The sequence below is a fragment of the Agrobacterium fabrum str. C58 genome, assembly GCF_000092025.1.
In the GTDB taxonomy this organism is placed as follows: domain Bacteria; phylum Pseudomonadota; class Alphaproteobacteria; order Rhizobiales; family Rhizobiaceae; genus Agrobacterium; species Agrobacterium fabrum.
On record NC_003064.2, the window covers coordinates 402107 to 458834 of the forward strand.

Genomic DNA, 56728 nt, shown 5'->3' on the forward strand with positions numbered 1-56728 from the left:
CACATAGGCGTCCTTGACATGGGTCTGGCGAATGTAAGGCGCGACGCGTTTTGCCGCGTAAACCGGATGTTCCCCGCGCTGCAGACCGTTGGCCGTGTCGAAGACGACGCCCATGCAGTCCTCACCGATTTTCTCGATCAACCGCATGATCTCGAAAGACGTGATCTCGTCATGGGTTTCCATATTGAGATGGACACCAGTGGCGCGCGCGACGGGAGCGAGCTTCAGCAAGACCTTCTCGATTGCCTGCAACTGCTCGTCCCAGGTGACGTCGGTGCGGAAGCGGTCGTTCGCCAGCCTGCCACGATATTCCGATTTAAAATTGCCCGGCGAGATCCATAGTTCATGGCAACCGATCGAGGCGCTTGCCTCGATCATCCGGGTAAAGCCCAAAATGACATCGCCCTCGCCGATTGCGCGAAACTCCGGAGCCTCGGCGCTGCAATAGGGATTTATCTTGCCGACGCCGCTTTCGAGGTAAAGCCCCAGTTCATCGGCTTTCTCGCGGATGTCGCGAAGGGCAGCCTTGTCGAGTGTCGGGCTCATGTCGAGAACTGTCGGGAAGAACAGGCCTCCAAGGCCGAGTTCCTTGACAAGGTCGAGGCTTGCGAGCGGCCCGCGTTTCACGAACTCTGGAAGTTTTTGGCTGTCGATACCCAGTTTCATAGTGGTCTCTCCTTGATGTTTCCTGATGGGATGCGCTGCGGTGGCGATCTCTTTTTTGGTTGATTTTCCTGGCGCCACTGGCGGCGCTTAGGCGTCCAAATACTCAAATCTTGTCGCTGTTCGAGCGGCCTTTCGGCGCGAGTTTCCGTTCCAGATAGTGCTGGCCTATCGATGCGATCGTGGTGATCCCAAGATACCAAAGCGAGGCAACGCACAGGAGTTCGATGACCAGGAAGTTACGGGCGTAGATGGCCTGCGCCTGCGTCAACAAATCCTGCATGCCGATAACCGAGACGATGGCACTCGCCTTCAGCATGCCAATCGCCTGGTTTCCGGTCGGCGGCACGATCAGACGTATTGCCTGAGGGAGGACCACGGTTCGCAGAGTCTGTAGTGGTCTGAGGCCCAGAGACGATGCGGCCTCGCGCTGTCCCCGATCCACGGCAGTCAGGCCGCTGCGAATGATCTCACTCATATTTGCCGCCTCGTGCAGACCCAGCGCCAAAAAGCCTGCGAAAGCGGGTGTTACGATGTCGTTTACCGAAACCGACCATGAACCAAATCCGATCTCGGGGACGAAGAGCGCGATGTTGAACCAGAAGAATATCTGAACGATTAGCGGTACGCCGCGAAACCACCAGACAAAGGCGACGGCGATCGCCTTGAGAACGATGTTCTGGCTCGTTGCCATGACGGCGACGAGACAACCGATGATGATGCCGGCGACCATGGCGCCGGCTGTCAGTTCGAGGGTCAGAATGACGCCGCCAAGAATGACGGGGTCGATCATGTAGCGCGGGATCTCGCTCCACTGGACGCTCTGATTGCGCCCGATAGCCAAGGTCATGAGGGCCAGCATGAGGATCGCGATGCTGCCAGTTGCAAGTTGGCCCCACCGTACAGGTTTGCCGTTTGGCGGGGCGACGGTCATGCTGATCGGTTGCGCAAAGAGTGCCATGGTTCAATCCACCGGCATCGAGGCGGCATCGTTGAACTTGACGGTCTTTACCGCAAGCGGGCCGAGGCTCCATTTCTCCATGATGGTCTGATAGGCGCCGCTATCGACCATGTGCTGGAGCGAGGCGATCACGGCATCCCGGAGCTCCGGATTATCCTTTGAGACCAGCATGCCAAGATAACCGACAGTGAGGCGGACATCGGGCAGGGCTTGCAGGCCAACGCCTTTGCCGGTTTGCTTTTCGGTGGTGTAGACGCTCGTTGCGTAACCGTTGACGGTCGCATCGGCGCGGCCTGTTCGCACCGCCTGCAGGACGTCAGGCATTTTCGGGATGGATATGATCTCGATTGGCGTGGTCTTGCATTTTGCCGAGGCAGCGACGACCAATCTGTTCTGGAATGTGCCGACCGGTACGGCAACCTTCTTGCCACAGAGGTCTTCCATGCTCTTGATGCTGAGCGGATTGCCCTTGATCGTCATGATGGTCGTTGCGTCATACATGTAGTCGATCACATCGACCTGCTTTTCCAACTCCACGTCGTCATTGATGCCGGAAAGGGTCATGTCGAAACGCTTGGACAGCACAGCGGGGACGATGGCTGCGCCCGCCCCGACATTGGTCATCTGGACGTCGACGCCGAGGATGACGCCCAGCGCGGCTGCAAGATCAGCATCGATGCCGATGAGCTTTCCGGCCTCGTCCTGGAAACTGATCGGTGGCGTCAGATCCGTGGCAACCTTCACGACCTTCTTGTCCTTGATCGCGGAAGGAAGGCGATCTGCCAGGTCTTGATTGAATGCAACACCTGGAAGCTTGGCTATATCTGCCTCCGGCGCGATAGTCACCGGTTTGCCTTCTGCAGCCTGTGTGGTTGAAGCGAGGAGAGCGAAAGCAGCGCCCGCCAGGGTGGCTGTAAGAGTCTGCTTGAAGCTGTGCATGCGGAACCCCTTTATTTTTGTCGTCGTGAATTTTCAGAGTTAGGCGATGCAATCAGCATGCCAGTTTGACCTCGAGGGCTCCCATGCGACTGTTTTTACTCGCTTATATTTTTCTTATAGAACTTTAGTTTATCTACGAATTTGGTTTCGCATAAATATTAGAAAGTAAATGATAAAAGAATGCTCGCAGGAAATCGCCGTGCTTTTAGTGTGTAACGAATAGAATTAACTATATGATATAATTGAGGAATATTAGTTATAGTTACGGCGCTCCGTTGACTTGATCCGCGCTAAAGGAACCTGATTAGCGCGGCCGGTGGTTTAAGCACCAAAAAATCTGCACAACAAATCGCCGTTGCACCCCGATACTGCACAATTAATGAGTTCGCACAAACATACGAATAAGAAAAATCATGAACATTCGAGAGAAAAAAATTCATAAATAACGCAGTATTTTTAGCAGCTTATTGATTGCAACATAGCACTGAAAGCGTGGTTGGCACGCGGCTTGCCTCTGCTGTTTCCATGACCCAAAGCGAACCCAAAATTGTTGATCGAAAACATTTCCCCCTGATACCGACGAGCACCGTGCCCTCGGCTGTTCAGGCGCAACCGAAGGGGACATTCATGTCGCAGACCTCGAATGCAGCAGAAGGCAAGCAGCTTAGCGTTCGTGGCCTGACCCATAGCTATGGCGGACTGAATGCGATCAGCGACATTTCTTTCGAGATAGCCGCCGGTGAGATCGTCGCGCTCCTCGGACCGAGCGGCTGCGGAAAATCCACCGTGTTGCGCGCCATCGCAGGCCTGATCCAACCGAAAAGCGGTGTGATCCAGCTCGGAGGCGAAGACATCGCCAATGTTTCGGCGCGTGCGCGCGGTATCGGCATGGTTTTCCAGAACTATGCGCTGTTTCCACACCTGACGGTCGCCGAGAACATCGCCTATCCGCTGGCATGCCAGAAAGTGGGACGCACCGAGCGCCGCGAGCGGATTGAGGAAATGCTCTCGCTCGTGCAGTTGAAGGGATTTGGCCATCGGCTGCCGCGTGAGCTTTCCGGTGGCCAGCAGCAACGCGTGGCAGTGGCCCGCGCGATTGCCGGAAGGCCTTCACTTCTGCTTCTCGACGAACCGTTCGGTGCCTTGGACCGGGCGCTCCGTTTCGACCTGCAGGTCGAGCTTCTCCATCTGCAGAAGACGCTTGGCATCACGACGTTGATCGTGACGCATGACCAGGAGGAGGCGCAGAGCCTAGCTGGCCGTCTGGTGCTCATGAACAAGGGCAATGTCGAGCAAATTGATACACCGATGGCCGTTTATGACCGACCGAGGTCTCTCTTCGTCAATACCTTCATCGGTCAGGCCAATGTGTTGCATGGAACGGTGGACCGGGTGGAGGCGGAGGCAACCACCATCTCCCTCGCGAATGGCAGGGTCCTCGTTCTGCCGCGCCGCCTGAATTTCACGACGGGCTCCAAGATCACGATCACCTGCCGCCCCGAAGATGTGCGTCTGTCTGCGGCACCGGGCGCACCGGCCCTGCCGGCACGGCTGACCGTGTCAGTGCCGCTTGGTCCCACCCTTGTCCATGATCTCCTTCTCGAAGACGGGACAAACCTTCGCTCCTCGGAGGTCCGCGGACCTTCGACCTTCATTCCCGAGCCGGGAGCAGAGCTCTTTGCCGAGATAGACACCATCAGGTGTCACGCCTTTCCGAGCGAACCGGAAGCATCCCGTGAATAACAACAACAGAGGTGAACAGATGCAGGACTTCAACATCACAAGACGCCGTTTCGGACTGCTTGCCGCCGGTGCGGCGGTTGCAGCAGCGGTTCCTTTCGCTGCCCGCGCGGCTGGTAGCACAGCTGTTGCCGCGACCTTTCCAGGCAATTGGGAGGATGGCTATCGCACAGTACTGACGCCCCTCGTAAAGGAGGCCGGCTTCGATCTGACCGTCGCCCCGGCAATGGCGCAGGACCAACTCGCCAAGGTCATGGCAAGTCCCGGCAACCCGCCTTACGACACGCTTTTGATGTCGCCCGGCCAGATGGCCATCGCCGTCGAGAACGATCTTATCAATAAGATCGACCCGTCGAAGCTCAAGAACTGGGGAATGCTCGATCCGGCCTTCCAGGGCGAATATGGCCCGACCGTCACGATCGAGGTGAACGGCATTGCCTATAATCCCGATCTCGTCCCGGCGCCGAAGGGCTACCGCGATCTCTTTGAAAACCCGGCCTACAAAGGCTTGGTGTCATGGACCGGCTTTGCCTCCAACACAGGCGTGATGGCCTATACCGAAATCGCCAAGATTTATGGCTCGGGTCCCATCGACATGGACGCCGTGTTCAAGCTGTTCAAGGAACACCCGGAACACATCAAGGGCGTGGTTGCCAGCACGAACCACCAGATGACCCTGTTCCAACAGGGCGAAATTGCGGTCTTCATGTGCTCGACCGGGAATGTTGCCAAGCTGAAGGCGATGGGGCTGAAGGCCGAATTCGTCCAGCCGGAGACGGGTTCGCCCGCAGCTCCGGTGAACATCCATCTGACGAAGGGCGCCAAGAACGTTGACGCCGCCTACGCCTATATGGATGCGGCGATCTCGAAAGCGGCGCAGGACAAGTTAAAAATGCCGCCACAGGAAATGTTCCCGACAAACAAAGAAGTGGAGCTGACGCCGGGCATCGAGGCCTATGTGAAGCGCGAACAGCTTGCCTCGCTCGTCTATCCGGACTGGGCGGCGATCAACAAGAACCGGCCGGAATGGATTCGCCAGTTCGACGCTCTTGTCGCCGGTTGAGGTAGCACCATGAAAGCGAGCGGCTTCCCGTACGTTATCCCGATGCTTCTGCTGTCGGTGGCGTTCTTCGCGACGCCGCTCGCCGTCCTTGTCGGGTTCAGCTTCATTGGCCCCGACGGTCTCTCCCTGCACAATTACGCCCGCTTCCTCGGCGATGCGTTCAACTATCGCGTTCTCATCAACACTGCCAAGCTTGGGGCACAGACCATCGTCACCACGACGCTGCTCGGTGTACCGATCGCGCTGCTCTACTGGCACAGCGGCAAGACCGCGCGCCAGATCATCATTTTTCTGACGCTGATCCCGATGTTGACCAGCAATGTGGTTCGGACCTTTGCCTGGATCGTCATTCTCGGGCGACAGGGGCCGATCAGCGAGACATTCGTGGCGCTTGGACTGGCCGAGCGTCCCTTCACGCTGATGTCGACGGAACTTGGACTTGTGATGGCCATGTGCCAGATCGACCTGCCGCTGATCATCCTGCCGCTGGTGGCGATCCTGTCGCGCATCCCCGTCACCTATACCGAGGCTGCGCAGGTTTCGGGCGCCGGACCATGGCGCATTCTCGTCACGGTCCTTTTGCCGATGATGCTGCCTGGACTTCTGGCCGGTTGGATTCTCGTCTTTGCCAGCACCAGCGCTTCGTTCGTCACCCAGGCGGTGATCGGCGGCGCCCGCAACGTCTATGTGCCTCAATTGATCTACCGCGAGGTCGGCACGCTCTTCGATTGGCCGATGGCGTCTGCGATCGCCGTTGTACTTCTCATGTCTACCGGCATGCTGCTCGTTGCCATGACCATGATTTCCCGTCACCGGAGGCTCGTCGGCCATGCGTAGAAAATCCGAAAACCCGGTCCCCGCTATTCTCTACAAGGCATTTGTGTTCGGCTTCGGCGGTGTGAGCCTGATCTACCTGGTGGCCCCGATCGTCATCGCGATCACCATGTCGTTTACTTCAGGGCAGACACTCAAATATCCGCCGGAGGGTTTTTCGCTGCGTTGGTATGAGGCGTTGCTCGATCCCATCCGCTCCGGGACCGAACATATTGCGGCTGGCAACTCGCTGAAGATTGCAGGCCTTGCCGTTCTTGGCTCGCTGCTTTTTGCCGTGCCCGCAACCATAGGCATGGCACGGATGCAACGTCGTTCGGTCAACACGATCGAGCCGCTGCTTCTCGCGCCGCTGGTGCTGCCGAGCCTCGTTTACGGTCTGGCGGCTCTGATTGTCGCGAATTTCGTCGGTCTGCAGCCATCGCTCTGGCTGACCGTGATCGGCCATGTGGTCGTCTTCGGGCCACTGATGTACCGCGCCGCGTCCGTTGTTGCTCAGGGCATCAATCCTTCGCTGGCGGAAGCTTCGACGGTGATGGGGGCTACGTGGTTCACCACCCTGAGGCGCGTCAGCCTGCCCTTGCTGACACCCGGCATTCTCGCCGGCGCATTTCTCGTCTTCATCCAGTCGCTCGACAATGTTTCCGTCTCGCTCTTCCTGGCCGATGCGCAGACGACAGTGCTGCCGCTCAGGATGTTTGCGCTGATCGAGGAGTCGCTCGACGTGCGCGTTGCGGCAATGTCCGGCCTGCTGATCGGCCTGACGCTGGTGGTGATGCTGGTGGCCAGGCGGGTGCTGGCGCCCACGCGACAAGCCTGACGAACATGAACAATTTTGGAAGGGATACCCCATGAACATCACTGCCACCAGAGCAGGAGCCTATCGCATCGGCTCGCTTCTTGCCGATTTCCAGCCGGATTTCGATTTCGCAGCACCCTTACCGCTGCCGGTCGCGGAATTCGAGGATCGTCTGAGCCGCATCCGCCGTCAGGCAGTGGAGGCCGGACATGACGCGCTAATTGTCCATACTGGCGGGGTGGGCTGGTTTCACACGTCGAACCACTATCTGCGCTACATCTGCGATTGGATGCGGGAAGGCGTGCTGATCATCCCGACGGATGTCGACAAGCCTATGGTGCTTTTGTCCTTCTTTACCCAGTCCGTACTTCTGCCGCCGGGCGGCGAACCGGTTCTGCTGGAGGACATCTGGCAGATTGGTCCGATCGGGCGGGAATATGCCGATCGTCCGGGCGACAGCGTTATCAAGACGGCAGAGAAATGCGCAGAACTGCTTGGAAACATGGGGCTATCGAAAGCGCAGATCGGCCGCATCGGTGACCGCACCTCGCTGACCTTCTGGGCAGGTCTCGATGAGTTGATGCCAAGGGTGAAATTCGTCGCGGACAACGCCATTCTCGACCGCATGCAAAAGGTCCGCTCGCCGCGCGAGATCGAGATGTTTCGGGCCGCCGCCCAATTGGTCAGCATCGCCACGCAGGCGGCCTATCACGTGGCAAAACCCGGCGTGACTGACCACGAAATCTATGCAGCCTTCACCCAGGCGCAACTCTCCTTCGGCGGCGAAACCGGTGATGGCTACCAGATCGGTATCAACGAGTTCGGCACCCATTGTGGCAAGCCTTATGGGCATGTCGTGCGACCGGGGGACCTGATCAATCTCTATGTCTCCAATGTCACCTATCGTGGCTACACCGCGCAGACCGCTCGGATGATCGCAATCGGTGAGATCACTAAGCGCCAGGAAGAGGTGCTCGCCGCCTGTACCGAAGGCGTCAAGCGGGCTGAAAAGCTGATCCGGCCTGGTGCGTTGATGCGCGATATCAACAATGCAGCCTTCGAACCGATGATCGAGCACGGCATGCTGGCCTCACCGGAAGCCCGCACCATGCCGTACAACTGGGCACCGATGGATGATGGCAGCGCGAGGCTTATCCCGCGGCAATATGTTAAGAACATCGACTGGGAGGCGCAGGGCCGCACGCTCATGCATGTCTATCCGGCGACGCACGGCCCGCATAACCCCAACCTTGGCCACTCGGTCGGCATGGCCGGCGGGCAGAACAGTTTCAACATCTCCTCCCACAATTACGACCGGATGGAAGAGGGCATGGTCTTCGTGCTGCACACCCAGTGGCTGGAACCGCTGTCGGCCGGCTGCAATGTCGGTGACATGTACGTCGTGACCAAAGGCGGGTTCGAAAACCTGTCGCGCCATACTCCGCTTGAAACCCACCGCATCGCTGCCGAGATTTGACATGACCGAGACGATCCTTTCTCACACCCATTTCGATTTCGCCAAGCTCACCGAACGCGAGCGCTACAAAATCTTGATCGGTACGGTCATCCCGCGCCCGATTGCACTTGTGACAACCGTCGACAGAGACGGTCGCCCCAATGCCGGGCCGTTCAGCTTCTTCAATGTGCTGACCCATGATCCGGCAATCGTTGCGATCGGCGTCGAGAATTACGCCGACATGCGCTTCAAGGATACTGCCCGTAATATCCGCGAAACCGGCGAATTTACCGTGCATATCTGTGACAACGCGCTCGTGGATCAGATGGAGATCTGCGCCATCAAATTCGGTCCAGGCATCAACGAGATGGAGGAGGCGGGTCTCGAAACAGTAAAGGGTGAGATGGTGTGCAGCCCACGCGTTCTCGCGGCACCCGCGGCGCTTGAGTGCCGTCGTCACACGACGTTGCAGGTAGGGCCTGCCCGCGAGATCATCCTCGGCGAAGTCGTCGGCGTCTTCATTCGCAGCGATGCGGTCAGTGCGTCCAATTTACATATCGATCAGCAGATGATGGACGCCGTCGGCCGCATGGGCGGACATACTTATGCCCGTACCCGCGATCAGTTCGACATCAAGACGTTGACGCCACAGGAATGGGAGAGCCGAAAGCTCTTTGGAACTGACGCGGCTGAGTAAAACCTACGATCACCAGCGCCTTGTTCGGTCGGTAGCTCGTATAGCTTAGAATCTGATCGTCGTCGGTTCGATTCCAATCAAGAGCTTCTTTCTACTATCCGGAAGTCCCTTTTTGCCCACAGAGTGACACGTCAACTTCCCCCCGTCACGGCGTCTGCAAAGCGACGCATAAGGCGGATGAGCTCCTTGACCTCGCCTTCGTCCCAATCCGCGAAAATCTCGCGAGCCATCTTGTCCCGAGCGTTATCAACCTTGCCGGTCATGGCCTTGCCTTGGGCTGTGATGGCTGCCTCGCGGATGCGGTGGTCGGCGGCGCTTTCCTAACGTGTGGCAAGGCCGAATTCCTCCAGCTTCGAGACCTGCCGGCTGACGGTGGTGTAGTCGCGCCCGACGCGGTCAGCGAGATCAACGATACCGGTCGGCCCCAGGCGCTCGATCATGACCGGCAGCGGAAACAACGCGCGGTCCAGCGCGATCCCCACCTCCCGGACCATATGTCCATCACGCTACGGCGGCCGGTTCATCGCACTGACGATGTCGAGCAGCGCGCCGTGCAAATCGCGTAATGACGCGGAATCGAGTGCATTTTGCACACTTTTTCTTGGCGGCATTGGTAATTTCCACGTCGGCATTGGTCTCTTGAGGGGAAGGTGCAGTTCGTTGCTGCCTGCCTCGAACCGGGAGCGATCATCTCTGAGGTTGCGCGTGATGCTGGGGTTCACGTTAGCCAGCTCTTCGTTGGCGCAAAGAGCTCTGCAGGATCGAGAAGCCGAACATCGAGACGGCAACACCTTGGTGCCGGTGATCGTTGCCGAAACCGCGCTGGCCGTCCCTGCTGTACAACCGGGACTGCCCCGACATCCCCATTCTCGTCGGAAGCGAAGCGATGTAACGATCGAACTTGGACGTGGCCGCAGTATCCGCGTTGATAGTGACATCGATACCGAAGCGCTTGCACGTATTCTCGACTGCGTGATGGGGCTCAGATGATCCCGCTCCCTGCTGGGGTGAGGGCGCTACTTACGCCGGCGAAAATCCGTTTTCGCAAAGATCCCGCAGCTCCCCCGGAGCGAGATGATCAAGCGAAAGCTCCGGCAGCAGGTCATTGTCAGCTTCCAGGTTGCGCGCGACCGACGCGGTGAAGATGCGAATACCGGCTTCATGGAGGATGGCAGGACGGTTGACGATGCGGCCAAGAAGGACCGTCGGTAAAAGACCAAAGGGCACATCCTCGAAGATGTAGCGGCTGTCGATGGAGGAAGGTCCCATCCCGCCTCGTCCCTCGCGATGCATCTGCTGGTTCATTTCCGACACAGAGGCGAGGGGTACATGAAAGGAGAGAGAAAAGTGCTCTCGGACCGTCTTCACCCCAAGGCCAAAGCTCTCCGCGATTGAGAGTCGCTCGGCGTCGAGCGCTTCGATCAACTGCCCGACTGCCGGGGTCACATGCTCACCCTGTCCCCAGCTCTCTGCCTTTTCCATCCGTGTCAGATTGAGCAATGCGATCCCGAGGTGATTTTGCGGATTGAGGTTTGAGAGCGCGATAGCGAGCAAACCGTCGCGTTCGACGAAACGATCACCGAAGAGTTCAGTGCACAGGCTATGACCCTCCTGAGCTGCAGACTTCGGCAAGGTGGCAAAGTCCACCTTCTGGCGAATGGTGTTCACAACGACGCTGTGCCCGTCCGGCTGACGGCGCGCCGTCAGAAGCGTCGTCCCCCAGGCGATGATCGGCAAATCGAGCTGTCGCTCGGCGAGCCGCTTCGACAGATAAAGCGCTCCAAAGGAGCTATGGGAACTGATGATGACAGGCAGGCCCGATCGTAGATGCGGCAGCGCTGCATCGATGGCCGCGCGATGCCCGTTGGCTGGCATGGCAATGATGACGGCATCCGCATCCGAAATGGCGGCCTCACAGCTTGCTGCGACCTCGACGGGCCCGACGAAGTCCAAAGCCCCCGTGGCGGTAAGCGGTTCGCCTTGCGACAATGGTTTGCCGCTGCGGCCGGAGGGTGACCACAGCGACGGGCTATGTCCCGCTTCGGCGAGAAAAGCCGCCACGCCGTAGGCAATCGATCCCGCACCGAGAATGGCTATCCGCATGTCATCTATCCTTTCGGTTGTAGGAGTGGGCATGACCCATCCTCTGGTCACTACCCTTCGCGCAACTCACAAACCGGTTCTGAACTTTGCCTGCCGATCGTTGCGCAAATGCATCATCTTGTCTCGCCCGCCACAGCCGCTCGCTCGGGTGCTCTGCCTGTTTAATTCGCGCGCCCCTGCCTAACCCCTTAGCAGATATGACTGCTTCGAGTAAAAGCGTCTGCTGCATTACCAAAAGCCAAGGCTAGAAGCTTAATTTTCTGCACAGTTCGAAGTCAGCGAGCCATATTTTTCATCTTCTGCCCGTCGAACGAAAAATTCTCTTTTGTCACTAGCAGACATCATGCGTTTAATGCACATTAAATTTGTCATAATGCAAAGGATGCATGATAGCGATGGAGATACGCGAGTTAGAGGCGTTTCTGGCGGTTATGTCCGCAGGCAGCATTACCGGTGCTGCGCGCCTCCTTGACCGTTCGCAATCTCAGGTGACGCGCCTCATTCAGGATCTCGAGACATCGCTTGGATTTCCGCTGTTCGATCGCAATGGCCCGCGTATCACGCCGAGTGACAAGGGGGTGGCTTTCCACGCCGAAGCGGAGCGCTTCATCAGCGGCATCGAGCATCTGCGCAACCGTGCCCAACGCATCAGTCTCAAGGAGCCTGAGCCGGTCGAGATCGCGGCGACCCCTGCTTTTGCCACCGGAATGGTGCCACTCGCGCTTGCGGAGTTACCCGAAGCCCTTCTGCCGCACACGGTTTTTTTAAGAAGCATGCCGGCCGAGGCTGCGGTCCAGGCTGTGCTGGGACGGACTGCAGATTTCTGTGTGACATCGCTTCCGGCTGAGCAACCGGGTCTCGAGGCGCATGGCTATTTCCAGGGCCGCTGTGCGGCGGTCTTGTCCGTCAACGATCCGCTGGCCGCCAAGGATGTCGTTTCTATTAGCGACCTTGCCGACCAGACGATCATTACGCTTGCAAACCCATTCCGGTTGCGTCGTCGCGTCGACAAGGCGCTGCAGGAGGCAAATGTCCGTGCACGGCGGATCATCGCCACGAGTGCGGCGATGAGTGCGGTACAGGTCGCGTCGACCGGTATGGGAATTGCGATCGTTGAACCGGCTACCGCTTACGGTCCCTTGACCGCGGGCGTGACTGTCCGACCGCTCGACGTCGACATTCCGTTTCTCTGGGGAATTTTCTCGGCAACAGCGCGCCCGCTGTCGGCCACCGCCCAGGAGCTGATCCAGCTGATTATCCGTGTCGCCTCGGCACGCATGCCCGATTTCACCGCTCACGATCCCCGCACGTCAGGACGTCTTGCGGATGTCACCTATGGGGGAACCGTCGAAGGAGACGTTCCCTAAATCATAATGTCTCTGCCTCATCGACGCCATCAAAAAACAACAAAGGAGAGTGCCATGAAAGAGTTTAATGCGACCCGCCGTTCCACCCTTAAACTGCTCGCCGCCGGCTCCGGCATCCTTGCGGCGCCCAGCCTGATGCGCTCCGCCCACGCGCAAGGCAAGGTCGTAAACATCACGACATATGACAAGTTCGTGCCGCAGTCTTTCATCGATCAGTTTCAAAAGGACACGGGGATCGAGATCCGCATCCGTCTGACAGACGACCAGGGCAAGCAATACAACATCCTGACGGCCGAAGGCGCCACACCATCGACCGATATCGTGACGGTAACCGGCCACCGGCTCTCCCAGTTCATCGGTTCCAACCTCCTCACGCCGCTTGACACCGGCCGACTGAAGAATTGGGACAAGTTGGCTGCAGCCTACAAAGGCGCGCCGCAGCTTACCATCAACGGCTCCACCTACGGCGTTCCGCTTTTGGCGGGCTTTGAAGGTCTGGCCCGCAATACGGAGTACACCAAGCCTTCCGACAGCTGGGGCACGATGTTCGACGATGAATACAAGGGTCTGACGTCCTACATCATTTCGGACTTCCTTTCGCTGACCATGCTCTATCAAGGCAATGACGGCGATTATGTCACCTACGAGGGCAAGGAAGCCGTTGCCCAGGACGCCACCAACAAGGCGCGCGACTTCCTGATCAGGCAAAAGGACAAGGTCCGCAAATACTATGATGCGGGCTCCGAGGTTCAGCAGATGTTCCTGAACGAGGACATCTACGTCGCGCAGGCCTGGTCCGGCCCGACAGCCAAGCTGATCATGGACGGCCACCCCATCGAGCTGTCGGTTCCGAAGGAAGGCACCTACGGGTTTCTCTACTCCTTCAACGTGGTGAAGAACGGTCCGAATGCGGATGCTGCCTATGCCTTCCTCGACGCTATCCTCGCCTCACCGGAAATCGGGGCTGCCATGGTTCGGCAGTCGGGCTTTGCCTCAGCCTTTGATGGCGTTGAAAAGCTGCTGAACGATCGCGAACGGGCCGCCATGGCCCTTCCACAGGACCAGATGGAGCGCATCAAGTTCTTCAGCTCGGTCAACCGGGCCATGAAGAACGCGATGATCGACAAGGCAGCTGCCGAAATCAAGGCTGCCTGAGTTACCGTTGCGATGCGACGCGAACCCGACCGGTACCGGGTTCGCAGACCCCAATAAAAAGCTTGTCCAGAGCTGGGAACGATCATGGTGAACACGACAATGACTGAACTGCGAGAGGAAAGCGCGCCAGCCCCGGCGCATTATTCCGGATGGATTGGCAAGGTGACAGGCTCAACCCTTTACCGAACCACCATAGGCCGGCTGGCGGACAGTCGGCATGCGCGCCTCGCACTCCTTGCCGGGATACCCGTGATATGGCTTTTCGTCCTGCATGTCGGGCCGATCCTGCAAATGGCCAATATCAGTTTCACGGACAACTATCCGCCTCAACCGAACGAGGCCACGCGCTATACGCTCGCCAACTATGCCCTGTTCTTCTCGGATTCGATTTACGTGCTGCCCTTCATACGCAGCCTCGTATTTGCAGCCGTCGTTACCGTGTCGACCCTGGTGATCGTTTATCCGGTTGCCTATTACGTGGCGAAGGTGCTCCAGCCGAAGCAGCGTATGCGCGCTCTGCTGCTCCTGCTCATCCCGTTCTGGGCCGGAGAACTGATCCGTACCTTCTCGGTCATCATGCTGCTGGCCAATCGGGGAGCCGTCAACGTCCTGTTGCGCGAGATCGGCGTCATCGATCGGCCTATCCCGATGCTCTACACGTCCTTCTCGCTGAGCTTCGGCGTTATCTACCTCTTGGCGCTCTACATGCTGCTCCCACTCTATTCAGCCATAGAAAAGATCCCGGTACAGCTGGTGCATGCCGCTGCGGATCTTGGCGCAAGCCCTTTCCAACGCTTCCGCCGCGTTATCCTGCCGCTGTCGAAAGACGGTATCGTGTCCGGCTGCAGCCTGGTTTACCTCACGGCCGTCGGTGTCTTCGCGGCTCCTCTGCTGCTTGGTGGCCCGAACGCCGTCATCTTTCCGGAGGTGATCGCGACGCTCTTCCACTCCTCCAACGACAAATGGCCGGAAGGCGCTGCCTTCGCCATGCTGATGCTCGCCGTATCGCTGACAACGGTTGGTCTCTTCATGCGCGTCGTTGGCGGTCGCTCTGTCCGGCTGATGTAGGAGATGACGATGCGGTCCCCCTTAAACGACCTTCCGAAAACGGCACTTGGTGCCTGTTATGCCATTTTCGTTATCTATCTGCTTTTGCCGCTGGCCCTGATGATGGCGATGAGCTTCAAGGACGCGAACTTCATCGCCTTTCCGATCAGTAACTGGACCCTGGACTGGTACGGCAAAGTGCTGCAGGACAAGCAGTTCATTGAAGCTTCGGTGTATTCGGCGGGCATTGCGCTTGCCACCACGATCGGAGCGACCGTCATCGGTGTGTGGATTGCCCTGCTGATTTCAACCGAAGGCATCCGCGGCAAGGCCATTCTCTTTGCGCTCGCCTGCCTGCCTGCCGTCGTTCCCGGCCTGATCAACGCCATCTCGATGCGGATATTCATCCGGATGGTCGATATCCCCACGGGCACCTTCGCCATCATTCTGTCCCACACCGTACACGCGGTGCCGTTTGTCGTGATCATGGTGCTGACGCGCCTGCGTTCCATGCCTGCCAATCTCGTCGATGCTGCAAGAGACCTCGGGGCGGACGCATTTGTCGCCTTCATGCGCGTCACGGTCCCCTACATCCTGCCGGCGCTGATCGGCGGCATGATCTTCTGCGTTCTGACCAGTATCGACGATTTCGTGCGCACCTTCTTCCTGGGCGGATACAAGCCGACGCTACCGATGCTCATCTTCGCCAAAGTCCAGGGTGGCATGTCACCCGAGATCAATGCGATGGCGACCATCGTTCTCATCGTCACCGCCGCCATCGGCCTTTATGCCGAGCACTTCACCCGCCGTTCGAGGAGCTGAGTTATGCAGCCGGTTGTTCATTTTAAAAACGTCAACAAGTCTTACGGCGCTTCCCTTGCTGTCGACGATCTAGACCTGGAGGTCGCGCCGGGCCAATTCGTTACCCTGCTTGGCCCCTCCGGTTGCGGCAAATCCACGACACTGAGAATGTTGGGCGGGTTCGAAACGCCGTCCTCCGGCGAGATTTACCTTGACGGGCAGCCGATCTCGCATCTGCCGCCCAACAGGCGAAACGTCAATATCGTCTTTCAGGACTATGCCCTGTTTCCGCACCTGTCAGTCCAGCGCAACATTGCTTTCGGACTTGAACTGAAGGGGCTGGATTCGGCGTCCATCCACCGCCGGGTCATGGAACTCCTCGGTCTCGTCAAGCTGCAGGATTTTGCCGGACGCATGCCTGAACAATTGTCGGGTGGTCAGCGCCAGCGCGTCGCCCTCATGCGGGCACTGGCGCCGGACCCGAATGTCTTGTTGCTCGACGAGCCGCTATCGGCACTCGACGCCAAGCTGCGTCATGAGATGCAGATCGAGTTGAAGTCGATCCAGCAGACGACCGGCAAAACCTTCATCTTCGTCACCCATGACCAGGAAGAGGCGCTGACCATGTCTGACGTCGTGGTGGTGATGAACAAGGGGCGGATCGAGCAGATGGGAGCGCCTGATGATCTCTATGCACGCCCCCGCAGCCGCTTCGTCGCCGACTTTATTGGTCAGAGCAACTTTCTCGATGGCCGTTTGGTGTCTGCCGAGAGCGGGGTCGCTACGGTCGACTGGCAGGGTAGTTTGATCCGGGCGGATCTTAACGGCCACCATCACGCCATTGGCAGCCACGTCACGATTGCGCTGCGTCCGGAGGCTCTGTTCTGTCTGCCCGAGCAGCCGAGTGATCGTTTTGCCCTCAAGGGCCAGATCGAGCGGCGCGTGTTCAAGGGCGCACATACCACGTTGACGATCCGCCTCGATAACGGCGCACTCCTGTCGGCCCAGCTCGATCCGGTGGCGCTCTCGCATCTTGATGGCGAGACGGTCTGGATGGGTTGGCGCGATCGCGACGCCGTTGTCCTGGCCGATTAATCCTCATCCCGTCGGTTCTCAGGACCCGACGGGCAACAATATATTTCAGGAGACCACCTGATGACTTTGGAACAGCAAGACCGAACGGAGCAGCAACTCGCGGCGCTCAATGCGCAGGTGAGGCAGGATCTGTGCTACCTCAACTATCCTGCAGCGAACTGGTCGAAACCGGTCTCGACCTCAGACGGTCAGCTTGTCAGCGATGTCGTGATCATCGGCGGCGGCATGTGCGGCCTCGTTGCCTGGCATGCCCTGACACGGGCAGGGATCGCCAATATACGGATTGTGGACCGCGCCGCAAAAGGTGAGGAGGGCCCCTGGGTGACTTACGCGCGCATGGAAACCCTGCGCTCGCCCAAGAACCTGCTCGGACCGGCCCTCGGCATGGCGTCGCTCACCTTCAGGGCTTGGTACACCGCCCGCTTTGGCAAAGAGGCCTGGGAAGAACTCTTCCGCATCCCGCGACCCATGTGGATGGAATATCTGAGCTGGTACCGGCAGGTGATGGAAATCCCGGTTGAAAACAATATCCACGTCACCCGCGTCATCCCGCGGCTCGATGGGCTTCTGGAGCTGGAGATCGAGGGTGGGAAGGCTGACCCGATCATCACCCGGAAACTAGTGATGGCAACAGGGCGCGATGGTCTTGGAGAACCGACGATCCCGGATTTTGTGAAGGGCATGCCGCGCCACGTCAGCTGGGCGCATTCCGCCGATATGATTGATTTTCAGCGTCTGAAGGGAAAACGCGTCGTTGTCATCGGGGTAGGGGCGTCCGCCGTGGACAATGCCGCCGAAGCGCTGGAGCAGGGGGCCGGTGAGGTGCGTCTCCTTGCCAGACGCAAGACAATGCCGACAATCAACAAGTTGATGGGCATCGGATCCTATGGCGTCACCGCCGGCTTCGCGAAAATTGACCCTGAGTGGCGCTGGCGTCTCATGGATTATTCCGTCAAGCAGCAGACACCGGCCCCGCACAACTCGACGCTGAGGGTGAGCCGACATTCCAACGCCTATTTCCATTTCGACTGCGGTATCCAATCGATGAAGGAAGAGGGCGGCGAGGTCGTCATCACGACAATCAACGGTCGCGTCTTTCGGACCGATTTCGTGATTTTGGGAACGGGATTCTCAATCGACCCCGTCAGTCGTCCCGAACTCGAAATGTTCAATGGGCAGATCGCCTGCTGGGAGGACCGCTACACACCGCCAGCAGGTGAGGAAAACCCCGGTCTTGGCCGGTTTCCCTGGCTGCAAGACGACTTCTCCTTCACCGAGAAAGAGCCGGGTGCCGCCCCTTGGCTGCAGCACATCCATTGTTTCAATTACGGTTCATCGGTCAGTCTGGGCAAAGTCAGCGGCGATATTCCGGCCATCAGCGAAGGTGCGCTCTGGCTCGCGCGAGGTATCGCCGCTTCGCTGTTCATCGCGGACATCGATCATCACTGGGAAGCGCTGAAGGCTTACGAAAAGCCTGAACTCGATGGGTCCGAATGGACCGACGCGGATGCCGACCCTTCCATGCAGAAGACAGCCTGAGGTTAAGGCGATGAGCAGAAAAACCGTTTATTATTACCATGCGCTCAGTTCGCCCTGGGCCTATCTGGGCGGGCCACAGTTTAAGGCGCTGGTCGAAAAGCACGATCTTGATGTCGTCGTCCGCCCCACCCGCATCGTCACCGAAAACGGTGGCGTTCCACTTCGTTCCAGACCCCAGCCGCGGCAGGACTACCACGCCGTCGAACTGGACCGCTGGCGCAAGCGTCTGGGCATGCCGTTGGTGCTGAAGCCCAGATATTATCCGACCAACAACGAGTTTTCCGCGCGCATGGTTATTGCGGCCGACAGGCAGGGTTTGCCTGCACTGGAACTCAGTCATGCGCTTCTGCGCGCCCTATGGGCGGAGGAGCAGGACGTGACTGATCCGGACGTTCGCATTGCCGTGGCAAACAGCCTGGGTCTTGATGGTCGTGCGCTACGTGCGCTCGAAGACACGCCCGAGATCATGGCGGCCTGGCATGACAGCCACGCCGAAGCGCAGTCGCGTGGTGTCTTTGGAACCCCCACCTGGGTTTATCGCGACACGCTCTATTGGGGGCAGGACCGCCTGACCTTTCTGGATGACGCTCTTTCCGAGGATTGAAAAAACTATGACAGCTACACCTCCAGAAGACGTGATCGACCGCGTCCTCGGCCTTGATGCCAACTCCGATCTGCTGAAACTCCGCGAGCGACGTTCGAAGCTTAAACATCTGACGCAGACCAGCTATCTTGCGGCTTTGAGGCCAGCAGAGCCACGCAACTTTTCCTACGCCTTGCGGGCAGCACTTGCCGCGCGTATGTCCGCTTTGTGGAAGGCGAAAGAACTCCATGCGCACTACATTGAGCGGCTTGCCGAGGAGGAGGGAGGCTCCGACCAAGCGTCAGTCGCTGATCCGTCATCGGTCCTTCAGCACACGGATTCCCGCCTGCAAGCCATTCTAAATCACGTTGATCTCGTGACCCTTACGCCGAAGAATGCGACCCGGGAAAACATTGAGAAACTCTACGCCGTTGGCCTCGACGACCGTGATATCGTCACGCTCGCAGGCCTTATTGCCTATGTGAATTATCAGGTGCTGGTCGTCGCCGGCCTCAAGATGATGAGGGACAATTGATATGTCACAGCCCGTCCATGAATTCACCCTCGATGCGCTTGAATGGCATCCCTACGTCAAGCCTGTCGATCTCGCGACGGCGACGCCCGAGCAATTGTCGGCCCTGAAGGTCACCCCTTCCAATACCAAGGTATCGGCCTATGTCCTGGTGCTCGCCAATGAGGCGGAGGCGCTGAACGAGCGCACGCCGCTCTTCAACGATATCATGTATAGTGACGGCGGATTATCACGCGGTGGGCGCGAGATCGGCGCGCTGGCGGCGTCCTTCGTCAATCACTGCATCTACTGCGCCGCGGTTCACGCCAACCGCTATATTCAGCTGGAGAAGCGGCCCGAGGTCGTGGACGCGATATACAAGAACGGACTGGATGCCGACCTTCCTGATTTCGAGCAGGCGCTGTTCAATTTCGGTGTCGATCTGACCGCCCATCCAGATAATGTGGGGGTCTACCAATTTTATCACTTGCGGGAAATCGGTCTGGATGATCTTGAAATTCTCGATCTCATCCATTCCATCGCCATCTTCGGCTGGGCGAACCGGCTGATGCATACGTTGGGTGAACCACATCGGAAAGAATAAGTGAAGGCAACGGCAATCACGGGGACCGAGGCAGCTGTCCGCCCGTTCGACGTCGCGCACCGCGATGTCCTTAAAATCGCGATACCGATGATGATCGCCTATCTGTCGACGCCGCTTGTGGGTCTGGTGGCGACGGGTGTCATCGCGCATATGCGAAACGAGGCGCTGGTGGGCGGTGTGGCGCTGGCCTCGGTTATCTTCGACGTCATCTTCGTGACCTTCAATTTCCTGCGCGGCGCCACGACCGGCTTTACGGCGCAGGCAATGGGCGCCGGCGACCGGGTGGGCGAACAGCGCATGTTGTTGAGCGGCCTCATCATCGCACTGGTGGCCGGTCTGTTGTTGTTGCTGCTCAAAGGTCCGATCGGCGCGCTTGGCATGAGCGTCATGGGCGCAGACGGGATTGTCGCCGAAGTCGCCTCGACCTATTTCCACTGGCGAATCTGGTCGGCCCCCTTTGTTCTCTTCAATTTTGTCGCCTTCGGCTGGCTTATTGGCCGCGGTGAGGCCATGTGGAGCATGATCCTCCAGACGCTGCTGAATGGCCTGAATGCCGCCCTCAGCGTTCACTGGGTCATAGGGCTGGGCTGGGGCGTGGAAGGTGTCGCGATCGCCACTCTGGTTGCAGAAGCTGTAACTGCTGTGGCAGGTGCGGCTTTAATTTTGGGCAAGACCGATCGCTCCGCCTGGCGGCTTCCTGATATACCGGCGATCAGACGATCCTTTGAAGTCAACGGCGACATGATGATCCGCTCGTTCGCATTGCTGATCGGCCTGTCCTTTTTTACGCGCCAGAGCGGCTTTCTCGGGATCGAGGTGCTTGCCGCCAACACTATTCTGTTGCGGTTCTATTTCTTCGGCGTCGCGTTCCTCGACGGTGTCGCTACAGCGGCAGAACAGCTTGCCGGCCGCGCCGTCGGCGCACATTATCGACCCGCCTTCGATCGCACGATCAAACTGACGACGCTCTGGGGGGGCATTTTCGCAGCGCTGGTTTCCTTGGCATTCCTGGCTGGCGGGGATTGGGTCATCGCGCTGACCGCGCCTACAGATATCGTTGCGAGACTGGCTGACAGTTATCTGATCTACGTCGTGGTTCTGCCTGTCATCGGCATCATCGCTTTTCAGATGGACGGCGTCTATATCGGTTCCACGTGGTCCCGGCAAATGCGCAACCTCATGGTGGTATCGCTGATCATCTATTTTGCCGCCTGGGCGGTCCTGCAGCCTCTCTATGGCAACGATGGCCTATGGATTTCCCTGCTATTGTTTCAGGGCGCTCGAAGCATCGCCTTTCGGCTCATGCTTCCGAGGCTTGCGGCGGCAACGTTTCGGTAAAGATGTGACGAAAGAACTGCCATGGGCGGTCAGCCGTTGGAGAAATGGCGAGCAGCTTTGATGAAGGCACTGACGGCAGCGGGTGGATTCTGCCTGCCGGGGTAATACAATGCCAATCGGATGAGAGAGGGTGTCCAGTCTTCAAGGACGCGCACGAGCCGGCCGGCCGCGATGTCATCACGAACATCCGGTTCCATAACATACCCAAGACCAATGCCCTTTTGAGTTGCTATTCTAACAAGGCTCGGTTCGTCGAGAGTTATCGAACCCTTAACGTCGATCTGGACCGTGTTTCTACCCGAAACGCAAACACTCAGGATCGGGCTGCTGTCGCCCGTCGAGTTCGAGAAGCAGCAAAAAATCTAACCCGATGGTGTCTACGCAACTCGGGGGCTATTCATGTTGCATCGTCGTTCCTGCCATCCCGTTGATGGTAACCGTCCCATTTCCTCATCTATGGATAACATCCATCCTGCCTCGCGGACGATTACTCCGTTCATCCATCCGGCGTCCTCAATGGCTCACACTGCAAATGTACGGAAAGGACCGATGGAATATGAATGGCCCCAACAGGGCGTGGGGTGCCTGACATCAACGCTCGAAGCGATGATCTCAGGTGGATTCGGCAAATGCATCTGCCTCGTTTTGAGTCGTGAAGGTGAATGTGATCAGTTCACTGTCATCGTTCTGGCGGATACCGATTGCGGTCACAATCAACCGAGCGATCTCATCCTTAGCTTCACTTCCTGACCGGTATGACCCCACCGCGTTATCGATGGCCGGGCCGAATATCTCGCTGATCACACCGAGGCGCATATTGTATTTCATGATGATATCCCGGTCCTCGATGATCGCCGCCTGTTCGGCCTTCGGAATGCCGGCATTATCCATTGCGGTTATCGTTGCATTTGTTGCGAGCTTGATCGGACCTTCTTCAAGCCACCGATCAACCATCTGATGAAACTGGCGCATTCGCGCAGCAGGGATTGTTCTCTGTACATTGATCGACATCCGAGTTCCTTTGTCAGCTTCCATGCAACTGCGGTCTTGCGCTTCGCGCCATTTGTGGTGATAGGTGATGCATTATCCTGATATTCAAAACGCGTGGAGAGTTCCAGATGGAGTTCACGCAAGATCAGTTCTTTCAGGCGGTTGCCCCCTGCAAAACTCCGAGGATCTGGATCGCTGGTATCGCCATCTGTGGCCAACGGAAGCTCTATCACCCGGCGTCGCATCGTTCAAATGCCGGACGAGATCTCATAAATGAGCACAATAGGCCGATAGCAGATGTTGCTGGTCACAGGTTCTCAACGGTTATGCCCGCTGAGCGGTTTCTTGAAGTTTTACGCTGGGCAGTTTTGAACCTTACATCCTGCGCTCGCCCCCCTTTAATGAGCTGGAGTGTTCGAAAACGGTCATGGCTTCACGCTGCTGCAAGACATGCCGGCTTTCGGCTAGTATCTCGCGATACCTCTGGATCTTGGCAGCTTTCATCCTGGATAAATCATCCTTCGAGAAATTTGCCTGCTGGACCGGAAAAGCCGCTTCGTTTTCCAGAAGGTCGAGCAAAAGATTTCGGATCACGGCGTTCTCCTCTCGAAGTTTCGCCAGCTCGATGGCCTTCCCACTCGACGCAAATCTCCGTGCGATAGCTTTGTCGATATCGTGTTCGGCAAGTAAAGTCCTGGCGGCGTAGTACCGACAAGCAAAGAATGTTGTGACAAGCGCGCATAGCGCGAAAAGAATGTAGATCATTCCGACCTCCAGGTTACCCTGAAAATCGATATTCCAAACGCGATTTTCAATACGCTAGTGAACCAGCAGGCCCAAAATGGCTTCGCCTCAATTAGGAGCGGATCGTAAAGGTGCCAGGTCGACCCCGATCGATAAGGCGACTATCAGAAGCTTCACTCTAATATAATTTGAATTCCTGTTACCTTGAAAGGTACGTTGCCTTCCTCACGGGATATGCGAAAGGCACACCATTTTCCAGGATAAAACCCTTGGTATACATGCAACTGCGCATCTCGGGAGAGCCATATGCGCCTCGATAGAAACCGACGTGGTCGTATGAGTAGTAGTCGAAACTGCATCTATCGAATGCTGCACGATAAGCGTCCTCGAGGACGGGGTCACCTGCCACTGGGACGGCACCGTAAAGATGCAATTGCGTCCGCGCTTCCGCGACTGCTGCCGTGAACGTGACGCTTAGAATCACACTTAAAGCCAGCTTGAGTTTCATGACCTGCCTCCAAAGAAATAATCGCAACGAGCAACGGAATTTTTGTCCGGTTTGTTCCCTTGGCTTGGGCCTATTTTCACGATCGCGGTGAGCCTTTGTCTCGTCACTACATGGTCGAAAGTGCATATCACTTTCTTTTACGCCAGGGCCGACCGAGGAAGTGCCATCAGCTTCGCGCCTTCATTTCGGCCGTGAGGCGGTCAATATACCAGCCCGAAGCGGACATCTCAGGGTAGGTAATCGCGGAGCGGGAGAGATTCAAAGCATTACAAGCGAATTAACAATGGGTTCGGCGCCTTGCATCCCTTCAGGAGCGTCGATTTGGACATTGCGCCGTCGTCATGCGATGCAGCTCAAGAGCACTCTTTCCAGCAGCTTTCACAATGGAGATCGATGCAAAGTCTTCTGCGGTTCTGATCCTTCGCTACGCATTTTCAGACAGAAAGATCTGAATGTCGGTGGCGATAGAAAGTCCATCCCCCGGTAAGCGGCCAAGGAGTTTCGAGATTGTCTCGACGGCAAGTCGCGCCTCCAAGAGCGGTTTTTGGTCGATGACCGCGTTGATCTTCCTGGATTTCAGAAGCATTCGTCGATCAGGAGTGAGTTCGTGCGTGATGACCACCGTATCATCAATCCGCCCAAGGCGTTGAAGGGTGCTCACGATCGGCACCGCACCGGCGGACAGGTGATATATGCCGCGCAGGGCGGGATCGTCGTGGAACGCAATCTCCACCACTCTGCCTGCTTCCTCCTGATTTTCCCCCGTCTCAAGAACCGCAGCAAGGCTGCACTCTGGATAGCGTTCGGTCAGGACGGCGCGAAAGCCTTCCTCTCTTTCCCGGTGGCCGGTGATGTCGCGCGACCCGGCGATCACGATCACCCGCCCGCCCTCCCGCAGGAAAAGTCCCATCAGGTCTCCGGCTACGCGGCCCGCTTGCCGATCGTCCGGTCCAACGTAGGCAGCGCGTCCGCAATCCGTCAGGTCAGTCGCCAGGGTCACGACAGGCATCTTGCGGGACAGCACCGCTACGGCTTCCCTGATGCGAATATCGTCAGGGCTCGTGATGACGAGACCGTCGTATGAGCGACAATCGCGGACGGCTGCGGCAATAGCCGCGGGCTTGCGGGGATCAATGTGGTGGACGAAGAACTGCACATTCAGCGCTGTGTACATTCTCCCGGCTAGATCAATGCCTTCTCTCAACGCTGCATGAAATGGATTGACCGGAGGCTGCATGAGGACCGCGACGCGCAGGGCACGAGAGGGCGTCCGGTCTAACGCCCGATCAATACCAAGCGCGCGCGCCGTAGCCAGAACGAGGTCTTCTTTATCAGCGCGCACCCCTCCGCGGTTGTTCAAAACCCTATCGACTGTGGCAGTCGAGACGCCTGCTGCTTTCGCTACATCCGTAATGCTCACCTTTCGTGCAACCATCTGCCTCTCCACCGCTCATTCTGATGGAATCCCATCAAAATCGAACTTTGTAAACCGAATATCTCAAGCTACATCTCTGCGTCGAGGAGGGTCGCCCACAAGGTGAGCGGCGCCAGGGAAGGACCAGAACATCATGAATATTACAGTCACCACGGCACCGTGTTGCTGGGGCGTCGATGACGTGCGCAATCCGAACCTGCCACCATGGGAGCTTGTGTTCGATGAGGTCAAGGCTGCCGGATACGGCGGAATGGAGCTTGGCCCCTATGGCTACGTGCCTCTGGACACCGACCTGGTTTCTTCGGCCTTAACGAGCCGAGGGCTCTATATCGTGGCCGGAACGATCTTCAATGACCTTGTAGCTTCGGAAAACCGCGACAGCCTTCTGCGACAGACCGACGAGATCTGCTCCCTGATCACCCGCCTGCCAAGGCCGCCCAAATCCGCAGGCCAGCGCTTTTCCGCGCCCTATCTGACCGTGATGGACTGGGGACACGACGAGCGCGATTATGCAGCTGGTCATTCCGACAGAGCGCCGCGGCTCGATGACGCCGCGTGGGCCGGCATGATGAACAACATACGGGCCATATCCGAGCTTGCCCGCGACAAATATGGTGTTCGTGCCACCATTCATCCGCATGCCGGTGGCTATATTGAATTCGAGGACGAGATTGCCCGTCTCGCCGCCGACATTCCACAGGAAGTCGCAGGCTTTTGCCTCGACACCGGCCATACCTGGTATGCCGGAATGGACCCTGTCGAAACTCTACGCAAGTACGCCGACCGCCTCGACTACATCCACTTCAAGGATATCGACAAGGCGGTTTTCGACCGCATCATGGGCGAACACATCCGTTTCTTCGAAGCTTGCGGGCAAGGCGTGATGTGCCCGATTGGAAACGGCTGCATCGACTATCCGGCAATCCGGGCTCTTCTCGATGAGCTTGGCTATGAAGGCTTCATCACGGTGGAGCAAGAGCGTGATCCTCGCAATGCCGGCGGTAGCCTCGCCGATGTGAAACTCAGCCGCGACTATCTCAAATCGGCTGGATTCTAACAATCCGGGACAGAAATTTATGATTTACGGAACTCGTCAAACGAAACGACCTCTTCGCTGGGCCATGGTGGGCGGCGGCCGCGGCAGCCAGATTGGCTACATTCACCGCAGTGCCGCGCTTCGTGATCGCTACTTCGATCTCGTTGCCGGCGCCTTCGATATCGATGCGGAACGTGGCCGTGCCTTCGGCGTGGAGCTGGGATTGGACGAGGCTCGATGCTACGCGGACTGGCGGACGCTTTTCGCGGAGGAAGCAAAGCGTCCAGATGGAATAGAGGCGGTATCGATCGCGACGCCCAACAACACCCATTACGAAATCACAAAGGCCGCCCTTGAAAGCGGATTGCATGTCGTGTGCGAAAAGCCGCTCTGCTTCACAGTCGCCGAAGCCGAGGATCTCAAACGTATCGCAGAGGAGCGCGGTCGTATTGTCGGCGTGACCTATGGCTATAGCGGGCATCAGGTGATTGAGCATGCACGGGAACTTGTGGCGGCAGGCGAACTGGGCGAAATCCGGCTCGTCAATCTTCAATTCGCTCATGGCTTCCACAACGAGGCTGTCGAACTCCAGAACCCAGCCACACGGTGGCGAGTAGATCCACGGTTCGCAGGACCAAGCTATGTGCTTGGCGATATCGGAACACATCCGCTCTATATTTCCGAGGTCATTCTACCTGATCTTCATATCAAGCGACTTCTTTGCGCCCGGCAAAGCTTCATCAAGACGCGCGCGCCGCTTGAGGACAACGCCATGACATTGATGGAATACGACAACGGGGCATTTGGCACGGTCTGGTCAAGTGCTATCAATGCGGGTTCCATGCACGGACAGAAGGTTCGCATCGTTGGCTCGAAGGCTTCGATCGAATGGTGGGACGAGCAGCCGAACCAGCTTCGATTTGAGATTCAAGGCGAACCAGTGCGCATCCTGGAGCGTGGCATGGGCTATCTGCATGCAAAGGCGCTTGCCGACGATCGTATTGGTGCAGGTCACCCGGAGGGTCTCTTCGAGGCGTGGGCGAACCTTTACGACCGCTTCGCCATCGCCATGGAAGCGCGCAACGAAAACGATGGCGAACGCCTTGCCAACCTTCGGTATCCGGGGGTCGAGGCAGGGGTGGAAGGCGTTCGTTGGGTAGAAAATTGCGTGCGGTCCGCCGACCTCGGCGGAGTCTGGGTTGATTATCAGTGATTGGATAACAGGGTACGATGGTCGTCTGATGGCTGGAACTGCACGTGCCAAGAACATCGGTTTGTCGATAGGCTTGTTCGACGACAACTTTCTGACCGTTCTACGCAACGGCATGATCGACTACTCCAAGGAGCTTACGCGACGTAGGCAGCCTCTGGTTGCGGGCCACACCTCCATAGGCCCGCAACCGCTAAGACCGCGCCAGAAAGCGCAACCTCAACACATATTCACCCGGAGGCAGAAATGCGTATCGCAATAGACCCGTTCATGCATCGTCACTTGAGCCTTGAGGAACTGCCGCGCAAGGTGCGCGAGCTTGGCTACGACTGGATCGAGATGAGCCCACGCGCCGATTTTCTCGAATGGTTCAAGGCGCCGCGCGTGTTCCCGCAGCGCATGAAGGAGTTCAAGAAGGCGCTGGCGGCTGAGAACGTCAAGATCGCTTCGCTTCTCCCCATGTATCGTTGGGCATCGAACGATGAGACGGAGCGCAAGGCGGCCGTGAAGCACTGGAAGCGTGCTATTGAAATTGCCGTCGAGATGGAAATCGACACTATGAACTCCGAGTTCGGCCGTGGACCGCATCCCGACAAGGGAAGCTGCTATTGCTGCCACACGGGATCGATGATCGAGGCCTGCGAGGATGCCTGGTGGCGCTCGATGGAGGAGTTGGTGCCGGTGTTTGAACGTGAAAACATCCAGCTTAATATCGAACCGCATCCTGAAGACTGGTGCGAGACACTGCAGCCGGCTCTGGATATCATCAGAACTGTGAACTCAAAGAATGTGAAGTTCCTCTATTGCGCGCCGCACACATTCTACTTCGGCGATGATACCAAGGCGATGCTGCGCGAGGCAAAGGATGTTCTCGCTCACGTGCATGTCGGCGACACGTTCAATCACAAGGCAAGCTCCGGCCTGCGCTACATCCTGAACCCACCCGGAACGCAGGCTCGTGTGCATCAGCACCTGAATATTGGCCAGGGAGAGGTTCCGTGGGACGATTTCTTCGGCACTCTGGCGGAGATCGGTTTTGACGGGACCATGACGGCCTGCGTCTTCGCTTGGGAAGACAGGGCCGATCACTCCGGCAAGTTCATGCTGTCGGAGATGAACCGCTACATCGAGAAATATTGGCCCAAATAAGCGCGGACGCGCTTCACACGCACCAGCAATATCATCGCGGATTTTGGCGCCGGCGCTAAACATGACAGATAGCGCACGCTTTAGGTGGGAATGCCTTCAGCATCCGGCGTAAGATGGCGAGCTCGAGACCGCCGAGGGCCCGGTGAGGACTGGAAGCTCGGTGGTCTTCTCTGTCAGACCAGTCACGAGCTGTGAGATAAGCTGCCGGCTCAAACCCGACAGTTATAGCAATCTTCGCCTGCTAGAGGTTTCCGATCTGGCCACCTGGTATCGTGGCGGCTTGGCGCCACAAGCGGTTATAAGCAACATTGTCAGCGGCGATTTCCCCCGTCGTCATAGCGTAGCGTAGCCGCCTCGATCTTGCTGCCGTTGGCCGCGGCCCATGAACAAAGTGCTTCAAACGGCTCCCGCAGCGAGTGGCCCAGCGGCGTGATGGCATATTCCACGCCCACAGGCTGCGTTGGCAGGACGGTCCTTGTTACAAGGCCGTTCCGCTCGAGCCTCTTCAAAGCATCGGCCAAAGCCTTGTGTGTGATCCCGTCGAGCCGGCGCTTGATCTCGTTGAAGCGCGAGGGCCTGGGACAGATCACCGTCAAGATCAGGATTGTCCATTTGTCCGCGATCTTGTCGAGCACCGGGCGAACCCGCGCCATGTCGTTAAGGGCGCACTGAGAAAGTGCTTCAAGGTCAGTATACTCATCCATATCTAGGTTACTTCAGGTGCGTAATTGATACCAGATATATAACGTATATCATGGCGAGACCATCAATTGAAAGGATTTACGATGGCTCAAATGAGTAGCAAGGTTGCCCTGGTCGTCGGGGGTGCCAAGGGTATCGGCTTGGCAATTGCAGAGCGGCTTTCAGAGGAAGGGGCGAAGGTCTTCATCACCAGTCGTCGAAGCGAAGATGCCGAAAAGGCAGCAACGGCTATTGGTCATGGCGCGATCGGTATCGCCGCCGATGCCGCGATCCCCGAAGATATGGTGGCGACTGTCGAAAAAGTGCGAAAGGCACACGGCCGTATCGACGCGCTCGTCTTGAATGCGGGTCTTTCTGAGCCTGCGCAGATCGCCGAGATAACTCCTGAACATTTCGACCGCCACTTCGACGTCAACGTCCGCGGGATGGTCTTCGGCTTCCAGGCGGCTCTGCCTGCAATGACGGAAGGCGGGTCAGTCGTCCTTGTCGGATCCATTGCTGATAGTGGCGGCTACGCTTCCTACGGAACCTACGCTGCTACCAAGGCAGCCGTGCGTTCCTATGCCCGAACCTGGACGGCAGAGCTCGCATCCGTCGGCATCCGCGTCAACGTCGTTGCACCCGGCCCTACAGATACAGAAATGATGGCTGCGGTTCAGCCAGACATGCGCGCGGCCATTGTCGCTCCTATCCCGATGGGGCGGATGGCGCGGCCTTCCGAAGTGGCTGCAGCCGCCTTGTTCTTATTGAGCGATGACGCGAGTTACATCGCTGGTGCTGAATTGTGCGTCGACGGCGGCTTGCGGCAGGTCTGAGGTTAAGTCGAAACGATGTACCCGATCTGAGCAGGTCGGGTACAGCAAACGCTCGATGACAGACCGACTTTAATGTGAAGCCGTTCAACATCGAAAAAAGGTACCGAACACCGAGGACGATTATGTTAGCGCCTCGGTTCTCGACCAGCCAGTGCATCTGCCGTGAAACGTCCTCTTCATTCGATGAAGAATGATAATTCGATCAGCGGATGACAGCTATGGGCCGAAGCCCGTCATGCGGACGAAGCGGTCATTCGATGACAGCTCTTCGGAACGTCTGAGGGTAATCAAGCACGAGACCGGCATCATCAACCTCAAGCTCTGCTGTGAAAGCGCGGAACAGGCCCTCATAGCGATAGCGCCGATTTGGCGTCAGGCAAGTGTAGCGCTGTTCTGCCCGCTGGGGCAGAAAATCACCGTCAATCTGATCTGGAAGCGGGACGTAGGCGACCACAATGTCGCTGCTTTCCTGCGCCTGAAGTTTCAGGCGCTTGATTGGAAGCGTGTTGGTCGCAGGTGTGATGCCGATGTCGACGTCGATGCAGCCAGTCAGATTCGGCAAGGGCCTGTTTCTGATCACGTCACGCCAGTTTCCGCGACCATCGGATTCTACGTGCAGGCTTGGGCCGCCGACATATACGACCCGAACCTCGCGCGTCTGAAAGTTGGTGTCGGTGAGAACATAGTAGTAACCGCCATACGCCCCGTGCCGAGTTCCAGCCACAACCCCTTCGAGAACAAGACCATCATCGCTTTCACTGTACAGGCAGTGCTCAAGCCCGTGACCTTCCCAGTCCTTCCACCGAACGACAGCCATCGACGTCCCTTCCGCAAACATGAGCGCAACATGAACATTATGGTGGGGATGAACGACCGTAAAGCGCCGGGAAGCATCTGCCGCTCAGCGCCAAAAGCGGCCGGCAGCCAGATCGGACTGAGCGAGGATGTGTATGGCGTTTGAATTCCATAGTGCGGTGGGCGTGCGGCTTTATGGTCCCGTGCGGAGTAAACCCATATCGATAAATAGCTGTAGAGTCTGAGTGCGCGTAAATCATATAAAAAATTGAAACAATTAGAGCTGAAACCCCATCGCTCTCGGCAATTTACATCACAGCAAAACTCAACATGTGCATCCCCAGAAACCAGCAAAAGCCCCAAGCAGGAAAGCTCGGGGCAGGTTCTGTTGTCGTTCACACTTGTGCGGCTCCCCCATCAACGAACATCTCGCTTTCTGTCACCGTCGGCACAAGATGCCGAGCGGCTCAACACGGTCCTGCTCGAGGGCGCAAAAGATACCGCGAAGAAATTGAACTTCCGTTTGGAGAACAGGTCGTCCTTCACTCCGAAAGCCAGGCGGTTAATTTGCTTCATATGATGCCGAGAGTTCGAGTCCGCTCAAGAGCTTAATTGGACACATTCATTGCGGCTCGCAAGGCATCGTTGATGCGATCTTGCCAGCCTGGACCGTCCGCCTGAAAATGCGAGAGGACATCGCTGTCGATCTTCAATGATACGAGCTCCTTGGTGTTGGGGATTGCAGGCCGTTCAACGGCTGGCGCTGCGACCTTCTTTGCCGGTTTGAACAGCGCCTCAGCTGCGTCTTTAGGATTGGACGGTCGTCGGGGTGTTGTCATGGCCAATTCCTCTTGTGTCGTGCGCTTGAATTGCGCAGTCGATCGGTTCGATGTCCTTCGTCTTAAAGGGCTTTTATTTCACGTCCAATAACCAAGGACGTGATCGTAAATATTCGCCGAGATAACCCCGTAGATCGGCGGTGACCTCGCCGTCGTCGCAATTGTGGACAAGCGGCGAGGAGAGGTATTGTATGCCTCGCCCAACAACTCGATTGCAATGCAGATTTTCGACCGATTGACGGAGCGCACCGCCGAGGGTCAACTGGTTGAAGGCTTGGCAACGAAGTGGGATCCGTTTCAGAAACGAAATGGCGTCTAGCCTGCGTGAGGGCGTCAAGTCGCACGATGGCCAGCCCTTCACTTCTGATGATGTGATTTTCACGCTTGGTCGTGCTGGCAGCGTGCCGAACAGTCCCGGTGGCTTCGGCGGTTTCATGCGCAATCTTGCAAGCGTCGAGGCGGACGGCAACAGTGCCGTCATCATCAACACAAAGGCACCAGCACCGACGCTTCCGGGCGATCTCGCAAATATTGCCATTGTGTCACGCCACGCGGGCGAGCGGGTAGACACCGCAGACTATAATTCAGGCAAGGCCGCGATTGCCACCGGCGCGTTCCGCCTCACGACATTCAAGCAGGGCATCGAGGTTGGTCTTGAGCGTAATCCGGATTGGTGGGGCAAGAAAGTGACCTGGGAGCACGCGACCTATCGTATGATTTCCAGTGCGAACGCCCGCACAATATTCGGTTGTGATATCAAGCACAGAAATGAGTGCGGCTTATAACAATCAAGATTTGTATTTGATGATAGGCTCAACCAAAAAGTTAATTAAAGTTTAACGGTAAAATAACAAATTTGTTATATAACTTTTATTACAGCGATCTAGCTGACACGCCCCGCGCGCGACCAAGACGATGATTGTCTTGCTCAGTCCCCGCATAAATTTGAGGGGGAGCCCCCGATGTCATTCCTTCAGCATGCCCGTATCCGCACTAAAATCCTTTCCCTGATACTTCCCCTTTGCCTCGTCGGCATTGGCGGTGACATTCTCATCGCGAAGAATTACAGTTCATCTGGCGAGACATACTCGGACTTTATTTCCAACGAAACCGCTGCCGAAATCAATATGGCTATCGCCAGCCAGAGGTTGGTCGCTGTCGTCTACGATGCCTACCAGGTATTTGCCTATGACCCGGGGACAACCGGTCTGATGGCAGCGCAGGAAGATTACAAACAAAGCACGAAACGATTTCTCGACCTTGTCAGCGATTCCAGAGGTTTGCTGCCGAGCGAAGTAAGCAGCTTCGCCGCCTTTGAAACGGACGCAAAGGAAATCTTTAGCATCACAGACAGGGCAATTGAGGCCGGAGCGGCAGACCGTAATACAGAAGCAAAGCAGCTTCTCGCCCAGGCCGATGAGAAGGTCGCGGTGGCGTTGCCGAAAATGCGCGGCTGGATCAACACCTACTCCAAGACTATAGCCGACAAGGCGGCGGCGCTTGGCGTGGAAACGAGAAACACAATCTTCTACAGTCTGGCTGTCGTTGGCACTGTCTTCACTGTGGGCATCGCGCTGACGCTCCTTCTTATCTCACGCGGCATTACGGGTCCAATCGCTGCTCTTCGCGAACGTATGCTGTCGCTCGCTGCAGGTCATAGCGAAGCGCCGGTCAAGGGGGTCGATCGGCGTGACGAAGTTGGAGAGATGGCCAAAGCAGTGGCTGTGTTTCGAGACAACGCTATCGAACGGATGCGACTGGAGCAGGAGGCAGACGCTAACCGGTCGCTATCTGACAAAGAGCGGCTTGAGCGTGAGGCGCAGAAAGCGCGCGAGGCTGCAGATACGCAGTTTGCCGTGGATGGTCTGGCAACTGGACTGGAAGAGCTGTCCCGGGGCAATGTCGCCTATCGCATAAACGTACCCTTCGTGACACAGCTAGATCGGCTGCGAGAGAATTTCAACGCTTCGCTCGCAAAGCTTGAAGACACGCTGCTTCAGGTGGGTCAGAATGCTCACGGGATCGACGCCGGCGCCAACGAAATTCGCGCCGCAGCTGACGATCTATCAAAACGAACGGAGCAGCAGGCCGCATCCGTGGAAGAAACGGCTGCCGCTCTCGAACAGATTACTACAGCGGTAAAAGACTCCGCACGGCGCGCAGAAGAGGCTGGCGCTCTGGTGGCGCGCGCTCGACAGGGAGCCGAACAATCGGGTCAGGTCGTTCGCAATGCTGTTGCCGCCATGCAGGCGATCGAGAAGTCGTCCACGGAGATCAGCAACATCATCGGCGTGATTGATGAGATTGCGTTCCAGACGAACCTCCTGGCGCTGAACGCCGGTGTCGAGGCAGCTCGAGCCGGCGAAGCAGGGAAGGGCTTTGCGGTGGTCGCTCAGGAAGTGCGCGAGCTTGCCCAACGCTCGGCTATTGCCGCAAAAGAAATCAAGACACTTATACAGGGCTCCGGTGGCCATGTGCAGGCTGGCGTCAACCTGGTGGGAGATGCAGGCAGGTCGTTGGAAAACATCTCGGCGGAAGTTCAGGAAATTAACCGGCACGTCAGCGCGATCGTTGAAGCGGCCCGAGAACAGTCGATTGGTCTCCAGGAGATCAATACCGCCGTAAACGCGATGGATCAGGGCACACAGCAGAATGCGGCGATGGTCGAGCAATCGACTGCCGCCAGCCACAATCTTGCAAAAGAGGCGGCTTCGCTCACGGCGCAGCTTTCGCAATTTAATCTGACCGGGATGGCGTCGGCGCAATCTGCTGCGCTCCGCAAGTCGGCACATGCAATGGCCGCGGTGGCAACCCAGTCCTCTGATGTCGCTGTCGGCAGGCCGAAGGCACGAAGGGTCGCAGGAGCTTTCGGCGCTACACAAGGTAGCTGGGAGGAATTCTGACGAACCTGCTCCGGAGCCTTCATGCTCCGGAGCAACCCGCTTCCTTCAGGAAGCAGACTTTGGTCCCTTACCGGATCAGGTGCTCGGAACTACCCGATCTATCCGGTGCGGCTATCGATCCAAGCACGCGTCTGTATGAGAACTTCGTCAGACAATTCAGGGTCGTCGACCGCCCTCGCGAGGATGACTGCCCCCACCATTGCCGCCCAGCTTCCGATCGCTGTACGGCGCCCGTCGGCTGGGTCCTGCGCCGGGAGTGCTTTCTCAATCCGCGCGATCTGTGCGCGCAGACCTTCGGCCATGGCGGCTTTCGCTGCGGGCGTCTGGTGACGAATGGCGGCGGCCAGACCTGCCGTCGGGCAGCCATTGCCCGGATTGTCGCGGTGGCGAGGCGCGAGATAGGATCGGACAAAATCGCTGAACTCGCCATCTCCGTCACTGTCCGCCGCAAGTGCGTGCGCCAGCGTCTGCGCCACCAGATCGTCCTTTGAGGTGAAGTGCCCGTAGAACCCGCCATGGGTCATGCCGGCCGCCTTCATCACTTCAGCGACGCTGACCGCCTCGAACCCCTTGTCTTTAAACAACCGGCTGGCGACGTCCAGGATCCGGCGTCTGTTCTCGGCCATCTGTTCTCGGCTGACCTTCATTTTCAAAATTCTCCGCAACGCCCGTTGACTTTTATATGACGATCATCATATTTAAATCAATCATGATGATCGTCATGAATATAGGTTCAAGCAGAGAAAAGAGCAATCCGATGAGCCAAATTTCCGCAGTCCTGATTACCGGCGCCTCCACGGGCATTGGCGCCACCTATGCCGAGCGGTTCGCCCGACGCGGACATGATCTCGTGTTGGTCGCCCGAGACATGGCGCGCATGGAGGCGCTCGCGAGTCGTCTGAGCCAGGAAACCGGTGTAAGGATCGATATTCTACCGGCCGATCTCACCCAGGCGACGGATCTTGTAAAGGTCGAAACCAGGCTGCGTGACGATGAGCGCATTGGCATTCTCGTCAACAATGCAGGAACGGCCATCGGCGGAACCTTTGTCGACCAGAGCGTCGATGACATGACCAGGCTCGTTGCGCTCAACGCGACCGCGCTCGTCCGGCTTGCCGGTGCCATTGCTCCGCGTCTTGCCAAGGCCGGCGAGGGAGCAATCGTCAATATCGGTTCGGTCGTTGGCCTCGCGCCCGAGTTCGGCATGACGGTTTACGGCGCGACCAAGGCTTTTGTTCTGTTCCTGTCGCAGGGGCTTGCGCACGAACTCGGACCGAAGGGCGTCTACGTCCAGGCTGTGCTTCCCGCGACGACCCGGACCGAGATATGGGATCACGTCGGTGCCGACGTCAACACCCTGAACAACGTCATGGAAGTAGGCGATCTCGTGGATGCGGCCCTGGTCGGGTTCGACCGCCGCGAGCCGGTCACCATCCCGCCGCTTCCGGACGCCGGCCAGTGGGAGGCATTCGATCTCGCCCGGAAGACCATGATGGCCAACTTCGGCAATGCACTGCCTGGCGAACGTTACCGCAACCGTGCCTGAAGAGCGCGAATGCGTCCCGATAGATGGCCGCTTCTGCGGCAACAGTATAGGTAAATCATGACTGACAAGACACTTTTCGAACCCTACGCCCTCGGCGCTATCAGCCTTTCAAACCGGATCGTCATGGCCCCGCTCACCCGCAACCGGGCAGGGGCGGGTTTCGTGCCCGGCGATCTGACCGCCGAGTATTACACCCAGCGCGCTTCCGCAGGGCTGATCATCTCCGAAGCCACCCAGATTTCGCAGCAGGGACAAGGCTATCAGGACACACCCGGCATCTACACCCGGGCGCAGATCGACGGCTGGCGCAAGGTGACCGCAGCCGTGCACGAAAAAGGCGGACGCATCGTGCTGCAGCTGTGGCATGTTGGCCGCATCAGCCATATCGACCTCCAGCCCAATGGTGGCCAGCCAGTCGCGCCGTCCGCCATTCGCGCCGCGACCAAGACCTTTGTCAACAATGCCTTCGTCGATGTATCCGAGCCCCGTGCACTCGAGATTGAGGAACTCGCCGGCATCGTCAACGACTTCCGCAAGGCTGCCGCCAATGCCATCGATGCCGGTTTCGATGGGGTCGAAATTCACGGGGCGAATGGCTATCTCCTGGAGCAGTTTGCCAAGGACGGTGCAAATGTCCGCACCGATGCCTATGGTGGCTCCGTGGAAAACCGCGCGCGTCTGATGCTGGAAGTCACCGCTGCGGTGGCGCAGGAAATCGGGCCTGCGCGCACTGGTATCAGGATCTCGCCAGTCTCGCCCGCCAACGGTATCTCCTGTAGCGATGCCCAGGCGCAGTATGACTATATCGTCGATCAGCTCGATGCGCTCGGCGTCGCCTATATCCATGTCGTTGAAGGTGCGACGGGCGGCCCGCGCGACGTCGCACCCTTCGATTATGGATCGTTGCGCCGCCGCTTCTCCAAGACCTATATAGCCAATAATGGCTACGATCTTGAGCTGGCAGCGACGCATATAGCCGAGGGCAAGGCGGATCTCATCGCTTTCGGTCGTCCGTTCATTGCCAATCCGGATTTGGTGAAACGGTTGCAGAGCGGCGCTCCGCTGGCTGAGATCGATCCTGCCACCATCTATGGCGGCGGTGCTGAGGGCTACACGGATTATCCCCGCTTCAACGAGGCTTCCGGCAGTTGAACAGTCACGGGCCGTGCCTCGGTGCGGCCCACAATAGTCGAGTGATCATCAATCCCTGAAATTTCCAAGGCAGCGCGGCCGGATACCGCATGCCAGATCGAGAAAACAGCTATGGCGACCCTCGCATCAAATGGACAGACGTCTGCACCCGCGACCGACGCATCCATGACGACGACATCTACGAATTTCTACCGCGACGCGCCCAACCGCTTTGTTACGGCAGGCAACATCCGCTTTGCCTATCGCGAGCTTGGTCCTCACGGCGGCACCCCGCTAGTCCTGCTCAATCACTGGGGCGCGGTGCTGGACAACTTCGACCCCCGGATTGTCGACGGACTCGCATCCTCGCATCATATCGTTGTACTCGACTATAGGGGGATCGGCCTTTCCGGCGGAACGGCCCCCGTGACTATCGATGAAATGGCCCGCGACGTGATCGCCGTTATCGGCAAGCTGGGCTTCTCCACCGTTGATCTGATGGGTTTTTCGCTGGGCGGCTTCGTGGCCCAGGATATTGCACTGAAAACCCCCGACCTGGTGCGCAAGCTGATCCTGACGGGTACGGGCCCTGCGGGAGGTGCAGGTATTGAGCGGGTCGGAGCCGTCTCCTGGCCATTGATTCTGAAGGGCATTTTGACGCTTCGTGATCCAAAGACCTACCTGTTTTTCACCTCGACTACCAACGGTCGCCGGGCAGCGAAGGACTTCCTCGCGCGCCTGAAAGAGCGCAAGATGGGGCGCGACAAAGGAGCGACACCGTACGCATTCCTGCGCCAGCTTGCGGCGATCAAGGCCTGGGGTCGTCAGGCACCTCAGGATCTGGGGCGCATCCACATTCCCGTCCTCGTTGCCAACGGGGACAATGACATCATGGTGCCGACATCTAATAGCCGCGATATCGCCCGGCGCATCCCGAATGCCGAGCTGGTGATCTACGAGGATGCGGGCCATGGCGGGATCTTCCAATACCATGCCGAGTTTGTGCCGAAAGCCCTGGCTTTCCTCGCTACCTGACCTGATAAACGTTTCACACTGGAGAAAGCCCGTGAAAGCCTTCGTCGTCGACAAGTACAAGAAGAAGGGCCCGCTGCGTCTGGCCGACATGCCCAATCCGGTCATCGGCGCCAATGATGTGCTGGTTCGCATCCATGCCACTGCCATCAATCTTCTCGACTCCAAGGTGCGCGACGGGGAATTCAAGCTGTTCCTGCCCTATCGTCCTCCCTTCATTCTCGGTCATGATCTGGCCGGAACGGTCATCCGCGTCGGCGCGAATGTACGGCAGTTCAAGACAGGCGACGAGGTTTTCGCTCGCCCGCGTGATCACCGGGTCGGAACCTTCGCAGAAATGATTGCGGTCGATGCCGCAGACCTTGCGCTGAAGCCAACGAGCCTGTCCATGGAGCAGGCAGCGTCGATCCCGCTCGTCGGACTGACTGCCTGGCAGGCGCTTATCGAGGTTGGCAAGGTCAAGTCCGGCCAGAAGGTTTTCATCCAGGCCGGTTCCGGCGGTGTCGGCACCTTCGCCATCCAGCTTGCCAAGCATCTCGGCGCTACCGTGGCCACGACCACCAGCGCCGCGAATGCCGAACTGGTCAAAAGCCTCGGCGCAGATGTGGTGATCGACTACAAGACGCAGGACTTCGAACAGGTGCTGTCCGGCTACGATCTCGTCCTGAACAGCCAGGATGCCAAGACGCTGGAAAAGTCGTTGAACGTGCTGAGACCGGGCGGAAAGCTCATTTCGATCTCCGGTCCGCCGGATGTTGCCTTTGCCAGATCGTTGAAACTGAATCCGCTCCTGCGTTTTGTCGTCAGAATGCTGAGCCGTGGTGTCCTGAAAAAGGCAAGCAGACGCGGTGTCGATTACTCTTTCCTGTTCATGCGCGCCGAAGGTCAGCAATTGCATGAGATCGCCGAACTGATCGATGCCGGCACCATCCGTCCGGTCGTCGACAAGGTGTTTCAATTTGCGCAGACGCCCGACGCCCTGGCCTATGTCGAGACCGGACGGGCAAGGGGCAAGGTTGTGGTTACATACGCATCCTAGCCACACGGAATGTCGGCCACAAATACGGGATTACGCCTACGATAAAGTGGCGCGAGACCCACCTTGGTCGCGATGCAGTGATCCGGGACGCCTATAGGCGCAACAGGTTGTGCCGCCCGACGCAAAGCTCGGCTGAGACAGTCATATGGATCACTTCACTAGAATGAATCGGTTGGAGCCGACCGATTCATAAGTTGCGTTGGACGGATGCTACGGAATTTCGGATTCTGTCGGCATGATTACACAGCCTTATCGCCTTTACGTCGAGCGCACGGACTGCAAGAAAAATATGGCCCGCTATTATGCCATGGAAATCACGACAACACTGTTCGGAGACGCCTGCCTTACCCGCTCATGGGGACGTATCGGGAAGCGAGGGCAGAGCAAAATGCATCACTTCGAGCGCGAAGAAGAAGCAGTTGATCTTTTTCTTACGTTAACCCGGCAAAAACGTTCGAGAGGCTATCGCCCTGCAACTGGTCGCGACCGAGGTTGATATCGCGGACGAACCAAAATCTCTACCGCTGCTTTCCCAAATAGCTGCCCGGAGGCCAAGAGCCGGCTCGTCCTTTAGCTCTGCTGCAATTTAAGCGCAGTCCGGAAGCGAAACGTACCGCGATTACTGATCAGTATCGTCGCGTCTTAAAGACCTGCAAATTTTTTCCAGCACACCCTTGAATCTGGAATTCCCAAAACCAAATCGATATCCGCCAGCCGCTGAGGTCAGGGGCTGGCCTTGTTGGACGCGCCGTCTTTCAGCGCTCCGTACCCATGTTGCTTCAAGGAGGATATGGCTATGGCAACATCCTATGACTATGCACCGCTGTTTCGAAACAGCATCGGTTTCGATCGGGCGCTCAATCTTCTCGAAAACGCACAGCGTGCCCGCTCGATCAGCGACTGGCCGCCCTATGACATCATCAAGACCGGCGATGACAGCTATAGGATCGCTATCGCGGTGGCGGGTTTTGCACTGGACGATCTGGACATAACATTCCAATCCAACCTTCTGACCGTGACTGGCCAGAAGCATGAGGCGTCTACTGAAGCCTATCTCCACCGCGGCATCGCCGCGCGATCGTTTGAACACCGCTTCGAACTTGCCGACCATGTCAGGGTAAGCGCAGCGGAGCTAAAAAACGGTCTCCTCTCCGTAAATCTCGTTCGCGAGGTTCCGGAAGAAATGAGACCACGAAAAATCGCCATCGAGACTGCGCTGAAGCTTGAGCCTTCAACTCCTGCGGAGCGGATCGAAGAAAAGAAGGCTGCATAACAGAAACAAGGGCGCCGTTGCTGCGACGCCCGTCAACATTGCGGGTTGGGAAGGAGAAAGCAATGAAACCCGATATGTTCAAAGAGCCTGTGTCTATTCTTGTCGGCCTGGGCTTTCCAGCCGAGATGCGCAGTGCGATGGATGCCTACAGGTATCTTAGCGAATGGCCGGCTGACCTTAGAGATAACGCGCATTCGGTCGCGCTTAAGGCATGCGGCGCAGCGTTGCGCGGTGAAATCGAAGCAGACACTGCCCGCGGCCTGTTTTTTGCCTTCGCTGAAAAGAACGATCTGTTGGCGCCGGAAACGAACTTCATCGTCTCGTCGCGCGCGCGCCGGGACAAGGATCCGCGCGTGTCTTGAGGCAAATTGACGAAGGGCAATATGTGGGAGCGGGCTGCTAGAGATCAGCCCGCGGTTCCAATGCCGAACGAGCTACTTTTTCGCCGGTCAATTGGTGTCGCGGGATCGCTCTTACTGACTGTACAAAATAAACGAGCGTGTTTCTTTGGCGCGAGACTTTTACACGACCGGTTGGGGCCGTGAGTTCGTGCGCGCGCCGGCGATCCCAGACGTTACTGCCCCGTCGTGACATCGATTATGATGCTCCGCTGTCACGCCCACCGCCAGTGGGGCTGCTGCCGCCGCCGCCATCTTTCGTTTCAACCATCATCGATCTCTCCGGCCCGGAAAACTACATTGCGTGAGGCCGCGCCGGGCCTGCATCACTGACAGTTCACTGACGAAAATATCAGGTGTCGGCATCGTGGCCCGGTGCAATTTTCGTACCTTTCTATTTTCAGTGGGTGGAGCGCATTTTTGTAGTTGGAAGCGGCGTGACTGCATCGCACGCAGCGGTAATAATGGAGCACAACCGATCTACCCGAACAGAGGCCGAATGCGGATTATCCTATGCAGCGCATCACCGGAACATCCTCGAGAGAGATTGATTGAAACCTGCAGACACATCCGATCGTATAAGATGAATTAGAGCGACGCCCCATGATCCTGGCAATCTGCGACATCAGAAAGACCTACGAGACCGCTGAGGGCGCAATACCCGTGCTCAATGGAGTCGGCCTTTCACTCGATGCGGGCGAAAGCCTCGCCCTGACGGGAGAGTCCGGCAGTGGAAAGAGCACGCTCCTTCACCTCGTCGGGGGCCTTGAACTCCCCGACAGTGGCACCATCATGGTGAGGGATCGCAATATCGTCGATTTGGACGATAGAGGTCGTGCACTGTTTCGCCGTCGTGATGTCGGCTTGATCTTCCAGCAGTTCAATCTCATCCCAAGCCTAGATGTCGGATCCAATATTTCTTTCCACGCAAAGCTCGCTGGCCGGTGTGACCCAACCTGGGAAAAGACACTGGTCGAAGCGCTCGGAATTGCAGCGCTTCTCGGTCGCTATCCCGAGCAACTCTCCGGCGGGCAACAGCAGCGGGTTGCGATCGCGCGGACACTTGCAGCAAGGCCGCCACTGATCCTTGCCGACGAGCCGACCGGCAATCTCGATGAAGCGACCGCGGACATCGTCATCGACATTATGCTGCAACTGGCGAAATCAGCCAAGATCGCACTTCTGCTTGTCACCCATTCAAGCCGGCTGGCGGCGAAACTCGATCGGCGTATTACGCTCACCGGCGGGAAAGTTTCGCAATGAACCGTACCGCGTTTCAGGCATTGCTTTCGCATTGGCGCCATAGACCCCTGCAACTCTTCACGCTTTTTGTGGGAGTGGCTCTCGCGACCGCCCTTTGGTCTGCCGTGCAGGCCATCAATGCCGAAGCCCGCGCCAGTTATGACCGCGCTGCGTCAGTGTTGGCGCAAAATCAGCTCGATCAACTGGTAGCTAAGGACGGCAGCACGATTTCCTCCAACACTTATGCACGCCTCCGCCGGGCTGGCCTTGATGTGTCGCCAATCATCGAGGGTGAACACAGGTTTGGTACAACGCGCATCAGGCTTATCGGGATCGACCCGTTGACGATGCCATCGGAAGGAAGGGTTCTACCCGTTGGGGAGCCATCCGGACTAATAGACTTCATGACGGCACCCGGCGTGATGATCGTATCGCCTGCTACGGCCGGCACGTTGAAAGACACTTCAGGACTTCCCATCAAAATGGCTGCGAACATTCCCGACGGAGCAGGTTTTGTCGACATTTCCACAGCCGACCGCGTTCTCCACCGCAATGGAAACCTCAGCCGCATCGTCGTTTCTCCAACGCAAAAATTGGACATTCAGGCGGTTGCGACCGTCGCACCCGAACTGTCCCTGAAAGAGGCCGGCGGGAGGTCGGATGTCGCTCGGCTCACCGACAGTTTTCACCTCAATCTCACCGCCTTCGGCTTTCTGGCTTTCGTGGTGGGACTTTTTATCGCTTATTCCGCAACGGGACTGTCATTCGAGCAGAGGCGCGGTACGTTCAGGACCTTGCGGTCGCTCGGTATCCCGCTCAGTTCGCTGACGACGATGCTCGTTATCGAAATAACGCTTTTCGCCCTCGTGGCGGGCGCTCTCGGCGTGGTCCTGGGCTACGTTGTGGCCTCCACGCTTCTGCCCGGCGTGGCGGCAACGTTGAGCGGCCTGTATGGCGCGCGTGTTGCAGGCTCACTTTCCATTCGCCCCGAGTGGTGGCTGACTGGTCTTGGTATGGCATTGGTCGGGACGTGGCTTTCTTCGCTGCAACATCTTTATCGCGTCTGGAGAATGCCGATATTGTCGACAGCACATAGCCGGGGGTGGACCATGGCATCCGTCAAAAGTCTGGTGCTTCAGGCGATCGCAGGGATATTTCTAATCGCGTTGTCCAGCCTGCTCATCTGGATCGGCAGTGGGCTTCTGGCGGGATTTGCGATACTTGCGGCCTTTCTGCTTGGCGCGGCATTTATTCTTCCCCCACTGCTGGCCCTGGCTCTGAGGGCAGGTGAACGGTCGTCTCGGCATGTGCTTGCACGATGGTTTTTTGCCGACACAAGGCAGCAGTTGCCGGGGCTTTCTCTCGCGCTGATGGCACTGTTACTTGCCCTATCGGCCAACATCGGCGTCGGCACGATGGTTTCCAGTTTTCGGCAGACGTTTCTGAGGTGGCTCGATCAGCGGCTTGCGGCGGAGGTTTACGTAACGGCACGCGATGAGGCCGAAGCTGCCCGCCTGCGCAAATGGTTTCCAGATCACGCAAGGGCAGTCCTCCCGATCTGGAGCACCCGTGGCGAAGTCTCCGGGGCACAGGTTCAGATTTTCGGTGTCGCCGATGATCCTACGTACAGAGATCACTGGCCATTGATTCTTGGCTCTGCCACAACGTGGGATGAAATTGCGAGCGGGCGCGGAGCGCTCGTCAACGAGCAGTTCTGGAGAAGCGGAAATGCTTCGCTTGGTCAGAAAATCATCTTGCCAGGCGGCTGGAGCGCCACGGTCGTCGGTATTTTTTCGGATTACGGCAATCCGATGGGGCAGGTGATTATCGGTATCAATGCTCTTAATCAACACTATCCAGATGTTGAAAAGCTGCGCTATGGTCTTCGCGTGGCACCTGATGATACGGCTGATTTTCGCCGACGTCTGATAGACGACTTTGGCCTGCCACAAGACAATATCGTGGATCAGGCCTCACTCAAACGGCAGTCCGCCGCCATTTTTGAACAGACTTTCGCGGTGACCGGCGCACTGAACATACTGACGCTTGCCGTTGCCGGCTTTGCCATGTTTTCCAGTCTTTTGACGCTTGCCTCGCTGCGGCTGCCGCAACTCGCTCCTGTCTGGGCGCTAGGGCTTCGCCGCCGCGATCTGGCGTGGCTGGAATTTATTCGCGCGCTGACATTATGGTTCGTTACCTTCGTTGCCGCCATTCCCGTCGGCCTCGCTCTGGCCTGGGTTCTGCTGACGATCATCAATGTGGAGGCATTCGGATGGCGCCTGCCGATGATCCTGTTTCCCTGGGAATGGGTGAAACTCGGCCTCGTCGCGCTCTTCGCTGCTGTGATTTCCGTTTTGATTCCGGTGCGTCAATTGGCAAAAACAGCGCCGGCCGATCTGTTGAGGGTATTTGCCAATGAACGTTAAACGCATCCTTCTTCTTTGCGCCTTGTCCTTGCCCGCACCTGCCGTGGCCGTTGGACAGGGTTTTGCCGGCCTCGGTTCAAGCGCCGAGGGCTTTAGCATTCCCCAAAGAGGGGTCGCTCCGACTTTTCCACGAGACCACGGCCCGCATCCAGATTTCAGGGTTGAGTGGTGGTATGTTACCGCAAACCTGCAGACAGCGGGTGGCGAACAACTGGGCGTCCAATGGACGCTCTTTCGCTCGGCGCTTCAACCGGGTCGGCGCGCCGGATGGGCAGATCCGCAGATATGGCTGGGGCATGCCGCCGTCACGACCGCGAGCCGCCATTATGTTGCGGAAAGACTGGCGCGGGGCGGCGTTGGGCAGGCGGCTGTCGAAGCCGAACCGTTCGAAGCCTGGATCGACAACTGGCAGATGAAGGCGGCAACGACCGGCCTCGCCGATCAGCTGGATCAAATTGATCTGAACGCTGGCGGCGAGGACTTCAATTATCAACTGAAACTTCAGGCCCGCGGGCCCTTGATTCTTCAGGGGGAGAGAGGTTTTTCGGTGAAATCGGCGGCCGGACAGGCAAGCTATTATTATTCCCAGCCATTTTACGACGTCAGCGGCACTATCGGTCTCGACGGTAAGAACCAGGAGGTAACTGGCAAAGCCTGGCTCGATCGGGAATGGTCTTCGCAGCCGCTGGCGTCAAACCAGAAGGGATGGGATTGGTTTTCCCTCCATCTGGCATCCGGCGAAAAGCTCATGGCGTTCCGGTTGCGGGAAGAGCAAGGAGAATATATCTCCGCCAACTGGATTTCGGCCGATGGCAAAACATCACCCATAAATCCGACAGATGTGCAGCTATCTCCATTGCGGACCGCGACTGTGAACGGCAGGGTTATGCCGGTGGAATGGAACGTGAAGATTCCGAGCCGTGGTCTTGATATCAAAACAGTGGCTCTCAATGAGCAGGCATGGATGGCAACCTCGATGCCTTATTGGGAGGGGCCGATAGAGTTTAGCGGAACCACCAGCGGGCGGGGTTATCTGGAAATGACGGGGTACTGAAAACCCGACTTCCGGTTGGCTCTTTAACGTTCAGGCCTGTCAACCGATGGCCTCATGCCGAGAGCAGCCTTGAGAGACTGTGCCCAGACCGCATAGCCGGCCGCATTGAGGTGAACGAGGTCGGGCTGATAATAGCGAAACATCGGCAAGCCGTTCTCACCGAGCAGGTCGCCACTCAGGTCGAGCCAAGTCACCTTATATCGGTTTTCACACCAAGCCTGCGTCAATCGATTGAAACGGTCGAATTCGTCGCGATAAATCCAGCGCGCTGGACTGGGTTTGATCGCAAGAATGTATAAGCGCGTTTGGGGCAGCCCTTCAGAAATGCGATTCATCAGTGTCTGGAAATGGCGAAACGCCGTCTCAGCCGTTTGTCCGTCGCTCGCAATGTCGTTCTCACCGAAATAGAGGAGCGTTTGTCTTGGTTTCAGGGGCACAAGAAGCTGGCCCATGTAGTGGATGGCGGACAGAAATGTTCCCCCGCCAAACCCCAGATTGACAACGTTGAGCGAGTTCAGGTCCTCGGCCAGCGAGTTCCACAGTCGGAACGACGAGGAGCCGTAGAATGCGATCGGATCGTCCGGCAGCCCGAGGCGCTGGAGTCGCGTCAGGACGGCAACAACATCACTATCATAGCGGTTGGTGCCGATGCTGGCTGGAAAGTCGTACATCATCACTCCTTTTATTCTGGAACGTGTTGGGTCCGGCCCTCAAATTCTCAGGAAAGTGCCTGATGCAGGACCGTCAGAGCGCCTTTGGTCAAATCGTCGTCAGCACCCAACGATATTTTCAAAGCAAAGATTTCCGCTGCCTGCACATAAAGGTCATTCAGGCCATCATTGCCCACGATCGTCGCCTGACCATTCTCCCCAAACCAGTTCGCATCCCTTGCCTGCCGGAACTCTTGCCCGATGACCAGCCCCCTGACGAACGACCTCAATTGATCCGCCGACAGCTTGCCCGCAAGAGTGCCTGTGCGGGCTGAAAACAGAAGGGACGACATGGCGGTGGACTGCTTGGCCTCGTGAAGTCCCCAAAGATAGGCGTCAGCGTCGTCAACGGCGGGTTGGGTAGAGCCGCGGGCGATAAAGGAGTGATTGATGAGCAGATTGAAGATTTCACCCGTGACGAAGGTCTGGAAACAGTCGATTTTCCCGGCTTTCACACGCGCCCATTTGCTGTGCGTGCCAGGAATGATGATCGTAATATCCTTGTCGAGACCATGGCCGATGACCTGCGTTTCTTCCCCTCGCATAACGTCTGGGAAAGGTCTTCTGAGAGGATCCTGAAGACCGGGTAAAAACACGAGCTCTGACCCATTCGGCAGTGACCTTCGCACTGTACCGGCGGCAAGTTCCGCCGGGCCTGCCGGGCATTGCACATACGGAACTTCCACCCAGCCGTTGCGACTGGTGATCATACCCAACGCGGCGACGGGCAGGGCGCCCAGGCTTGAGAACCAAGGGGCTAGTGCAGTCATCAGTGCAGGCTCGTGTTGATCTTTGCCAAGGCTCGAAATGCCGTCGGTAGTTTCAAGATAATCGAGTTCTTCGCCGCTTTCACCAACGAGCGTTGCCCGTAGTGATGTCGTTCCCCAATCGACGATGATCGATGTCGCCGGTGATGCCATTTCGTGAACCTCCTCGTTCATTTCATCTGGGGGGTTGTCATACGGCGCAAGTCTATGTAGTGTCAATTAGTGAATTCAAGGTATCAATATATGATACTTAAATGGGAGGAGAAAGATGGTGGCTGGCCTCAAGGGGATCTTGCCTGTTCTGCCCACGCCGTTTCTGGCTGATGGCGGCATTGACGAAGCGGGTATGAAGCGGCTGGTGGTCTTTGCGCTCGACAAGGGCGTGGATGGTGTCGTGTTTCCCGGTTTCGCCAGCGAGGTGGAGACTTTGAATGCCGCCGAGCGCGCGGCGCTGCTGAAGATCGTCGTAGATGCAGTAGCGGGCCGCGTGCCGGTCGTGGCGGGTGCGAGCGCGGCCGACTGGCGTGAGGTGGTCGAGCATGGGCGGGCGGCATCGGCGCTTGGCATTCGCCACCTGATGGTGCAGCCGCCCAAATCGGTCGGCACGGATGCGTCAGCGCTGATCGAATTCCTCGGCAGGATCGTCGAGGCGCTGCCCGAGGTTGAAATCATTCTGCAGAACGCGCCTGCACCGCGCGGCTCCGATCTGTCGCCACAGGCGATCGTGGAGATCGTGCGCGCCTTGCCGCAGGTAACCTACGTCAAGGAAGAAACGCTTCCCGCCGGCCCGGCCATCAGCCACATTATCGCCCATGCGCCTTCGACGCTGAAGGGCGTCATCGGTGGCGGCGGGGCGCGTTATATTCTCGACGAATATGCCCGAGGTGCTACGGCCGCGATGCCGGCGCTGGAGATCGCCGAGGAACATGTGGCCATCGACCGGGCGCTTGTTGCCGGGCGGCAGGAAGAGGCTCGCCGGATCTATGTCCGTACCCTGCCGCTTCTGGTTCTGCAGGCGGTCTATCGCATGCGGCTGACCAAATATGTGCTCGCCCGTCGCGGCGTGATCGACGGCGTCGGCGTGCGTGCGCCGACACCCGAGCTTGATACGGCGGCGCTTGCCGATATCGACGCCAATCTGGTCGAGCTCGGCCTTGTTGCCGCGGAGGCCGCATGAACAGCCCCATCGCAACCGTCGAAGTCTTCACGCTGACCCAGCCGCGCAAGGTTCCCTATCTTGGCGCGCTCAGGGAAGGCGAGGTGGTCAATCCCAACGGCTATATCGTGCGCAAGGGCAATCGCACGGTCTACCCCACCTTCGACCGCAGCGTGCTGGTGCGCATGACGACGGAGGCCGGCACTGTCGGCTGGGGCGAGACCTATGGTATCGTCGCCCCCGGCGCGGTTGCCGCCCTCATCAATGATCTTCTCGCCGGTTTTGTGATCGGTCGCGATGCGTCCGATCCTTCGGCTGTTTATGACGACCTTTATGACATGATGCGGGTGCGCGGTTATACTGGCGGCTTTTACGTCGATGCACTTGCCGCGCTCGATATTGCGCTCTGGGATATTGCCGGGCAGGAAGCCGGAAAATCCATCCGCGACCTTCTCGGCGGCGGCGTGGACAGTTTTCCGGCCTATGTTTCCGGCCTGCCTGAAAGAACGTTGAAGGCGCGCGGGGAGCTGGCGAAATACTGGCAGGATCGCGGTTTCAACGCTTTCAAATTCGCAACACCGGTAGCTGATGACGGCCCGGCGGCGGAAATTGCCAATCTCCGGCAGGTGCTTGGCCCACAGGCGAAGATCGCCGCCGACATGCACTGGAACCAGACGCCGGAACGGGCGCTGGAACTGATTGCCGAAATGCAGCCCTTTGACCCGTGGTTCGCCGAGGCTCCCGTCTGGACGGAGGACATTGCCGGCCTGGAGAAGGTTTCCAAGAATACCGACGTGCCGATTGCCGTCGGCGAGGAATGGCGCACCCATTGGGATATGCGCGCCCGCATCGAACGCTGCCGCATCGCGATCGTGCAGCCGGAAATGGGCCATAAGGGCATCACCAATTTCATCCGCATCGGTGCACTTGCCGCCGAACACGGCATTGACGTGATCCCGCACGCCACCGTCGGCGCCGGCATTTTCCTTGCCGCCAGTCTGCAGGCGTCATCGACGTTGTCGATGCTGAAGGGACACGAATTCCAGCACTCGATCTTCGAGCCGAACCGCCGCCTGCTCGACGGTGACATGGATTGCCGCGAGGGCAGATATCACCTGCCGTCCGGACCGGGACTTGGGGTAAGACCGTCGGAGGCGGCACTCGGTCTGATTGAACGTATCTGATTTGGTTTTTTGGAGGAGGAAACCATGACCAAAAGAATGAAAAAGCTGGCGCTGGGCACCGCGACCGCCGTTTTGATGACGATGGGCGCTGTCGCGCCTGCGATGGCCGATACCGTGCTGAAATTCATTTCCTGGCAGACTGATGATGCCGGAACGGGGGAATGGTGGCGCTCCGCCATCGCCGCCTTCGAGAAACAGCATCCGGGTGTGAAAATCGAGTTCACCAAGGCGGAGCGCAGTTCCTACGCCGATACGATGACCACGCTTTTTGCCGCCAACCAGCCGCCGCAGATCGTGCATCTGGCGTCGTTCGAATTCCAGATGTTTGCCGATAGCGGCTGGCTGGAACCGCTCGATCCGTGGCTTAAGAAAGACGGCATCGACATGACGGGCTGGGCCGGCCAGCAAAAATGCGAATGGAACGGCGAGACCGTCTGCATCATGACCAACTATTTTGGTTTCGTCATGGCTTATAACAAAAAGCTTCTGGAAGACGCGGGCGTTGCGGTTCCGAAGACCTATGACGAGTTTCTGGCTGCGGCTAAAGCCACGACGAAGGATCTCAACGGCGACGGCATCATCGACCAGTTCGGAACCGGCCACGAAACCAAGGGCGGTCCAGGGCAATATCTGACGGAAATGCTGAACTATATCCTCGATGCCGGCGCCTACTGGACCGACAAGGACGGCAATATCACCATCGATACGCCGCAGATGGTCGAAGGCCTTTCACGCTGGAAAACCGTGATGAAGAGCGGCATCAGCCCGGTGGACATGAGCGCCAGCGACGTGCGCAAGCTGTTTGCCGATGGCAAGATGGCCATGCGGCTCGATGGGCCCTGGCTTTACGGCACCACCGAGAAGGGGTCGGCCAAAAGCGACATCGTTTATGTCGCGCCGCCGCTTCATCCGCCGCTTGGCGGATCGTCCAACGTGCTGGCCATGCCGGCCGATATCCCCGATGACCAGAAGGCACTGGTCTGGGATTTTATCAAGCTGACGATGACGCCGGAATTCCAGCGCAGTTACGCAACCCTTGGCGGCAACACCCCGCCAAGTCCGAAGGCCGACGTCTCGGGCGTCGAAAAGACCATCCCGCATTTTCCGGTGCTGATCGAGACGATGAAGGCCGCGTCCGAGGCGGGTATCGACCGCATTCCGACCGGGCTTGAACTTTTCTACAACGAGTTCAGCAAGATGGTGATGGAAGAAAGCCAGCGGATGATCATTCAGGATCTTGATCCCGCAGAGGTGGCGAAAACCATGCAGGCAAAGGCCGAAGCCATCAAGGGTTGATCCCCCATTGTCCTGATCTTGTTGTCCTGCCATGGCCCGCAAAGGGCCATGGCCATCATCCGCATCTGGCAGGAGGACCATCCATGACCGAACCCGTTCGGGCTGGGCGTCGCAAGTTCTTCGATCTTGCGCGTCCCAGCCGACAACATCTCCTCGGCTATATTCTGATCGCGCCCGCGGTCCTGATGGTTGCCGCCATCATCGTCTGGCCGCTCGTTCTGGCCATCGACCTGTCGTTCCAGCAGGTGAAGATACCAAGGCTCGGCGGCGCCAGTCGGCCGTTTTCGCTGAGCAACTATACATGGCTGTTCTCGTCGCCGGAATTCTGGCTCTCCTGCTGGGTAACGCTGAAGCTGGTCGTGGTCGTTACCGCCGGCAGCGTCGCCGTTGGGCTCAGCACGGCGCTTCTCGCCAACAACCGGTTCAAAGGCCGGTCCGTCGCGCGCCTGGGAATGGCGCTGCCCTGGGCAGTGCCGGAAATCATCGCGGTCGTCATCTTTGCGTGGATGTTCGACACGTCCTTCGGTCTGTTCGGTTGGCTGGCGATCAAACTTGGTTTTACCGACCAGATGATCCCGTGGGTCAGTAGTTCCACGGCCGCTTTCTGGGCGGTGGCAATCACAATGGTTTGGAAGGGTTTTCCTTTCGTCTCGATCATGTGTCTCGCTGGCCTGCAGTCCATCCCGGCCGATTATTATGCGGCGGCGAAGGTCGATGGCGCGAGTGTGTGGCAGCGTTTCCGCTGGATCACCATGCCGCTTTTGATGCCGGTGCTGGGCGTGACGCTGGTGCTGACGCTGCTGTGGGTATTCCGCGACTTCTCCATCATCAAGGTTCTGACCGGTGGCGGGCCGCTGCGTTCGACCCAGACGCTGTCGATCATGACCTATGACCAGGCTTTCCAATATCACAATTTCGGCCGCGCCGCCGCCGTCGGCGTGCTGACGCTGGTGATCTGCATCGTCGCGAGCCTTTTGATGCTCGGCCGGCGTTCGAAATCCATCTATTGAGGAGGCTTTGATGAAACGGACATTTTTACAGAGCCTTGCCCTTTACGCGACTGTGATCTTCACGCTGGTGATGGTCCTGTTCCCGGTCTACTGGCTGTTGGTTACCGCACTTTCCACCACCGATGAGCTCTATCGCCTGCCGCCGACCTTCTGGCCGGACGATCCGCAATGGGACATTTTCGCCCGGGTCTGGGCGGCAAAACCGATCCTGCTATGGCTGTGGAATTCGATGCTGGCGGCCATCGGCTCGGTGGCGCTGTCGATGCTGGTCTCGGTCAGCGCCGGTTATGCGCTGTCGCGATATTCCATGAGGGGTGGTGCGACCATGGGTCTCTTCGTGCTGACGGCGAAGATGCTGCCCGCGACGCTTTTGGTCATTCCGCTGTTTTCGATCTTTTCGAGCTTCGGCCTGATCGGCAGCCTGTGGACACTGGTTCTGGCGCATTCGACGATGATCATTCCTTTCGCCACATGGATGCTGAAAGGCTATTTCGACACCATTCCGAAGGAGCTGGAGCAGGCCGCCATGGTGGACGGGTGCTCGCCGATCGGCGCAATGGTGCGCGTCGTGCTTCCCATCGCCACGCCGGGGCTTGCCGCCACCGCACTTTATGCCTTCGTGCTCAGCTGGGCAGACTATGCCTATGCGCGCACCTTCCTCGTCAACTCGCCGGACAACTGGACGGCCAATCTCGGCATCACCACGATGCAGGGCGAATATGTCACCTACTGGAACGACATTTCCGCCGCATCCGTGTTCATCGCGCTGCCGATCATCGCAATCTACCTGTTCCTGGAACGTTATTTGGTCGGCGGTCTCACCGCTGGCGCGGAGAAATAAGCATGGCCAATATTTCCATTCGCAACGTCAGCAAGTCCTATGGCGCGCTGAACGTGCTCAGGCCCTTTTCGCTTGAGATCGAGAACGGCGAGTTCGTTGTGCTGGTCGGGCCGTCCGGCTGCGGCAAGTCGACGATGTTGAAAATCCTTGCCGGTCTCGAACCGGCAAGCGAAGGGCAGATTTTCATCGGCGACAACGAGGTGACGGATCTGGCGCCGGGTGACCGCGACATCGCCATGGTGTTTCAGAATTATGCGCTTTATCCGCACCTCACCGTTCGCCAGAATATCGGCTTCGGCCTGAAGATGCGCGGCACGGACAAGGCCGAGATCGACCGGCGGGTCGATGATGCGGCGCGCATTCTGGAAGTCACACCCTATCTCGATCGCAAGCCCAAGGATCTGTCGGGCGGTCAGCGCCAGCGCGTCGCGCTCGGCCGTGCGATCGTGCGCCAGCCGCAGGCCTTCCTGATGGATGAGCCGCTGTCCAACCTCGATGCCAAGCTGCGCGTTCACATGCGTGCGGAAATCGGCGCATTGCACAAGCGCATCGGTGTCACAACCGTTTATGTGACGCATGATCAGGTTGAGGCGATGACGATGGCGGACCGTGTCGTCATCATGCAGGGCGGCATCATCCAGCAGATCGCCGCACCGGACGAGCTTTTCAACAATCCGGCCAATCTTTTCGTTGCCGGTTTCATCGGCTCGCCCGGCATGAATTTCCTCAACGCGGAACTGCGCGGCGGCGCGGTGACCCTGTTTGGGCAACCGGTTTCCCTGCCGGGCGCTGTCGGCCGGGAGGGCAGCGTGATCGTCGGCCTGCGGCCGGAACATCTCGTTCTGGGCGACGCGCCGGTCACCTTCGATGTTCGGCCGACGCTGGTAGAAAGCCTGGGATCTGAAAAATACGTCTATTTCGATGCGGAAGGTGCAAGGGTCGCTGACGGTGAGGAGGGCAAGTCCAAGGGGCTGATCGCACGCGTCTCGCACACCGGTAACCTTCCCGGCAATGAGGCGCTCCGGCTCGGTTTCGATCCGGCCCAGCTTTATCTCTTCGATGCAAAGACCGGAGCACGGCTATGATCCTCGTCACCGGATCGGCAGGCCGTGTCGGCCGTGCCGTTGTTGCCGCCTTGCGCACACAGGGCCGCACCGTTCGCGGTTTTGATCTCAGGCCATCGGGAACCGGCGGCGAGGAGGTCGTCGGGTCGCTGGAGGATGGGCAGGCACTGTCCGATGCCATCATGGGCGTCAGCGCCGTCCTGCATCTTGGCGCCTTTATGTCCTGGGCTCCGGCGGATCGCGACCGCATGTTTGCCGTCAATGTCGAGGGCACGCGCCGGCTTCTGGATGCGGCTTCGGCGGCTGGTGTGCGGCGGTTCGTTTTCGCCTCCTCGGGTGAGGTCTATCCGGAAAACCGGCCGGAGTTCCTGCCGGTCACCGAGGACCATCCGCTTTGCCCCAATTCGCCCTATGGTCTGACCAAGCTTCTGGGCGAAGAGCTGGTGCGATTTCATCAGCGAAGCGGCGCCATGGAAACGGTGATCCTGCGTTTTTCGCATACGCAGGATGCGACAGAGCTGCTGGATGAGGACAGTTTCTTTTCCGGTCCCCGGTTTTTCCTGCGGCCGCGCATTCACCAGCAGCAGAATTTCGGAAACGCTGCCATCGCCGAATTGCTCCAATCCCGCGATATCGGTGAGCCGTCGCACATTCTGGCGCGTAATGAAAACGGCCGACCGTTCCGTATGCATATAACCGATACGCGTGACATGGTGGCGGGGATTCTGCTCGCTCTCGATCACCCCGAAGCGGCGGGCGGCACCTTCAATCTCGGTGCCGATGAACCGGCCGATTTCGCCGCGCTTCTGCCGAAAATTGCGGCGCTGACCGGCCTTCCCATCGTGACAGTCGATTTTCCCGGCGACGGCGTTTATTACCATACGTCCAATGAGCGGATCAGAAACACTTTGGGGTTTGAAGCAGAATGGACGATGGACAGGATGCTGGAAGAAGCGGCCACCGCAAGGCGGCAACGGCTCGCGAAGGAGCAGAGGCGATGAAACCCGAGACGCCGGGCGGCACGGCGGCGCTGGCCAAGGGTCTGACCCTGCTCGACATGGTTGCCGATGCGCCTGAACCGCCGCGTTTTGCCGAGTTGTTGCGCGCCTCCGGCCTGCCGAAGCCGACCTTTGCGCGCATCCTGCGGACCCTCATCGCCTATGGCCTCGTGCGTCAGGATGAGGCCCGTGGCACCTATGTTCTCGGCCAGCGTTTTCTGGAAATGTCCCATAAGGTCTGGGAGAGCTTCGATCTCGTCTCGGCAGCGACGCCGGAACTCGAGCGGCTGGCCGCCGAACTGGGGGAGACGGTTGCGCTGTGCCGGCTTGACGGTACGATGACGCAATATCTCGCCGAGCGCTCGCCGAACGGTCTTTCCGTGCGCGTCGAGGTAGGACGCCGCGTTCCCCTGCATTGCACGGCGCCGGGAAAGGCGCTGCTCGCGTTTCAGGATCCCGCTGTCGGCCGCGCCCTGCTGGATCGCCTGACACTCGATCTGCAGACAGCCAAGACCATCACCACCCTCGATGCGCTGCAGGCCGATCTGACGCTGACGCGGGCGAGGGGTTATTCGATTTCTTATGAAGAACATCTGCCGGGCGTGAATTCGGTTGCTGCGCCTGTCATGGGCCGGGACAATACGCCGATGGGTGTGCTTGTTGCGCTTGGGCCGTCATCGCGGCTCGATTCCTCCAATATTCATCCCGCCGGTCGGGAATTGATTGCCGCCGCCCGCCGGATTACCGGCGCCGCCGGGGCCGTGGCGATCAGCTCGCGACCACGCCCGCGTTCCGCAACGGGCCGCCCCAGCGCCGAACTCAGTTGCATTCTGCCATGGGGTGCGCAGCTGGGGGAAAGTCCGGTCTGGCACGAGGGCGAAGATGCGCTCTATTGGGTGGATATTCTCCATCCTGCCGTACACCGTTTCGATCCCGCCACTGGCCGCAACGAAACCTGCGAGACCGGCAAGCTGGTCAGCGCCGTCATACCGGTCACCGGCGGACGGTTGCTGGTCGCGTCGCAGGATGGCGTTGAATGGCTGGATTTCGCCTCCGGCCGGCTGACCCCGTTCGTCAGCCCGGAGGCCGGCATCGCCGACAACCGCCTGAACGATGCCAAATGCGGGCCGGATGGCGCGATCTGGGTCGGCTCGATGCGCATCGATGCCTCCAAGCCCACGGGTGCGCTTTATCGTATCAACGCCAACGGCGCATCCGAGCGCAAGGAAGGCGGCATCATCGTCTCCAACGGTCTCGGCTGGAGCCCAGATGGCAGGACCTTCTATTTCGTCGATACCGTGCCCGGCCTCATCCATGCCTATGATTGCGATCCGGCGACGGGTGCGCTGTCGCAGCGCCGTGAATTCGCCCGCATTCCGGTGGCCGATGGCCGGCCGGATGGTCTCGCCGTGGATGCGGAAGGCGGTGTCTGGTGCGCGATCTGGGATGGCTGGTGCGTGCGTCGCTATCTTCCTAACGGCAAGCTGGACCAGGTGATCGACATGCCGGTGCCGCGCCCTTCCAGCATTGCCTTTGGCGGGCCGGACCTGTCGACGCTATTCATCACCAGCGCCCGCACACGACTGCCTGCATCCACACTTGCCGACGCGCCGCTGTCTGGCGGCCTGTTTTCATGCCGCCCGGGAATTTCCGGCGCGCGCATTGCCATGTTTGAAGGATAAAGCATGCGTCTCGAAACGATCTTTGGATTGAGAGGCCGTACGGCACTCGTCACCGGTTCAAGCCGCGGGATAGGAGCGGCAATCGCCGAGGGTCTCGCCGGCGCTGGTGCGCATGTCATTCTGCATGGCGTAAAGCCGGGCTCCACGGCGGCCGTACAACAACGGATTATCGCGAGCGGCGGTACAGCGCAGGAACTGGCGGGCGATCTCTCCGAAGCCGGCGCTGGCACCGATCTGATAGAGCGCGCCGAGGCGATTGCACCCGTCGATATTCTCGTCATCAACGCGAGTGCACAGATCAATGCGACGCTTTCTGCGTTGACGCCGAATGATCTGGCGTTTCAGCTGGCTGTCAATCTGGGTTCGACCGTCGATATGCTGCAATCTGCGCTGCCGAAAATGGTGGCGCGCAAGTGGGGCAGGGTAGTTTCTATAGGCTCAATCAATCAGCTGAGGCCCAA

55 protein-coding genes and 3 pseudogenes (2 of these 58 cut by a window edge) are annotated in these 56728 nt (G+C 58.3%); 43 read left to right on the forward strand and 15 right to left on the reverse strand.

Translation table 11 applies throughout. The features are described 5' to 3' along the window. The 3 genes from ATU_RS25825 to ATU_RS25835 all read right to left on the reverse strand — a co-directional run. Nucleotides 1-666, reverse strand: partial view of a sugar phosphate isomerase/epimerase family protein gene (locus tag ATU_RS25825; protein ID WP_010974658.1) — the 5' portion only. Its footprint begins 465 nt before the window's first position; the window shows 666 of its 1131 coding nt (coding positions 1-666); its start codon is at nt 664-666; the stop codon falls past the left edge of the window. A 103-nt stretch (nt 667-769) separates the two neighbouring features. Beyond that, the gene (locus ATU_RS25830) at nt 770-1624 is read right to left on the reverse strand and encodes an amino acid ABC transporter permease (RefSeq protein WP_010974659.1); all 855 of its coding nucleotides are present in this window, start codon (nt 1622-1624) and stop codon (nt 770-772) included. Between the two features lie 3 nt (nt 1625-1627). Then, nucleotides 1628-2563: an ABC transporter substrate-binding protein gene (locus ATU_RS25835; RefSeq protein ID WP_010974660.1), complete on the reverse strand. Its 936-nt coding sequence runs from the start codon at nt 2561-2563 to the stop codon at nt 1628-1630. 627 nt (nt 2564-3190) lie between these two features. Between ATU_RS25835 and ATU_RS25840 the strand changes: the two genes are divergently transcribed. Genes ATU_RS25840 through ATU_RS25865 form a run of 6 tightly spaced genes read left to right on the forward strand, consistent with a single transcriptional unit; the run spans nt 3191 to nt 9149 of the window. Continuing rightward, entirely contained in the window at nt 3191-4306 is a 1116-nt protein-coding gene (locus ATU_RS25840; protein ID WP_010974661.1) for an ABC transporter ATP-binding protein, read from the forward strand. 19 nt (nt 4307-4325) lie between these two features. Then, a complete protein-coding gene (locus ATU_RS25845) occupies nt 4326-5366 on the forward strand; it encodes an extracellular solute-binding protein (RefSeq protein WP_010974662.1) in 1041 nt (346 codons plus the stop codon). Nucleotides 5367-5375: 9 nt separating this feature from the next. Next, nucleotides 5376-6203: an ABC transporter permease gene (locus ATU_RS25850; RefSeq protein ID WP_010974663.1), complete on the forward strand. Its 828-nt coding sequence runs from the start codon at nt 5376-5378 to the stop codon at nt 6201-6203. Next, nucleotides 6196-7017 carry an ABC transporter permease gene (locus tag ATU_RS25855; protein WP_010974664.1) on the forward strand — a complete coding sequence of 274 codons (822 nt, stop codon included), beginning with the start codon at nt 6196-6198 and terminating at the stop codon, nt 7015-7017. The genes ATU_RS25850 and ATU_RS25855 overlap by 8 nt, the downstream gene beginning before the upstream one ends. Nucleotides 7018-7048: 31 nt before the next feature. After that, nucleotides 7049-8473, forward strand: a complete 1425-nt coding sequence (locus ATU_RS25860; RefSeq protein WP_010974665.1) for a M24 family metallopeptidase — start codon at nt 7049-7051, stop codon at nt 8471-8473. 1 nt (nt 8474) lies between these two features. Then, nucleotides 8475-9149 (forward strand): flavin reductase family protein, encoded by a 675-nt coding sequence (locus ATU_RS25865; RefSeq protein ID WP_035258255.1) that lies wholly within the window; start codon nt 8475-8477, stop codon nt 9147-9149. A gap of 131 nt (nt 9150-9280) precedes the next feature. On the opposite strand, the pseudogene ATU_RS25870 reads toward ATU_RS25865, so the two are convergent. Continuing rightward, nucleotides 9281-9760 (reverse strand): annotated as a pseudogene (locus ATU_RS25870) (MarR family winged helix-turn-helix transcriptional regulator). 97 nt (nt 9761-9857) lie between these two features. On the opposite strand from ATU_RS25870, the gene ATU_RS25875 reads away from it, so the two are divergent. Then, entirely contained in the window at nt 9858-10139 is a 282-nt protein-coding gene (locus tag ATU_RS25875; protein ID WP_243823396.1) for a hypothetical protein, read from the forward strand. Between the two features lie 30 nt (nt 10140-10169). Here ATU_RS25875 and ATU_RS25880 read toward each other — a convergent pair whose 3' ends face one another. After that, entirely contained in the window at nt 10170-11252 is a 1083-nt protein-coding gene (locus tag ATU_RS25880) for an NAD/NADP octopine/nopaline dehydrogenase family protein (protein ID WP_010974667.1), read from the reverse strand. Nucleotides 11253-11638: 386 nt separating this feature from the next. Here ATU_RS25880 and ATU_RS25885 point away from each other — a divergent pair, with 386 nt between their 5' ends. The 10 genes from ATU_RS25885 to ATU_RS25930 all read left to right on the forward strand — a co-directional run bounded on the left by ATU_RS25885 (nt 11639) and on the right by ATU_RS25930 (nt 21292). After that, nucleotides 11639-12619 (forward strand): LysR family transcriptional regulator, encoded by a 981-nt coding sequence (locus tag ATU_RS25885; protein WP_010974668.1) that lies wholly within the window; start codon nt 11639-11641, stop codon nt 12617-12619. A gap of 54 nt (nt 12620-12673) precedes the next feature. After that, entirely contained in the window at nt 12674-13774 is a 1101-nt protein-coding gene (locus tag ATU_RS25890; protein WP_010974669.1) for an extracellular solute-binding protein, read from the forward strand. 84 nt (nt 13775-13858) lie between these two features. Next, nucleotides 13859-14842 (forward strand): ABC transporter permease, encoded by a 984-nt coding sequence (locus ATU_RS25895; protein WP_006315839.1) that lies wholly within the window; start codon nt 13859-13861, stop codon nt 14840-14842. 9 nt (nt 14843-14851) lie between these two features. After that, entirely contained in the window at nt 14852-15643 is a 792-nt protein-coding gene (locus ATU_RS25900; RefSeq protein ID WP_006315838.1) for an ABC transporter permease, read from the forward strand. Between the two features lie 3 nt (nt 15644-15646). After that, nucleotides 15647-16717, forward strand: coding sequence for an ABC transporter ATP-binding protein (locus ATU_RS25905; protein ID WP_010974670.1), 1071 nt, complete (start codon nt 15647-15649; stop codon nt 16715-16717). A 60-nt stretch (nt 16718-16777) separates the two neighbouring features. Then, nucleotides 16778-18256: an NAD(P)-binding domain-containing protein gene (locus tag ATU_RS25910; protein ID WP_010974671.1), complete on the forward strand. Its 1479-nt coding sequence runs from the start codon at nt 16778-16780 to the stop codon at nt 18254-18256. A gap of 10 nt (nt 18257-18266) precedes the next feature. Beyond that, nucleotides 18267-18860: a 2-hydroxychromene-2-carboxylate isomerase gene (locus tag ATU_RS25915; protein WP_010974672.1), complete on the forward strand. Its 594-nt coding sequence runs from the start codon at nt 18267-18269 to the stop codon at nt 18858-18860. 7 nt (nt 18861-18867) lie between these two features. Then, nucleotides 18868-19374, forward strand: a complete 507-nt coding sequence (locus tag ATU_RS25920; protein WP_010974673.1) for a CMD domain-containing protein — start codon at nt 18868-18870, stop codon at nt 19372-19374. A 1-nt stretch (nt 19375) separates the two neighbouring features. Then, the gene (locus tag ATU_RS25925) at nt 19376-19954 is read left to right on the forward strand and encodes a peroxidase-related enzyme (RefSeq protein WP_010974674.1); all 579 of its coding nucleotides are present in this window, start codon (nt 19376-19378) and stop codon (nt 19952-19954) included. After that, nucleotides 19955-21292, forward strand: a complete 1338-nt coding sequence (locus ATU_RS25930; RefSeq protein ID WP_010974675.1) for an MATE family efflux transporter — start codon at nt 19955-19957, stop codon at nt 21290-21292. A gap of 29 nt (nt 21293-21321) precedes the next feature. On the opposite strand, the pseudogene ATU_RS25935 reads toward ATU_RS25930, so the two are convergent. The 4 genes and pseudogenes from ATU_RS25935 to ATU_RS25950 form a co-directional block, all read right to left on the reverse strand. Then, nucleotides 21322-21585: pseudogene (locus tag ATU_RS25935) on the reverse strand (LysR substrate-binding domain-containing protein); the annotation flags it as partial. 319 nt (nt 21586-21904) lie between these two features. Continuing rightward, on the reverse strand, nt 21905-22303 hold the full coding sequence (locus ATU_RS25940) for a hypothetical protein (RefSeq protein ID WP_006315830.1): 399 nt from the start codon (nt 22301-22303) through the stop codon (nt 21905-21907). A 354-nt stretch (nt 22304-22657) separates the two neighbouring features. After that, entirely contained in the window at nt 22658-23047 is a 390-nt protein-coding gene (locus ATU_RS25945; protein ID WP_006315829.1) for a hypothetical protein, read from the reverse strand. 911 nt (nt 23048-23958) lie between these two features. Continuing rightward, complete coding sequence (locus ATU_RS25950) at nt 23959-24969, reverse strand: LacI family DNA-binding transcriptional regulator (RefSeq protein ID WP_010974677.1); 1011 nt, start codon at nt 24967-24969, stop codon at nt 23959-23961. A 133-nt stretch (nt 24970-25102) separates the two neighbouring features. Between ATU_RS25950 and ATU_RS25955 the strand changes: the two genes are divergently transcribed. The 4 genes and pseudogenes from ATU_RS25955 to ATU_RS25965 all read left to right on the forward strand — a co-directional run bounded on the left by ATU_RS25955 (nt 25103) and on the right by ATU_RS25965 (nt 28364). Further along, nucleotides 25103-26026 carry a TIM barrel protein gene (locus ATU_RS25955; protein WP_006315826.1) on the forward strand — a complete coding sequence of 308 codons (924 nt, stop codon included), beginning with the start codon at nt 25103-25105 and terminating at the stop codon, nt 26024-26026. 19 nt (nt 26027-26045) lie between these two features. Beyond that, entirely contained in the window at nt 26046-27218 is a 1173-nt protein-coding gene (locus ATU_RS25960) for a Gfo/Idh/MocA family protein (protein ID WP_010974678.1), read from the forward strand. 28 nt (nt 27219-27246) lie between these two features. After that, nucleotides 27247-27354 (forward strand): annotated as a pseudogene (locus tag ATU_RS26870) (rhizopine-binding protein); the annotation flags it as partial. Nucleotides 27355-27461: 107 nt separating this feature from the next. Further along, complete coding sequence (locus ATU_RS25965; protein WP_006315824.1) at nt 27462-28364, forward strand: sugar phosphate isomerase/epimerase family protein; 903 nt, start codon at nt 27462-27464, stop codon at nt 28362-28364. Nucleotides 28365-28675: 311 nt separating this feature from the next. Here the strand turns inward: ATU_RS25965 and ATU_RS25970 are convergent, their stop codons facing one another. Next, on the reverse strand, nt 28676-29068 hold the full coding sequence (locus tag ATU_RS25970) for a winged helix-turn-helix transcriptional regulator (RefSeq protein ID WP_006315823.1): 393 nt from the start codon (nt 29066-29068) through the stop codon (nt 28676-28678). An 81-nt stretch (nt 29069-29149) separates the two neighbouring features. Between ATU_RS25970 and ATU_RS25975 the strand changes: the two genes are divergently transcribed. Then, complete coding sequence (locus tag ATU_RS25975; protein ID WP_006315822.1) at nt 29150-29881, forward strand: SDR family NAD(P)-dependent oxidoreductase; 732 nt, start codon at nt 29150-29152, stop codon at nt 29879-29881. 250 nt (nt 29882-30131) lie between these two features. Here the strand turns inward: ATU_RS25975 and ATU_RS25980 are convergent, their stop codons facing one another. Beyond that, nucleotides 30132-30719 carry a putative glycolipid-binding domain-containing protein gene (locus tag ATU_RS25980; RefSeq protein WP_334314151.1) on the reverse strand — a complete coding sequence of 196 codons (588 nt, stop codon included), beginning with the start codon at nt 30717-30719 and terminating at the stop codon, nt 30132-30134. A gap of 565 nt (nt 30720-31284) precedes the next feature. Continuing rightward, a complete protein-coding gene (locus ATU_RS25985) occupies nt 31285-31515 on the reverse strand; it encodes a BrnA antitoxin family protein (protein WP_006315820.1) in 231 nt (76 codons plus the stop codon). A 308-nt stretch (nt 31516-31823) separates the two neighbouring features. Here ATU_RS25985 and ATU_RS25990 point away from each other — a divergent pair, with 308 nt between their 5' ends. Both ATU_RS25990 and ATU_RS25995 read left to right on the forward strand, forming a co-directional pair. After that, the gene (locus ATU_RS25990) at nt 31824-32300 is read left to right on the forward strand and encodes an ABC transporter substrate-binding protein (protein WP_046033446.1); all 477 of its coding nucleotides are present in this window, start codon (nt 31824-31826) and stop codon (nt 32298-32300) included. A gap of 177 nt (nt 32301-32477) precedes the next feature. After that, on the forward strand, nt 32478-34418 hold the full coding sequence (locus tag ATU_RS25995) for a methyl-accepting chemotaxis protein (RefSeq protein WP_006315817.1): 1941 nt from the start codon (nt 32478-32480) through the stop codon (nt 34416-34418). A 98-nt stretch (nt 34419-34516) separates the two neighbouring features. Here the strand turns inward: ATU_RS25995 and ATU_RS26000 are convergent, their stop codons facing one another. After that, nucleotides 34517-35065: a TetR/AcrR family transcriptional regulator gene (locus tag ATU_RS26000; RefSeq protein WP_010974682.1), complete on the reverse strand. Its 549-nt coding sequence runs from the start codon at nt 35063-35065 to the stop codon at nt 34517-34519. 110 nt (nt 35066-35175) lie between these two features. Between ATU_RS26000 and ATU_RS26005 the strand changes: the two genes are divergently transcribed. The 10 genes from ATU_RS26005 to ATU_RS26050 all read left to right on the forward strand — a co-directional run bounded on the left by ATU_RS26005 (nt 35176) and on the right by ATU_RS26050 (nt 45559). Continuing rightward, a complete protein-coding gene (locus tag ATU_RS26005; RefSeq protein WP_010974683.1) occupies nt 35176-35964 on the forward strand; it encodes an SDR family NAD(P)-dependent oxidoreductase in 789 nt (262 codons plus the stop codon). A gap of 57 nt (nt 35965-36021) precedes the next feature. Continuing rightward, a complete protein-coding gene (locus tag ATU_RS26010) occupies nt 36022-37116 on the forward strand; it encodes an alkene reductase (RefSeq protein ID WP_006315813.1) in 1095 nt (364 codons plus the stop codon). 111 nt (nt 37117-37227) lie between these two features. Continuing rightward, on the forward strand, nt 37228-38130 hold the full coding sequence (locus ATU_RS26015; protein ID WP_010974684.1) for an alpha/beta fold hydrolase: 903 nt from the start codon (nt 37228-37230) through the stop codon (nt 38128-38130). Between the two features lie 31 nt (nt 38131-38161). Then, complete coding sequence (locus ATU_RS26020; RefSeq protein WP_010974685.1) at nt 38162-39166, forward strand: NADP-dependent oxidoreductase; 1005 nt, start codon at nt 38162-38164, stop codon at nt 39164-39166. 235 nt (nt 39167-39401) lie between these two features. Continuing rightward, nucleotides 39402-39662 (forward strand): WGR domain-containing protein, encoded by a 261-nt coding sequence (locus tag ATU_RS26025; protein WP_010974686.1) that lies wholly within the window; start codon nt 39402-39404, stop codon nt 39660-39662. A gap of 300 nt (nt 39663-39962) precedes the next feature. Next, entirely contained in the window at nt 39963-40439 is a 477-nt protein-coding gene (locus ATU_RS26030) for an Hsp20 family protein (RefSeq protein ID WP_006315810.1), read from the forward strand. A 62-nt stretch (nt 40440-40501) separates the two neighbouring features. Further along, the gene (locus tag ATU_RS26035) at nt 40502-40801 is read left to right on the forward strand and encodes a DUF982 domain-containing protein (protein ID WP_010974687.1); all 300 of its coding nucleotides are present in this window, start codon (nt 40502-40504) and stop codon (nt 40799-40801) included. A 639-nt stretch (nt 40802-41440) separates the two neighbouring features. Then, nucleotides 41441-42100, forward strand: a complete 660-nt coding sequence (locus ATU_RS26040) for an ABC transporter ATP-binding protein (RefSeq protein ID WP_010974689.1) — start codon at nt 41441-41443, stop codon at nt 42098-42100. Continuing rightward, nucleotides 42097-44505: an ABC transporter permease gene (locus ATU_RS26045; RefSeq protein ID WP_010974690.1), complete on the forward strand. Its 2409-nt coding sequence runs from the start codon at nt 42097-42099 to the stop codon at nt 44503-44505. Before ATU_RS26040 ends, ATU_RS26045 begins: the two co-directional genes overlap by 4 nt. Beyond that, entirely contained in the window at nt 44495-45559 is a 1065-nt protein-coding gene (locus tag ATU_RS26050; protein WP_010974691.1) for a lipocalin-like domain-containing protein, read from the forward strand. The genes ATU_RS26045 and ATU_RS26050 overlap by 11 nt, the downstream gene beginning before the upstream one ends. 23 nt (nt 45560-45582) lie before the next feature. Here the strand turns inward: ATU_RS26050 and ATU_RS26055 are convergent, their stop codons facing one another. Both ATU_RS26055 and ATU_RS26060 read right to left on the reverse strand, forming a co-directional pair. Next, nucleotides 45583-46230: an SGNH/GDSL hydrolase family protein gene (locus ATU_RS26055; RefSeq protein WP_010974692.1), complete on the reverse strand. Its 648-nt coding sequence runs from the start codon at nt 46228-46230 to the stop codon at nt 45583-45585. Between the two features lie 47 nt (nt 46231-46277). After that, entirely contained in the window at nt 46278-47189 is a 912-nt protein-coding gene (locus ATU_RS26060; RefSeq protein WP_010974693.1) for a 2-dehydro-3-deoxygalactonokinase, read from the reverse strand. Between the two features lie 115 nt (nt 47190-47304). On the opposite strand from ATU_RS26060, the gene ATU_RS26065 reads away from it, so the two are divergent. The 9 genes from ATU_RS26065 to ATU_RS26105 form a co-directional block, all read left to right on the forward strand. Beyond that, nucleotides 47305-48213 (forward strand): dihydrodipicolinate synthase family protein, encoded by a 909-nt coding sequence (locus ATU_RS26065; RefSeq protein WP_010974694.1) that lies wholly within the window; start codon nt 47305-47307, stop codon nt 48211-48213. Then, complete coding sequence (locus ATU_RS26070) at nt 48210-49376, forward strand: mandelate racemase/muconate lactonizing enzyme family protein (RefSeq protein ID WP_010974695.1); 1167 nt, start codon at nt 48210-48212, stop codon at nt 49374-49376. The genes ATU_RS26065 and ATU_RS26070 overlap by 4 nt, the downstream gene beginning before the upstream one ends. Nucleotides 49377-49400: 24 nt before the next feature. Further along, nucleotides 49401-50672: an ABC transporter substrate-binding protein gene (locus tag ATU_RS26075; protein WP_010974696.1), complete on the forward strand. Its 1272-nt coding sequence runs from the start codon at nt 49401-49403 to the stop codon at nt 50670-50672. Between the two features lie 83 nt (nt 50673-50755). Beyond that, nucleotides 50756-51682: a carbohydrate ABC transporter permease gene (locus ATU_RS26080; RefSeq protein ID WP_010974697.1), complete on the forward strand. Its 927-nt coding sequence runs from the start codon at nt 50756-50758 to the stop codon at nt 51680-51682. 10 nt (nt 51683-51692) lie between these two features. Then, complete coding sequence (locus tag ATU_RS26085; RefSeq protein ID WP_006315797.1) at nt 51693-52523, forward strand: carbohydrate ABC transporter permease; 831 nt, start codon at nt 51693-51695, stop codon at nt 52521-52523. A gap of 2 nt (nt 52524-52525) precedes the next feature. Beyond that, nucleotides 52526-53608: an ABC transporter ATP-binding protein gene (locus ATU_RS26090; protein ID WP_006315796.1), complete on the forward strand. Its 1083-nt coding sequence runs from the start codon at nt 52526-52528 to the stop codon at nt 53606-53608. Then, a complete protein-coding gene (locus tag ATU_RS26095; protein WP_006315795.1) occupies nt 53605-54588 on the forward strand; it encodes an NAD-dependent epimerase/dehydratase family protein in 984 nt (327 codons plus the stop codon). Before ATU_RS26090 ends, ATU_RS26095 begins: the two co-directional genes overlap by 4 nt. Continuing rightward, nucleotides 54585-56267, forward strand: a complete 1683-nt coding sequence (locus tag ATU_RS26100; protein WP_006315794.1) for an SMP-30/gluconolactonase/LRE family protein — start codon at nt 54585-54587, stop codon at nt 56265-56267. The genes ATU_RS26095 and ATU_RS26100 overlap by 4 nt, the downstream gene beginning before the upstream one ends. Before the next feature lie 3 nt (nt 56268-56270). Next, on the forward strand, nt 56271-56728 hold the 5' portion of the coding sequence (locus ATU_RS26105; RefSeq protein WP_006315793.1) for an SDR family NAD(P)-dependent oxidoreductase. The gene runs 304 nt beyond the window's last position; 458 of the gene's 762 nt are visible here — the first part of the coding sequence; the start codon lies at nt 56271-56273; its stop codon lies beyond the right edge, outside the window.

Bases quoted from the DNA above. Each gene is read 5' to 3' on its own strand.
- ATU_RS25830 (WP_010974659.1), bottom strand. From the start codon at position 1,624: ATGGCACTCTTTGCGCAACCGATCAGCATGACCGTCGCCCCGCCAAAC.
- ATU_RS25835 (WP_010974660.1), bottom strand. From the start codon at position 2,563: ATGCACAGCTTCAAGCAGACTCTTACAGCCACCCTGGCGGGCGCTGCT.
- ATU_RS25840 (WP_010974661.1), top strand. From the start codon at position 3,191: ATGTCGCAGACCTCGAATGCAGCAGAAGGCAAGCAGCTTAGCGTTCGT.
- ATU_RS25845 (WP_010974662.1), top strand. From the start codon at position 4,326: ATGCAGGACTTCAACATCACAAGACGCCGTTTCGGACTGCTTGCCGCC.
- ATU_RS25850 (WP_010974663.1), top strand. From the start codon at position 5,376: ATGAAAGCGAGCGGCTTCCCGTACGTTATCCCGATGCTTCTGCTGTCG.
- ATU_RS25855 (WP_010974664.1), top strand. From the start codon at position 6,196: ATGCGTAGAAAATCCGAAAACCCGGTCCCCGCTATTCTCTACAAGGCA.
- ATU_RS25860 (WP_010974665.1), top strand. From the start codon at position 7,049: ATGAACATCACTGCCACCAGAGCAGGAGCCTATCGCATCGGCTCGCTT.
- ATU_RS25865 (WP_035258255.1), top strand. From the start codon at position 8,475: ATGACCGAGACGATCCTTTCTCACACCCATTTCGATTTCGCCAAGCTC.
- ATU_RS25875 (WP_243823396.1), top strand. From the start codon at position 9,858: ATGCTGGGGTTCACGTTAGCCAGCTCTTCGTTGGCGCAAAGAGCTCTG.
- ATU_RS25880 (WP_010974667.1), bottom strand. From the start codon at position 11,252: ATGCGGATAGCCATTCTCGGTGCGGGATCGATTGCCTACGGCGTGGCG.
- ATU_RS25885 (WP_010974668.1), top strand. From the start codon at position 11,639: ATGATAGCGATGGAGATACGCGAGTTAGAGGCGTTTCTGGCGGTTATG.
- ATU_RS25890 (WP_010974669.1), top strand. From the start codon at position 12,674: ATGAAAGAGTTTAATGCGACCCGCCGTTCCACCCTTAAACTGCTCGCC.
- ATU_RS25895 (WP_006315839.1), top strand. From the start codon at position 13,859: ATGGTGAACACGACAATGACTGAACTGCGAGAGGAAAGCGCGCCAGCC.
- ATU_RS25900 (WP_006315838.1), top strand. From the start codon at position 14,852: ATGCGGTCCCCCTTAAACGACCTTCCGAAAACGGCACTTGGTGCCTGT.
- ATU_RS25905 (WP_010974670.1), top strand. From the start codon at position 15,647: ATGCAGCCGGTTGTTCATTTTAAAAACGTCAACAAGTCTTACGGCGCT.
- ATU_RS25910 (WP_010974671.1), top strand. From the start codon at position 16,778: ATGACTTTGGAACAGCAAGACCGAACGGAGCAGCAACTCGCGGCGCTC.
- ATU_RS25915 (WP_010974672.1), top strand. From the start codon at position 18,267: ATGAGCAGAAAAACCGTTTATTATTACCATGCGCTCAGTTCGCCCTGG.
- ATU_RS25920 (WP_010974673.1), top strand. From the start codon at position 18,868: ATGACAGCTACACCTCCAGAAGACGTGATCGACCGCGTCCTCGGCCTT.
- ATU_RS25925 (WP_010974674.1), top strand. From the start codon at position 19,376: ATGTCACAGCCCGTCCATGAATTCACCCTCGATGCGCTTGAATGGCAT.
- ATU_RS25940 (WP_006315830.1), bottom strand. From the start codon at position 22,303: ATGTCGATCAATGTACAGAGAACAATCCCTGCTGCGCGAATGCGCCAG.
- ATU_RS25945 (WP_006315829.1), bottom strand. From the start codon at position 23,047: ATGATCTACATTCTTTTCGCGCTATGCGCGCTTGTCACAACATTCTTT.
- ATU_RS25950 (WP_010974677.1), bottom strand. From the start codon at position 24,969: ATGGTTGCACGAAAGGTGAGCATTACGGATGTAGCGAAAGCAGCAGGC.
- ATU_RS25955 (WP_006315826.1), top strand. From the start codon at position 25,103: ATGAATATTACAGTCACCACGGCACCGTGTTGCTGGGGCGTCGATGAC.
- ATU_RS25960 (WP_010974678.1), top strand. From the start codon at position 26,046: ATGATTTACGGAACTCGTCAAACGAAACGACCTCTTCGCTGGGCCATG.
- ATU_RS25965 (WP_006315824.1), top strand. From the start codon at position 27,462: ATGCGTATCGCAATAGACCCGTTCATGCATCGTCACTTGAGCCTTGAG.
- ATU_RS25970 (WP_006315823.1), bottom strand. From the start codon at position 29,068: ATGGATGAGTATACTGACCTTGAAGCACTTTCTCAGTGCGCCCTTAAC.
- ATU_RS25975 (WP_006315822.1), top strand. From the start codon at position 29,150: ATGGCTCAAATGAGTAGCAAGGTTGCCCTGGTCGTCGGGGGTGCCAAG.
- ATU_RS25980 (WP_334314151.1), bottom strand. From the start codon at position 30,719: ATGTTTGCGGAAGGGACGTCGATGGCTGTCGTTCGGTGGAAGGACTGG.
- ATU_RS25985 (WP_006315820.1), bottom strand. From the start codon at position 31,515: ATGACAACACCCCGACGACCGTCCAATCCTAAAGACGCAGCTGAGGCG.
- ATU_RS25990 (WP_046033446.1), top strand. From the start codon at position 31,824: ATGGCGTCTAGCCTGCGTGAGGGCGTCAAGTCGCACGATGGCCAGCCC.
- ATU_RS25995 (WP_006315817.1), top strand. From the start codon at position 32,478: ATGTCATTCCTTCAGCATGCCCGTATCCGCACTAAAATCCTTTCCCTG.
- ATU_RS26000 (WP_010974682.1), bottom strand. From the start codon at position 35,065: ATGAAGGTCAGCCGAGAACAGATGGCCGAGAACAGACGCCGGATCCTG.
- ATU_RS26005 (WP_010974683.1), top strand. From the start codon at position 35,176: ATGAGCCAAATTTCCGCAGTCCTGATTACCGGCGCCTCCACGGGCATT.
- ATU_RS26010 (WP_006315813.1), top strand. From the start codon at position 36,022: ATGACTGACAAGACACTTTTCGAACCCTACGCCCTCGGCGCTATCAGC.
- ATU_RS26015 (WP_010974684.1), top strand. From the start codon at position 37,228: ATGGCGACCCTCGCATCAAATGGACAGACGTCTGCACCCGCGACCGAC.
- ATU_RS26025 (WP_010974686.1), top strand. From the start codon at position 39,402: ATGATTACACAGCCTTATCGCCTTTACGTCGAGCGCACGGACTGCAAG.
- ATU_RS26030 (WP_006315810.1), top strand. From the start codon at position 39,963: ATGGCAACATCCTATGACTATGCACCGCTGTTTCGAAACAGCATCGGT.
- ATU_RS26035 (WP_010974687.1), top strand. From the start codon at position 40,502: ATGAAACCCGATATGTTCAAAGAGCCTGTGTCTATTCTTGTCGGCCTG.
- ATU_RS26040 (WP_010974689.1), top strand. From the start codon at position 41,441: ATGATCCTGGCAATCTGCGACATCAGAAAGACCTACGAGACCGCTGAG.
- ATU_RS26045 (WP_010974690.1), top strand. From the start codon at position 42,097: ATGAACCGTACCGCGTTTCAGGCATTGCTTTCGCATTGGCGCCATAGA.
- ATU_RS26050 (WP_010974691.1), top strand. From the start codon at position 44,495: ATGAACGTTAAACGCATCCTTCTTCTTTGCGCCTTGTCCTTGCCCGCA.
- ATU_RS26055 (WP_010974692.1), bottom strand. From the start codon at position 46,230: ATGTACGACTTTCCAGCCAGCATCGGCACCAACCGCTATGATAGTGAT.
- ATU_RS26060 (WP_010974693.1), bottom strand. From the start codon at position 47,189: ATGGCATCACCGGCGACATCGATCATCGTCGATTGGGGAACGACATCA.
- ATU_RS26065 (WP_010974694.1), top strand. From the start codon at position 47,305: ATGGTGGCTGGCCTCAAGGGGATCTTGCCTGTTCTGCCCACGCCGTTT.
- ATU_RS26070 (WP_010974695.1), top strand. From the start codon at position 48,210: ATGAACAGCCCCATCGCAACCGTCGAAGTCTTCACGCTGACCCAGCCG.
- ATU_RS26075 (WP_010974696.1), top strand. From the start codon at position 49,401: ATGACCAAAAGAATGAAAAAGCTGGCGCTGGGCACCGCGACCGCCGTT.
- ATU_RS26080 (WP_010974697.1), top strand. From the start codon at position 50,756: ATGACCGAACCCGTTCGGGCTGGGCGTCGCAAGTTCTTCGATCTTGCG.
- ATU_RS26085 (WP_006315797.1), top strand. From the start codon at position 51,693: ATGAAACGGACATTTTTACAGAGCCTTGCCCTTTACGCGACTGTGATC.
- ATU_RS26090 (WP_006315796.1), top strand. From the start codon at position 52,526: ATGGCCAATATTTCCATTCGCAACGTCAGCAAGTCCTATGGCGCGCTG.
- ATU_RS26095 (WP_006315795.1), top strand. From the start codon at position 53,605: ATGATCCTCGTCACCGGATCGGCAGGCCGTGTCGGCCGTGCCGTTGTT.
- ATU_RS26100 (WP_006315794.1), top strand. From the start codon at position 54,585: ATGAAACCCGAGACGCCGGGCGGCACGGCGGCGCTGGCCAAGGGTCTG.